Source organism: Pseudomonas sp. AU11447 (assembly GCF_001672555.2).
Taxonomy (GTDB): Bacteria; Pseudomonadota; Gammaproteobacteria; order Pseudomonadales; family Pseudomonadaceae; genus Pseudomonas; species Pseudomonas nitroreducens.
The window spans coordinates 1-54,556 of the sequence record NZ_LZDG02000043.1; the positions used below are offsets into that span (position 1 = coordinate 1).

At 64.3% G+C, this 54,556-nt stretch carries 69 protein-coding genes and 1 other RNA gene (1 of these 70 cut by a window edge); 11 read left to right on the forward strand and 59 right to left on the reverse strand.

From position 1 onward, the window contains the following. Positions 1–212: 212 nt before the first annotated feature. The 7 genes from A6723_RS13345 to A6723_RS13375 all read right to left on the reverse strand — a co-directional run bounded on the left by A6723_RS13345 (position 213) and on the right by A6723_RS13375 (position 8,699). Positions 213–1,673, reverse strand: coding sequence for a hypothetical protein (locus A6723_RS13345; RefSeq protein ID WP_064979705.1), 1,461 nt, complete (start codon positions 1,671–1,673; stop codon positions 213–215). A 2-nt stretch (positions 1,674–1,675) separates the two neighbouring features. Further along, positions 1,676–1,873 carry a hypothetical protein gene (locus A6723_RS31750; protein WP_139092977.1) on the reverse strand — a complete coding sequence of 66 codons (198 nt, stop codon included), beginning with the start codon at positions 1,871–1,873 and terminating at the stop codon, positions 1,676–1,678. Between the two features lie 415 nt (positions 1,874–2,288). Then, positions 2,289–2,789, reverse strand: a complete 501-nt coding sequence (locus tag A6723_RS13355) for a hypothetical protein (protein WP_064979707.1) — start codon at positions 2,787–2,789, stop codon at positions 2,289–2,291. Then, entirely contained in the window at positions 2,786–3,172 is a 387-nt protein-coding gene (locus A6723_RS13360; protein WP_064979708.1) for a hypothetical protein, read from the reverse strand. The genes A6723_RS13355 and A6723_RS13360 overlap by 4 nt, the downstream gene beginning before the upstream one ends. Position 3,173: 1 nt before the next feature. Then, positions 3,174–4,928, reverse strand: a complete 1,755-nt coding sequence (locus A6723_RS13365) for a hypothetical protein (protein ID WP_064979709.1) — start codon at positions 4,926–4,928, stop codon at positions 3,174–3,176. Next, a complete protein-coding gene (locus tag A6723_RS13370; RefSeq protein ID WP_064979710.1) occupies positions 4,928–5,455 on the reverse strand; it encodes a hypothetical protein in 528 nt (175 codons plus the stop codon). The genes A6723_RS13365 and A6723_RS13370 overlap by 1 nt, the downstream gene beginning before the upstream one ends. Further along, positions 5,442–8,699, reverse strand: a complete 3,258-nt coding sequence (locus A6723_RS13375; protein ID WP_064979711.1) for a phage tail tape measure protein — start codon at positions 8,697–8,699, stop codon at positions 5,442–5,444. Before A6723_RS13375 ends, A6723_RS13370 begins: the two co-directional genes overlap by 14 nt. On the opposite strand from A6723_RS13375, the gene A6723_RS32130 reads away from it, so the two are divergent. Beyond that, the gene (locus A6723_RS32130; RefSeq protein ID WP_175405547.1) at positions 8,698–8,871 is read left to right on the forward strand and encodes a hypothetical protein; all 174 of its coding nucleotides are present in this window, start codon (positions 8,698–8,700) and stop codon (positions 8,869–8,871) included. The genes A6723_RS13375 and A6723_RS32130 overlap by 2 nt on opposite strands. 502 nt (positions 8,872–9,373) lie before the next feature. On the opposite strand, the gene A6723_RS13385 is transcribed toward A6723_RS32130, so the two are convergent. The 41 genes from A6723_RS13385 to A6723_RS13585 all read right to left on the reverse strand — a co-directional run bounded on the left by A6723_RS13385 (position 9,374) and on the right by A6723_RS13585 (position 31,850). Next, positions 9,374–10,111, reverse strand: coding sequence for a hypothetical protein (locus A6723_RS13385; RefSeq protein WP_064979713.1), 738 nt, complete (start codon positions 10,109–10,111; stop codon positions 9,374–9,376). Positions 10,112–10,114: 3 nt separating this feature from the next. Continuing rightward, positions 10,115–10,309, reverse strand: a complete 195-nt coding sequence (locus tag A6723_RS13390) for a hypothetical protein (protein WP_024767746.1) — start codon at positions 10,307–10,309, stop codon at positions 10,115–10,117. A gap of 8 nt (positions 10,310–10,317) precedes the next feature. Next, positions 10,318–10,785 (reverse strand): hypothetical protein, encoded by a 468-nt coding sequence (locus A6723_RS13395; protein WP_064979714.1) that lies wholly within the window; start codon positions 10,783–10,785, stop codon positions 10,318–10,320. Further along, the gene (locus tag A6723_RS13400) at positions 10,778–11,221 is read right to left on the reverse strand and encodes a phage virion morphogenesis protein (protein WP_064979715.1); all 444 of its coding nucleotides are present in this window, start codon (positions 11,219–11,221) and stop codon (positions 10,778–10,780) included. Before A6723_RS13400 ends, A6723_RS13395 begins: the two co-directional genes overlap by 8 nt. Next, positions 11,218–11,628: a gp436 family protein gene (locus A6723_RS13405; protein WP_064979716.1), complete on the reverse strand. Its 411-nt coding sequence runs from the start codon at positions 11,626–11,628 to the stop codon at positions 11,218–11,220. The genes A6723_RS13400 and A6723_RS13405 overlap by 4 nt, the downstream gene beginning before the upstream one ends. Positions 11,629–11,633: 5 nt before the next feature. Next, on the reverse strand, positions 11,634–12,125 hold the full coding sequence (locus A6723_RS31755; RefSeq protein ID WP_139092978.1) for an HI1506-related protein: 492 nt from the start codon (positions 12,123–12,125) through the stop codon (positions 11,634–11,636). Between the two features lie 12 nt (positions 12,126–12,137). Next, positions 12,138–13,055: a Mu-like prophage major head subunit gpT family protein gene (locus A6723_RS13415; RefSeq protein ID WP_064979718.1), complete on the reverse strand. Its 918-nt coding sequence runs from the start codon at positions 13,053–13,055 to the stop codon at positions 12,138–12,140. 2 nt (positions 13,056–13,057) lie between these two features. Beyond that, positions 13,058–14,077 carry a phage protease gene (locus A6723_RS13420; RefSeq protein WP_064979719.1) on the reverse strand — a complete coding sequence of 340 codons (1,020 nt, stop codon included), beginning with the start codon at positions 14,075–14,077 and terminating at the stop codon, positions 13,058–13,060. Between the two features lie 55 nt (positions 14,078–14,132). Then, positions 14,133–14,609, reverse strand: coding sequence for a hypothetical protein (locus A6723_RS13425; RefSeq protein WP_064979720.1), 477 nt, complete (start codon positions 14,607–14,609; stop codon positions 14,133–14,135). 545 nt (positions 14,610–15,154) lie between these two features. Next, positions 15,155–15,841, reverse strand: coding sequence for a phage minor head protein (locus A6723_RS13435; protein WP_218188781.1), 687 nt, complete (start codon positions 15,839–15,841; stop codon positions 15,155–15,157). 134 nt (positions 15,842–15,975) lie between these two features. Next, positions 15,976–17,550: a DUF935 domain-containing protein gene (locus A6723_RS13440; RefSeq protein WP_064979723.1), complete on the reverse strand. Its 1,575-nt coding sequence runs from the start codon at positions 17,548–17,550 to the stop codon at positions 15,976–15,978. Beyond that, positions 17,550–19,133 (reverse strand): hypothetical protein, encoded by a 1,584-nt coding sequence (locus A6723_RS13445; protein ID WP_064979724.1) that lies wholly within the window; start codon positions 19,131–19,133, stop codon positions 17,550–17,552. Before A6723_RS13445 ends, A6723_RS13440 begins: the two co-directional genes overlap by 1 nt. Continuing rightward, positions 19,130–19,642 carry a DUF3486 family protein gene (locus A6723_RS13450; protein WP_064979725.1) on the reverse strand — a complete coding sequence of 171 codons (513 nt, stop codon included), beginning with the start codon at positions 19,640–19,642 and terminating at the stop codon, positions 19,130–19,132. The genes A6723_RS13445 and A6723_RS13450 overlap by 4 nt, the downstream gene beginning before the upstream one ends. Before the next feature lies 1 nt (position 19,643). After that, positions 19,644–19,964, reverse strand: coding sequence for a hypothetical protein (locus tag A6723_RS13455; RefSeq protein WP_064979727.1), 321 nt, complete (start codon positions 19,962–19,964; stop codon positions 19,644–19,646). Then, positions 19,957–20,331, reverse strand: coding sequence for a hypothetical protein (locus A6723_RS13460; RefSeq protein ID WP_054906978.1), 375 nt, complete (start codon positions 20,329–20,331; stop codon positions 19,957–19,959). Before A6723_RS13460 ends, A6723_RS13455 begins: the two co-directional genes overlap by 8 nt. After that, a complete protein-coding gene (locus tag A6723_RS13465) occupies positions 20,331–20,966 on the reverse strand; it encodes a hypothetical protein (protein WP_064979730.1) in 636 nt (211 codons plus the stop codon). Before A6723_RS13465 ends, A6723_RS13460 begins: the two co-directional genes overlap by 1 nt. Continuing rightward, positions 20,963–21,226, reverse strand: coding sequence for a hypothetical protein (locus A6723_RS13470; RefSeq protein WP_083192847.1), 264 nt, complete (start codon positions 21,224–21,226; stop codon positions 20,963–20,965). The genes A6723_RS13465 and A6723_RS13470 overlap by 4 nt, the downstream gene beginning before the upstream one ends. Then, on the reverse strand, positions 21,223–21,726 hold the full coding sequence (locus A6723_RS13475) for a lysozyme (RefSeq protein WP_064979731.1): 504 nt from the start codon (positions 21,724–21,726) through the stop codon (positions 21,223–21,225). Before A6723_RS13475 ends, A6723_RS13470 begins: the two co-directional genes overlap by 4 nt. Next, a complete protein-coding gene (locus A6723_RS13480; RefSeq protein WP_064979733.1) occupies positions 21,716–22,060 on the reverse strand; it encodes a hypothetical protein in 345 nt (114 codons plus the stop codon). Before A6723_RS13480 ends, A6723_RS13475 begins: the two co-directional genes overlap by 11 nt. 80 nt (positions 22,061–22,140) lie before the next feature. Next, the gene (locus tag A6723_RS13485) at positions 22,141–22,578 is read right to left on the reverse strand and encodes a Mor transcription activator family protein (RefSeq protein WP_064979735.1); all 438 of its coding nucleotides are present in this window, start codon (positions 22,576–22,578) and stop codon (positions 22,141–22,143) included. Further along, positions 22,575–22,979 (reverse strand): gp16 family protein, encoded by a 405-nt coding sequence (locus A6723_RS13490; protein ID WP_064979736.1) that lies wholly within the window; start codon positions 22,977–22,979, stop codon positions 22,575–22,577. Before A6723_RS13490 ends, A6723_RS13485 begins: the two co-directional genes overlap by 4 nt. Beyond that, positions 22,976–23,254, reverse strand: coding sequence for a hypothetical protein (locus A6723_RS13495; RefSeq protein WP_064979737.1), 279 nt, complete (start codon positions 23,252–23,254; stop codon positions 22,976–22,978). Before A6723_RS13495 ends, A6723_RS13490 begins: the two co-directional genes overlap by 4 nt. Next, the gene (locus tag A6723_RS13500; protein ID WP_064979738.1) at positions 23,235–23,936 is read right to left on the reverse strand and encodes a DUF2786 domain-containing protein; all 702 of its coding nucleotides are present in this window, start codon (positions 23,934–23,936) and stop codon (positions 23,235–23,237) included. The genes A6723_RS13495 and A6723_RS13500 overlap by 20 nt, the downstream gene beginning before the upstream one ends. Before the next feature lie 5 nt (positions 23,937–23,941). After that, positions 23,942–24,013: hammerhead ribozyme type II (locus tag A6723_RS13505), an RNA gene on the reverse strand. Then, positions 24,012–24,257 carry a hypothetical protein gene (locus A6723_RS13510; RefSeq protein WP_064979739.1) on the reverse strand — a complete coding sequence of 82 codons (246 nt, stop codon included), beginning with the start codon at positions 24,255–24,257 and terminating at the stop codon, positions 24,012–24,014. Before A6723_RS13510 ends, A6723_RS13505 begins: the two co-directional genes overlap by 2 nt. Before the next feature lie 8 nt (positions 24,258–24,265). Beyond that, the gene (locus tag A6723_RS13515) at positions 24,266–24,589 is read right to left on the reverse strand and encodes a hypothetical protein (protein ID WP_064979740.1); all 324 of its coding nucleotides are present in this window, start codon (positions 24,587–24,589) and stop codon (positions 24,266–24,268) included. 1 nt (position 24,590) lies between these two features. Continuing rightward, positions 24,591–24,809 (reverse strand): hypothetical protein, encoded by a 219-nt coding sequence (locus tag A6723_RS13520; protein WP_064979741.1) that lies wholly within the window; start codon positions 24,807–24,809, stop codon positions 24,591–24,593. Beyond that, positions 24,806–25,024 (reverse strand): hypothetical protein, encoded by a 219-nt coding sequence (locus A6723_RS13525; RefSeq protein WP_064979742.1) that lies wholly within the window; start codon positions 25,022–25,024, stop codon positions 24,806–24,808. The genes A6723_RS13520 and A6723_RS13525 overlap by 4 nt, the downstream gene beginning before the upstream one ends. 1 nt (position 25,025) lies before the next feature. Next, positions 25,026–25,301: a hypothetical protein gene (locus A6723_RS13530; RefSeq protein ID WP_064979743.1), complete on the reverse strand. Its 276-nt coding sequence runs from the start codon at positions 25,299–25,301 to the stop codon at positions 25,026–25,028. Between the two features lie 2 nt (positions 25,302–25,303). After that, complete coding sequence (locus tag A6723_RS13535; protein ID WP_064979744.1) at positions 25,304–25,609, reverse strand: hypothetical protein; 306 nt, start codon at positions 25,607–25,609, stop codon at positions 25,304–25,306. A gap of 2 nt (positions 25,610–25,611) precedes the next feature. After that, entirely contained in the window at positions 25,612–26,229 is a 618-nt protein-coding gene (locus A6723_RS13540; RefSeq protein WP_064979745.1) for a DUF3164 family protein, read from the reverse strand. Positions 26,230–26,246: 17 nt separating this feature from the next. Next, a complete protein-coding gene (locus A6723_RS13545; RefSeq protein WP_064979746.1) occupies positions 26,247–26,573 on the reverse strand; it encodes a hypothetical protein in 327 nt (108 codons plus the stop codon). Further along, on the reverse strand, positions 26,557–26,943 hold the full coding sequence (locus A6723_RS13550) for a helix-turn-helix domain-containing protein (protein WP_064979747.1): 387 nt from the start codon (positions 26,941–26,943) through the stop codon (positions 26,557–26,559). The genes A6723_RS13545 and A6723_RS13550 overlap by 17 nt, the downstream gene beginning before the upstream one ends. Continuing rightward, positions 26,940–27,689 carry a MarR family transcriptional regulator gene (locus A6723_RS13555; protein WP_175405548.1) on the reverse strand — a complete coding sequence of 250 codons (750 nt, stop codon included), beginning with the start codon at positions 27,687–27,689 and terminating at the stop codon, positions 26,940–26,942. Before A6723_RS13555 ends, A6723_RS13550 begins: the two co-directional genes overlap by 4 nt. After that, a complete protein-coding gene (locus A6723_RS13560) occupies positions 27,682–27,861 on the reverse strand; it encodes a hypothetical protein (RefSeq protein WP_064979749.1) in 180 nt (59 codons plus the stop codon). The genes A6723_RS13555 and A6723_RS13560 overlap by 8 nt, the downstream gene beginning before the upstream one ends. A gap of 2 nt (positions 27,862–27,863) precedes the next feature. After that, positions 27,864–28,583 (reverse strand): AAA family ATPase, encoded by a 720-nt coding sequence (locus tag A6723_RS13565; protein WP_064979750.1) that lies wholly within the window; start codon positions 28,581–28,583, stop codon positions 27,864–27,866. A 17-nt stretch (positions 28,584–28,600) separates the two neighbouring features. Further along, a complete protein-coding gene (locus A6723_RS13570; RefSeq protein ID WP_064979751.1) occupies positions 28,601–30,646 on the reverse strand; it encodes a DNA-binding protein in 2,046 nt (681 codons plus the stop codon). Then, positions 30,639–30,833, reverse strand: a complete 195-nt coding sequence (locus tag A6723_RS13575; protein WP_064979752.1) for a hypothetical protein — start codon at positions 30,831–30,833, stop codon at positions 30,639–30,641. Before A6723_RS13575 ends, A6723_RS13570 begins: the two co-directional genes overlap by 8 nt. After that, positions 30,830–31,033, reverse strand: coding sequence for a hypothetical protein (locus A6723_RS31760; RefSeq protein WP_139092979.1), 204 nt, complete (start codon positions 31,031–31,033; stop codon positions 30,830–30,832). The genes A6723_RS13575 and A6723_RS31760 overlap by 4 nt, the downstream gene beginning before the upstream one ends. A 32-nt stretch (positions 31,034–31,065) precedes the next feature. After that, a complete protein-coding gene (locus A6723_RS13580; protein WP_064979753.1) occupies positions 31,066–31,509 on the reverse strand; it encodes a hypothetical protein in 444 nt (147 codons plus the stop codon). Positions 31,510–31,511: 2 nt separating this feature from the next. Then, on the reverse strand, positions 31,512–31,850 hold the full coding sequence (locus A6723_RS13585; protein WP_064979754.1) for a helix-turn-helix domain-containing protein: 339 nt from the start codon (positions 31,848–31,850) through the stop codon (positions 31,512–31,514). Positions 31,851–31,927: 77 nt separating this feature from the next. Here A6723_RS13585 and A6723_RS13590 point away from each other — a divergent pair, with 77 nt between their 5' ends. Further along, a complete protein-coding gene (locus A6723_RS13590) occupies positions 31,928–32,743 on the forward strand; it encodes a helix-turn-helix transcriptional regulator (RefSeq protein WP_083192850.1) in 816 nt (271 codons plus the stop codon). A gap of 320 nt (positions 32,744–33,063) precedes the next feature. Here A6723_RS13590 and A6723_RS13595 read toward each other — a convergent pair whose 3' ends face one another. The 9 genes from A6723_RS13595 to A6723_RS13635 all read right to left on the reverse strand — a co-directional run bounded on the left by A6723_RS13595 (position 33,064) and on the right by A6723_RS13635 (position 44,900). Next, complete coding sequence (locus A6723_RS13595) at positions 33,064–33,687, reverse strand: transcriptional regulator (RefSeq protein WP_054909131.1); 624 nt, start codon at positions 33,685–33,687, stop codon at positions 33,064–33,066. A gap of 77 nt (positions 33,688–33,764) precedes the next feature. Continuing rightward, a complete protein-coding gene (locus tag A6723_RS13600; protein WP_054909130.1) occupies positions 33,765–34,895 on the reverse strand; it encodes an FAD-binding oxidoreductase in 1,131 nt (376 codons plus the stop codon). A 13-nt stretch (positions 34,896–34,908) separates the two neighbouring features. After that, on the reverse strand, positions 34,909–35,856 hold the full coding sequence (locus tag A6723_RS13605) for an ornithine cyclodeaminase family protein (RefSeq protein WP_054909129.1): 948 nt from the start codon (positions 35,854–35,856) through the stop codon (positions 34,909–34,911). Between the two features lie 196 nt (positions 35,857–36,052). Further along, a complete protein-coding gene (locus A6723_RS13610) occupies positions 36,053–38,011 on the reverse strand; it encodes a methyl-accepting chemotaxis protein (RefSeq protein ID WP_054909128.1) in 1,959 nt (652 codons plus the stop codon). A 333-nt stretch (positions 38,012–38,344) separates the two neighbouring features. After that, complete coding sequence (gene rhlB / locus A6723_RS13615; RefSeq protein WP_054909127.1) at positions 38,345–39,904, reverse strand: ATP-dependent RNA helicase RhlB; 1,560 nt, start codon at positions 39,902–39,904, stop codon at positions 38,345–38,347. 96 nt (positions 39,905–40,000) lie between these two features. Further along, a complete protein-coding gene (locus A6723_RS13620) occupies positions 40,001–41,158 on the reverse strand; it encodes a dipeptidase (RefSeq protein ID WP_054909126.1) in 1,158 nt (385 codons plus the stop codon). Positions 41,159–41,232: 74 nt separating this feature from the next. Continuing rightward, positions 41,233–42,171: a GGDEF domain-containing protein gene (locus tag A6723_RS13625; RefSeq protein ID WP_054909125.1), complete on the reverse strand. Its 939-nt coding sequence runs from the start codon at positions 42,169–42,171 to the stop codon at positions 41,233–41,235. Between the two features lie 151 nt (positions 42,172–42,322). Continuing rightward, a complete protein-coding gene (locus A6723_RS13630) occupies positions 42,323–44,215 on the reverse strand; it encodes an acyl-CoA synthetase (protein WP_054909124.1) in 1,893 nt (630 codons plus the stop codon). A 31-nt stretch (positions 44,216–44,246) separates the two neighbouring features. Beyond that, positions 44,247–44,900, reverse strand: coding sequence for an alpha/beta hydrolase (locus tag A6723_RS13635; RefSeq protein WP_054909123.1), 654 nt, complete (start codon positions 44,898–44,900; stop codon positions 44,247–44,249). 513 nt (positions 44,901–45,413) lie between these two features. Between A6723_RS13635 and A6723_RS13640 the strand changes: the two genes are divergently transcribed. From A6723_RS13640 to pcsA, 5 genes are all read left to right on the forward strand, one after another. Then, the gene (locus A6723_RS13640; RefSeq protein WP_024767153.1) at positions 45,414–46,442 is read left to right on the forward strand and encodes an amino acid ABC transporter substrate-binding protein; all 1,029 of its coding nucleotides are present in this window, start codon (positions 45,414–45,416) and stop codon (positions 46,440–46,442) included. 118 nt (positions 46,443–46,560) lie between these two features. Further along, positions 46,561–47,745 carry an amino acid ABC transporter permease gene (locus A6723_RS13645; RefSeq protein ID WP_054909122.1) on the forward strand — a complete coding sequence of 395 codons (1,185 nt, stop codon included), beginning with the start codon at positions 46,561–46,563 and terminating at the stop codon, positions 47,743–47,745. Positions 47,746–47,769: 24 nt separating this feature from the next. Beyond that, positions 47,770–48,867 carry an amino acid ABC transporter permease gene (locus tag A6723_RS13650; RefSeq protein WP_054909121.1) on the forward strand — a complete coding sequence of 366 codons (1,098 nt, stop codon included), beginning with the start codon at positions 47,770–47,772 and terminating at the stop codon, positions 48,865–48,867. Positions 48,868–48,876: 9 nt separating this feature from the next. Continuing rightward, positions 48,877–49,653 (forward strand): amino acid ABC transporter ATP-binding protein, encoded by a 777-nt coding sequence (locus tag A6723_RS13655; RefSeq protein ID WP_045210647.1) that lies wholly within the window; start codon positions 48,877–48,879, stop codon positions 49,651–49,653. 433 nt (positions 49,654–50,086) lie between these two features. Beyond that, positions 50,087–50,782 (forward strand): phosphatidylcholine synthase, encoded by a 696-nt coding sequence (gene pcsA, locus A6723_RS13660; RefSeq protein ID WP_139092987.1) that lies wholly within the window; start codon positions 50,087–50,089, stop codon positions 50,780–50,782. Positions 50,783–50,896: 114 nt separating this feature from the next. Here the strand turns inward: pcsA and A6723_RS13665 are convergent, their stop codons facing one another. Further along, the gene (locus A6723_RS13665) at positions 50,897–51,853 is read right to left on the reverse strand and encodes a GlxA family transcriptional regulator (RefSeq protein WP_054909119.1); all 957 of its coding nucleotides are present in this window, start codon (positions 51,851–51,853) and stop codon (positions 50,897–50,899) included. A gap of 124 nt (positions 51,854–51,977) precedes the next feature. On the opposite strand from A6723_RS13665, the gene A6723_RS13670 reads away from it, so the two are divergent. From A6723_RS13670 to A6723_RS13685, 4 genes are all read left to right on the forward strand, one after another. Next, a complete protein-coding gene (locus A6723_RS13670; protein WP_054909118.1) occupies positions 51,978–52,460 on the forward strand; it encodes a nuclear transport factor 2 family protein in 483 nt (160 codons plus the stop codon). 73 nt (positions 52,461–52,533) lie between these two features. Continuing rightward, entirely contained in the window at positions 52,534–53,235 is a 702-nt protein-coding gene (locus tag A6723_RS13675; RefSeq protein ID WP_054909117.1) for a glutathione S-transferase C-terminal domain-containing protein, read from the forward strand. After that, the gene (locus A6723_RS13680; RefSeq protein WP_054909116.1) at positions 53,232–53,537 is read left to right on the forward strand and encodes a GIY-YIG nuclease family protein; all 306 of its coding nucleotides are present in this window, start codon (positions 53,232–53,234) and stop codon (positions 53,535–53,537) included. Before A6723_RS13675 ends, A6723_RS13680 begins: the two co-directional genes overlap by 4 nt. A gap of 63 nt (positions 53,538–53,600) precedes the next feature. Continuing rightward, positions 53,601–54,536: a glutathione S-transferase family protein gene (locus tag A6723_RS13685; protein WP_054909115.1), complete on the forward strand. Its 936-nt coding sequence runs from the start codon at positions 53,601–53,603 to the stop codon at positions 54,534–54,536. Here A6723_RS13685 and A6723_RS13690 read toward each other — a convergent pair. Then, a protein-coding gene (locus A6723_RS13690) for a DUF4344 domain-containing metallopeptidase (RefSeq protein ID WP_233299049.1) crosses the window boundary here: on the reverse strand, positions 54,517–54,556 show its end. Its footprint extends 887 nt past the window's final position; 40 of the gene's 927 nt are visible here — the last part of the coding sequence; its start codon lies off the right edge, out of view; it ends in the stop codon at positions 54,517–54,519. The genes A6723_RS13685 and A6723_RS13690 overlap by 20 nt on opposite strands.

The following is a 54,556-nucleotide window of genomic DNA, read 5'->3' on the forward strand; positions in this document are numbered from 1 at the left end:
TCTCGCGACATCCATGTCGCTCAACCCCTGAAACTCCGCTTCAACGAGGCCTCCTGAACGGGGCATTCGGCGTGTGCGGACGTTTCTCTGGAAGGTTTTTAAAAGCCAAAGTGTAAGCGCGCGCCGCTTTTGGTACTGCCTTGCGCGATGCTTGGCACCGCCTTCCGCCGCTGAGGCCGCCCGATGTTTGCGCGACAATTGGCACCGCCGCCTCACACCCACCCGAAGGTCGGCTGATCGAGATGGCGCAGAACCTGATGCGTTAYTGGGTTGAAGCTCGCCAGGTCAAGCCCTGCGCTCTGKCCCTCGGATGTTGTGTAGCTGAATGGCTCGCCGTGAACCCCGCTCGGYGTCAGTGCCGAGGAGTAGTACCGYAGCTCCGGGACAAAGACGGTCGTGACGTTCTCCGGGTATCGCAGCAGGACTTCRACCGCGAGGTTGGAAACCCCCGCGAAGGTCAGCAGAGGGTGGACGCTGCGAAAGCCCCCTGAGGGGTAGGCATACATGGCCGGAATCAAGGCGGSGATAGCGTCGTCTTCTGGCGCTSTGAAATAACCAATCTCGTCAATGCCGCCAGGTGTATCGCTGCTGYCSGCCTGGCTCTGCACCTCCGTTTGGCCGAAYGTCGTRCGCATCGTGCCGCTGTCCACTGTGCGCTCGCCGTTCTCGCCATAAGCTGTAGCGTCGCTGGATAGCTGGGAACTAGCGGACACCGACAAAGAAACGCCGCCGCCAGAGATTTCATAGGTGTAGTCGTAGCTCTCCTGCTTGGAWGATAYGAACACCATGTCAGCGCCGCCCCCTGTCACGGAGGCCGTGCGCGTAACGGTGCCCACCGCGCGGGCGGTAAAGCGCAGAACTTCYGCCTCGCCCGACTCCCCATACCAAGCCCAGTAGTCGGAGGCGATRGAGTAGTCGCACAGGAAYTCCCCTACGCGCGCSCGGCTKATTCCGCCCCTGACAATGGTCCCCGGATCATCYCCAGGGTCGGCTGCAACGGTGAGCCTGCCGCGACAGTCTTTACCACTGGCAAGAATGGTATGGCTGACGCCCAGGTTGTCGAAGGCCCCGGAAAAGCGCACCTCCAGAAGCGCGAGGGTTTCCTGCGCTGACAAGGTAGGTTGGTAGTTGCGATAGAGCCGCAGGATGACTCCTGTGCCATCCGGCCGACGATCAAGCACATCGACCTCCACCCCCGTGACGGGCTGGTCTGGAATGGGAATGTCCAACTCCGTGAAGGTCAACGTCAGTGTGCGCTCGGAGGTGGTCCAGAAGTTCGGAGCGTTCATCACCCCTACGCCGAAACTCATCCTCAACAGCTGAGTCTCGTTGTCAGAGGTTGCTGTGAGGCCAAAGTCGCCTACCTGACCTTCCAGCAGAATGCGACCTGCGTTGATTGCCTGACCGCCATAGGCATACACGGCGCGTCCACCACGAGCAGCGCGAAGAACAGCGGCATTCCACCACTGTTCGTCCGGGTCGTCTGTCTCTACCAGAGAGACTGGCATCCCCATATCCCAGAGGAACGTCCAATGCGTGACGTTCGTGACCGGAACGGTTCGCCCGCTGGGCAACGCCACCCACCCACCCGAGCCGTTCCAGGTGAGAGGGCCATGCCATGGCCAGCCCCACACGGCGATTTCAGGATCAAGCGGYGTRTTCGGGAAGGCCATGATCAGCTCAGCGGCGGCACGCCGACCCACTGGGTCGGACCAGGATCACTGGGAACRACWGTCGCATAAGCCATCGTTGGGTCGCCGCCCTCGGCGGCGTACTCAATACCCTTGAAGGTCAGGCGGATGTCTTGGGTGATGGTGAGCCGCAGGAAGTCTTCGCCGACAGCGGCTGTGACACCTTCCGCCCCGTCGGGCATGGTGATGCCACCAATGGGRTACGGGAACTTTACGTCKAYCCGMGCGGTGACGGAKCGGCCGTTGATGRCCAWAACTTCCAGCACCAGGTCTTCGCGGATCACTGGCGAATCRGGAARCTCAACCACCGMCAGGGCCTGYGTCCCTTCCAGRTCAAAGCCCACGCTCAGGCTGACCAGGCGCGYCATGCGGTCGACTGCCTGAGTGGYGCTGACGTGGTTGATATCGGCATAGAGCCCTTTCGSGYTGCCCTTGACCAGYACCCAGTCTTCCGGSTGCTCGGCAGCGACCGCAAACCACARYGAGCCGGTWGGGTTCTCGTCGGCATCCACCATGATGTAGTGRGCGCCAACGGAGGGYGGTGCSGTGCTGGGCCAGKTGGCGCCGGTTACGACGTGCGTGATGTTTGGCATAGGGTCACTCCTGCATGATCAATGTGTTGCCCTGGCCGTCGACCAGGRTRTTGCCTGCGCCATCGGTCAGCACCGAGGGCGTTGGATCAGGGCCRGGRCCGCCTTGCTCAAGCGCYGCAACACGCTCCGTCAGCGCATTGAGGGCTTGCTGCAAWGCGTCGTTGTTCTGTTGCAGTTGKCCCTGGACCTGCTCGGCAGCGTCCAGGCGGGCCAGCACCTGGTTGAGAGCCCCTGCGGTAATGGTGCAGAACACCCGCGCGCCTTGTGCCCAGCTGCTCTCGACGCCCTCAACTGCGCGCACGATGGCGACGACAGAACCTGTGCGCCTGGCCTTCACGACCTCCCAGCTGGACTGCTCTGCGGGGTCGGCGCTGTTAGTCAGCGTGAGCAGGTAGTCCACGCCCGCTGTGAGCCGCGCGGCGGMCTCGGTACTGATTGGCAGTTGCAGCCCACCGAGTGCCAAAGGGGCCGTCAGGACTGCATCCAAGTTATTGAGGAACCTCATTTCTGCACCCCGTTCTTGAACTCAAAGGCCACAGGCGCGTTGTTCGCGTCGACCATGTGGATTTTCTTGAGGCTCTTCCAGCGTGCCCAGATCAAGCCGTCAGTGGTCGGAACCAGCACCGAGTCGAAGTACTCGCGCGTGGCGGCATCGGGCTCAGTAAGCGGGCTGGCGATACCGCCACTCACTGCCGCAGCAGGCGCCACATAGTCGGCCCGGCTTCGCTGGCCTGCGAGTGCGCCCCGCTGGGGAATCTGCGATAGGCGCCGCTCCTGKGTGTTGCTGTCCTGGATAGCGCGAAGGTCATCGATMAGGGCCTTACCGCTGGCRCGGCGGCTGGCCTCCATTGAGYTGCCGCTAGCGCGGCGGGCATCTGCTGCACTCATGTCAAAGCACCAGGTGGTCGTTGGGGATGCCGACCTGGTAGAGCCCAGCAACCGCGACCTTCCGCTCATCTCGCAGYTCGGCGGGAATCTCCGAGGCGGTGATGGTCATGCGGCGCGGGAACTCTTCCAGGTYGGGGTTGATGTCGTCGTCGCGGTTGTCGTAGTTGCCCGCGAAGCCGTCCAGATCGTCGTCGTAGATCGGACTCTCGTTGCGCATACCAAGCTGTGTGGCCAGGGCTGGGTGGCCAACGTGGGTTGGAGGCGCATCCACCACGGGCTTAGCCGGGACGGTCAGCGGGTCAGACAAGCCGCCGCCGCGCATCATCGCGATGCTCAGGGTGGTGACTGCTGACCCAGCGTCGAAGTCGTACTCGTCTACGATCCGGCGCACCTTGCCGGTGCCTTCGGCCTGGTCGGCTAACTCCAGGGTGTGGATTAGGTCGAGGCCGAGGGCCAGAGACGTCGGCACCTGCCAACTGATCGTGGTTCCCCGCTGCCCGCCGACAATCGTGGCGACGGCGCGACGGATCGAGCATTCCAGAACGGCATCACGCCGGGCGTCATCGCGTAGGTCCTGGACGCCAGAGACAGGGCCGGTGATGGTCTTGCTCTCCCATTCTTCGGCTTTGCTGTCCTCGATCTCGAAGCCCGTACTCTGCCTGCTGACTACCTGCCCCCCGGTCGGGCCGAGGCCCTTCGGACAGGCGATGACAAGGCTGTACTTTTCCGTCACTGACTGAACCCAGCGCCGCGAGCCCGTCCAGTCGGCCCCCAGCAGCAAATCGGGGTAGTCGTTGCGCCACCCCTGGCCATTGCCGCAGGGGTCACCGCTGCTGGGAGGCAGCTTGAAGTAGCTGGGATTAGGCAGCAGCGTCAGCCCGGCACCTTCGGTGGCTTGCTCGATCATTGCGACGTCGGGCAGGTCGGTACTATCCGGCCGCCAGGTGCAGAACCCCTGCACGCCCCCATGACCGCCTGCGCCTGGGTGTGCCCATGCATAGCTTTCGTCTCGCTGCCACAGCCGGGAATAGCGGTACTCCACCTCCAGCTCGACGCGGTTTGTCGCCTGCTGGGTCTTGGCCAGGTCTGTCGACGCGCTCTGATAGATGGTGCTGCCGGGGGCGAATCGGGCCGCAGGTTCCGTCGCATACCAACTGGTAACACGAATCTCACCGGTCGGACTGACATCCATGGATACCGTGCGACTTTCAAGGCGTTCCTGGGCGTAGTCCCAACGGCTGCGGCCGTCAGGCGACTCGAACATGTCGGGCGTCCACCAGCCTCCTGTCAGCGCGTCGATCTGCTCGACCGTCATGTTCTCGACCCGGTACTGGAGCTGATCGCTGCAGGTGATCTTCATCAGCCGGTTAGCGATATCCCAGGACGGCTCGATGGCGTAGCCCGTGAAACGCCGTTCTTGCCTGGTGACACCGCCCGTTTCACTGATGAAGTCGATGACCACCTCTTCGCCGTCCAGGTCCAGCGGAACGTCGGTGCCGTCCGGGTAGAACAAGGAGAAGGTGGCGACCCCTGCCGCGCCTTCCTCCCGGTCAATCTCCATACGCTGGGAGAGCCTGGCCGAGACTTGCACGCCGCCGATAGTCACAGAGACGTCCCAGCGGTAGCCGTAGCCCGGTGGAATCACACCAGGGGCAATGGGGGCCGGGGGCAGAATGACCACCGGGCCACCTGGCTCGGCGGCACGGCGCCAAAGCGTATTGAGCGGCCTGGTGTTGAGCGGCAGGACGTTGAGCATCAGACCTCCTGCGCCTCAAAGGACCAGTCATACATRCCGGTGCCGTTGTCGAACTCGGAGGCAATGCCGTCAGTGAAAACCACCAGGCGAGGCAGCCAGAAGACTCGGTAGCCCGCCGCCCYGGCGACCGCYCCCAGGTGGGCCACGTCGCCCTCAAGCTGCAGCGMCGTTTCGATCCAGGTGTCTCCGACCCTTGCCCAGCCGGTGGGCGAATCATTCGGGCGGCGGCTCGCTGCGGGCGGCAGAGTGAAGATAGKCGTAACCCCCTCCATCGAGCGGGGCTGAACGCAAAGCAGYTCCAGCGGTTCGCTGTAGTCCAGGGCGAACAGGCCGGGGTCGAGGTAGCCRGTGCCACCTACGCTGGTTGCGGTGCGCTGCCAGTGCGTTTGCTTGATGCCGGTTCCGCGTGAAAGGCGGAAGGTACTGCTCCCGCCGATGGGCTCATAGCGCTGCCGGATGGTGCCGGAGTGCGGGACGATTTCGATKCCGCCAAGCACCAGCGGCGTGGGTTTGTTATCGGCGGACATTGGGCTTTCCTAGTTTGATGCGAGCGATCTTCATGTCCTCTTGCATACGGGAGGCCTCGGCGGGTGTTGCCTCCACGGCATAGGAGCCGCCCCACGGCATTTCCAAGGACATCGGTTGCCTCTCTCCCACCCGATCCAGTGAAGGCATTTGCGGGATGTATGGCACCARGTCAGCACGACCAGGCAGCTCGCCGGTACGGTTCATRTGCTCCAGGTTCATTGCYCCRAGGCGTTGTGCTGCTCGGGCCTGCAGCATGTATTCCCCGCGCGAGGCGTTCACTCGGATGCTGTCGCTGGTGTAACTACCAGGTCCATCGATCCAGCCACCCGACGCGCGGTTGACCCCATCGGGCAGGTCCTTGAATACCKTCTTCGCATCCTTCTCGCTGCTGGTGACGTTAGGGTCCACGCCGACGTAGTTGATCGGGATGACCATGTACTTCTTCAGCCGCTCGGCMAGCGCCTGGGCCTGCGTCTCCAACTGCTGGATGCTCTTCTCGTCGCCGTTGAACTCGATGTTCACGCGCTTCATCGCCTCGGCYTTGGCGATGATTTCRTCCATGTCGGCCTTGATGACTGCGAGCCTGGCTTTCTCATTGCCTTCGATGTTSGTCGCGGCCTTGTTGGCGATGGTGCCCAGCTCGTCTGCGATGCCTTCCAGCCCGTAGCCGTTCTCGCCCGCCTCTTTCAGCTCACGCAGAACCTTGGCCGCTTCCCGAGCCTGGCGAAGGGCGCCCTCGTTATCGCCTTTCTGCAGCGATTGGCGAGCCTTCGACTGAAGCGAATAGACATCGCTGAGCGAAGCTTGCCCGGCCGGGGCAGTGCGCATGTCCTTGGCCAGGTCGGCGAACTCTTTGGCCACCGTTTCGCGCTGTTTCTTCGCAGTCTCCAGGCGCTTGGCAGCAGCCTCATACATGCGCATTTCAGTGGCCAGCGCGGTCTGGAGCTTGGCCAGGTTRTCGGYCCTGATTTTGTTCATGTTGTCGGTGTGSCGCTTCTCGGCCGCTTCCTGGGCCTCGGCTGCGGCAGCCTGGTCAGCTGTCATCTGCTGCAGCGCCTCGCGGTACTCGCGAGCACGCTTGGCCGCTGCCAGCGCCTCGTTGCTGACCGGGGCCGTAGGGCCGTCGCGCTTCATGTCGTTGCGACTGGTCAGCTCCGCTTGCTTGCGGTAGTGCTCTTCCGCCAGGCGCAGCGACTCGGCGTAGGCCTTGCGCTGCTCATCGTCCATCCGGGCGAGTGCCTGCGTTGGCTGGATCACCACATCGCCGTACTTGGCCGTTGCCGTGATGGTGTCGTTCAGCGCCTTCTCGTAGTCCAGCTGGCTCTTGGTGAGTTCCTGGTTCTGTTTGTGGAGGTTGTACAGCTCCAGGAGATTGCTGCCGGTCCAGGCGACTAGGCCYAGAGCTAGGGAGCCCTTTGCCACAGATGCCCAGCCGGCGACGGTTTTCAGCGAGGCGATCAGAGTGCCGAGCTGCCCGACAAGGGATGTGATACCAGGGCCTGCACCAGGCAGAGCTGTGAGAGCTGCCTTGAGCATTAGGGCGGGCTCTTTCATCGCGACCATGATCTTGGCACCAGCGAACAAAGCCACGCCCAGTCCAACAATGGATGCAATGGCTACTTGCACTGGCTCTGGAAGTTCAGAGAAAAACTTCAGAATCTTGGCGCCACCATCGAGCAATGGAGAAAACGCCTCGGCCACCTCACCAAGCTGGAGTTTGAATTCCCTCCAAGAGGCATTGAAGCGGTCAAGCTCTGCTTGAGGCGTATTGGACATCTTGCTGTATGCCGCTTCCATCGAGCCGCCAGCCTCGCCCATTGCCGTCACTTCGGCGCGCATTTCCCTGATGTATTGCGTGAGGCTCAGCACTGCGGTGCGTGCCTCTACGTCCGGGATGATCTGCCGCATTGCATCCAGGCCGAGYTTCCGMGACGCGATGTCTTCCAGGGTGGCGGTGAGCCCCTTCCAGGAGATGCCCATCTCAGCCAGTTTCTTCTGCGCGTCCGGTGTCGGCGCGGCGAGGGCGTTGATGGCACCCTTCAAGGCCGTCGTGGCCTGGGGCGTCTTGATCCCCGCAATGGTCATCCGAGCGATTGCTGCCGCGACCTCATCGAAGCCAACGCCAGCGGCTTTGGCCGTGGGCAGCACRTCACCAATGAACTGGGCCAGCTCSGGGAAGGTGGTCACGCCATCCTTGACCGCCAGRAACATTTGGTCGTAGCGGAGCCCAAGGTTCTCGATGCCCTCACCGTAGGCGTTAACGATGGCCAGRCCRCCCGCYGCRGCGGTGCCRGTCTCGGTCATCCCYGCAATGGCCGCCTTGATRGACAGYTCCAGGACCTTGATGCCGTTGTCCTCGGAGACRCCAGACGACAGGATGTCGTTGAGMGCCTCGGCCGACTCGGTGGCATCRCGACCATAGGCGACAGCCAGATCCCGCACGTCCTTGGACATTTCCTTAAGTTSGGGGCGTGTCAGGTTGGTGATSGAGTCGACCGCAGCCATTGCCTGGGCGAACTTGGCGTAGAACTCCAGGAGCTGCTTTCCGCCGTAGAKCAARGCGCCGAGYCCTGCCACYGCCAGGCCGGCCTCGATCTGCACCTGGCGCAGCGAACCTGCCCAGCCRGTAGTCTGCTGGGTCAGYTGTTCGGTTCGTTGCTGCAGGTTGATCTGCGCTTGGGCCAGYTCAACCGTGGAYAGTTGCCCGTCGCGCTGWAGGAGWGCGTACTGCTGCCGGAGYTTCTCAATCTCGGCACGCACCTCGCGATGGGGGCGYACCCCGAGGGCCTGRCGCGCYCCAGCAATCCGCGCCTGCTGGTCKGCMGCAGCGCTGGCTTGTGCCAAATCTKCCGAGAGGCGCTTCTGCTCGTTGCTCAGATAGTTGGTGTCGACACCTGCAGACTTGAGCGAGGCGGASAGYTGGGCGAGCTGCGACTTYTGACCGCTGATCGCTTGCTCAAGCGWTTTKGCCTCWGTCGTGGCSGCGCGATAGGCCATCTGCTGGGCTTTGGTGGGYTTCTCGGAGGCGATCAGCTCRTTRGCCAGGTCGCGGACGCGATCCCKSACGTCRTTGAGCTGCTTGCTRTTCTCGACTAGGCTCGCCTGTAAATCGCGCACGGACGCGATCTGATTCAGTGGGCGCCGCAGCTGCTCCACCAGGGCCGAATAGCCGGCCTTGAACTGCTGCAGTTCGTTGCGGCCCTGACTGGCATCGACACTTACTGAGAGACGGACATCAGTCATGAAGGCTATCTACCTGTTAATAGCGTTGGTTCTTGCATTCACTTTCTTCTCCAGGCAGATCGCAGAGTTCACGGGAGGCTTAGTTGTTGTCCTCCTGTTCGTGCTGTTACTCGTTACGCTGTTCAAGCCGTTGCTCTCTGCCTCGGCGGGAAAGGTGAAGAAGGAGGACTAGCTGCCTGCCTTCATCCGCTCCGCCGCTTCAATCGCCTCATCTACCGCTGACTGCCACGTCCCCCAGGGGTAATCCCACACCCCTGTATGCCCCTGGCGAATCAGGGCACTAGCGTTTCTTTCGAGYCTTCGGAGAGCYTCCCGAGGACTTGTYTCCCCACCTCCACGAYTCGCTCGCGCAGGMCGAAAAAATCCGTGTTCACCTCGCGGGTGGCTTCGAACACCTTGCGCAGYTGGCTGGGCGCCAGGTCRTCCARCTGRTCGACATCGAGGTCAGTCATMAGGGCCAGCTCRGTSAGGCTGATCTCCGGCAGGAGCGYGCTGCTGATCACGTCGCTGCTRTCGCCCTCGGCCATCATCTTGAGMAGGTGGCGAATCTCRCCCACYGTCAGCTCGCGCACTTCCACGCTGATCTCGCCCAGGKGAATGGTCTTAGTCAGRGCCATGCTCATATTCAGGAACTCCAGGAGCCGGCCCCTTTCGGGGCCGGAAGGGTGGAAGGCTTACAGCCAGTCGATGCGGTAGAAGGGCGACTCGCCCACTGGCCGAGAGGTGTCGGCCAGCACTTCACCCTTGGAGAGCAGCTTGCCGGGGTTCTCGGCGTCGATCAGTGCCAGCTCTTCTGCAGGCGGCGCCTTCCAGCGCCAGATCGTCACGACCACCGGGCGACCGCTGTCGGCTTCGTTGAGGCCGTCCAGGACCAGCTTGTACTCGGCGCCGGCTTCCACGATGGGCTCGATGCGRAKCGCCTTGGTGCTGGTGTAGGCGATGGTTGCCGGGGTCGGCTCGGTGATGACCGCGCTGTCTTCCTTCACGCGGAAGCCAGCGGCCGACAGCTCGACCTCGGTGTTAGGGACCGGGGTGCTGCCCTGGGTCTTGGTGATGACCAGGCTTTTGGGGCCGGGGAAGTCAGTCAGGACCAGGCTGCCCGGAATCAGGACGACGGCCTCGCCGGTAACGGTTTCCGGCTCCAGCTCGATGACCTTGCCCTGAGTGACCATGGCCTGGTTCTCTTCGGACCACTCCTGCATCTGCACGGTCAGGTCGACCCCCTCAGGGGTATCGAGCTTGGCCAGGTTGCCGCCACCCACGCGGCGATGCTGTTTCCAGGTGATCGAGCTGGTGCGGTGTGCGATCTTGAATTGCTCGACGTCGCCCAGATCGCGCATCGGTGCGTTCTCGATGCCCAGGCGCTGGGCAGAGACGATGCCAATGCCCTTGAATACCTTGACTCCTGCCATGGGTTACTCCCCCTTCACTCGTTCGCCGACCTTGAAGTGCTCTTCGATCAGCTTTGCGTCGGCCTCGGTCACGGTGATAACCGCGTCCTTGGGGTGCTTGGTGCCGGCATGACGATGCCCATTGTCGTGGGTGATCTTCACCTTCACGTCGGCCGGTTTGGTTTCCCCTGCCGAGGCGGGGGCCTTTTCTACTTTCATGTGTCCTCCTATCGGACTCGGGGGTGTTGAAACTTCACAGGCCASGCCAGTACCCAGGCGGCGCAGTTRCGGCCTTCYAGCGSRGCGTTGTAGAGGTTYGCTGCRCGCACATCCTTGGCGTCGATGCTGTCCATCAGTTCCAGGTCGTGCTTGGTTCCTGGGAGTGCCGCCTGCAGGGGAGTCAGAACGCGCAGCACGTTGCTGGCCCTGGTCCCTGCCTTGCCCTGGTCGCCGGCCAGGCCGACGACAACCACCAGGGCGGTGGCAACCAGCTTCCCTTGGCCGGTCAGGGTGAACTTGAGCCCCTCCAGGGCAATACGGCAGGCCATGGTCCGCGTCGCGTAGCGCTCCAGCTCGGCGGCCACGAATCGACCGCCGTGCAATTGCGTCTCGACCGTCAGGCCGCTGGCCGAGAAAACGCTCTCAGCCCAAACCTTGATGCCATCCAGCACCTGGTCGGCTGTTAACTCACTCATCTGCCAGTTCCTCCAGGTAGTCCTCGATCAGGCCGACCACGTCGTCCAGGTCCACGCCCTCCAGGCCGAGGTATTCCCTTTGCGGAATRCCGCGATCCTCRTCGCCGTACTGGTGAGTGGCGGCATAGACCAGGGGGCTGCCGACTAGAACGCTGTCGCCCATGGTCTGATACGTCATGCTGTTCACCAGGTGGTTCTCGCCCTGGAGCAGGCTTTGCCCGCTGTGCCGCGTTTCGGCGTACTCAGCGGACCACTCCGGCCAGGCCTGGCCCGWTGGGCTGGCCTTGTCCACGGCGATCCGGCGCTGGGTCTGGCTGACGACCTCGGCGCCAATGCCCTCCAGGAGCGGCAGGATGTCCAGCGCGGCCAGGCGGTCGATCCGCCGTGCAAGGCGCTGATCCTCCAGGAGGTTGACGCTGATCGAGGCGCCGCTCACAGCAGCTTCCCGAATCGCTTGGGCTCGGCCTCGAAGTAGGCAAAGCCGCTGCTTTCCTGGTCAGGCGGCGTGGCCAAGCCYAGAGAKGCCTTGCCCTCGGCGACCCGGCGCAGGTAGCCCACCGCGTCCTCGTAGCGCTTGCGCTTCTCKTCAGTGCTGCTGGCGCCGTCCGACGACAWCCGATACATGGCGATGTCGCARCACGGCTGRATAAGGGTGGCCGGCTGCTCCGCCAGCGGTAGCCGGTGCAGCACGCCCACATAAGCGTCGATTTCGGCGCTGGCACCRGCCAGCGCCTCATCGACCACATCGTCATCGAGCACGCCGTCCTGGTCGTCATCAGCGACGACCAGGAGGGCATCCATGCCCCAGCGTTTGATCAGCTCTTCGCGGGWGGCGTARGGCATGACCGTTACTCCTGACCGCCTTCGCTGCCTTCACCTTCCGCAGGTTTCGCGGAAGAGTTGGCATCGTCGRCTGACTGCCCTTCCTGGGCAGCCTCATTGCCTTCCTTGGCGGGCGCCTTGGCACCGCCCTTGCCGCGCGCACTTACCTTGGCGTTCCCTTTTTGTGCGGGCGTTTTCTGCGCTGCTTTCACCTGAGCTTTCGCCGGTTTCTGCGGTGCTGCTGCAGGAGCGGGTGCAGGTTCAGCTGCAGGAGCTGCTGCAGGAACTGGTGTCGGTTCAGACGAGGCACCAGCCGGGACTGCCCCTGGGCCACCAGACGGCTCTCGGTCGTCTTCCAGATCGCCATCCACCAAAGTGACGGTCAGCACCGGGTCGGCCTGGAGTCGCTCCAGCTCGKCCTCGGTGAATCGGTCGGCCKGGTGGTCGGTGRYTTGTCTGGGGTGGGCGACGCCACAGCGCCGGTAGCCGTCCCGAGCAGACTTGATGCGCACGATCATGGCGRYGYCCCCTTAGGCCAGCTCGTTGCATACGAACAGCTCGGCAGTGCCGGCCCATTCGTTGCCGCCGTTCTCRTCCTTGATCAGCAGTTTCCGGGCTGCAGCTTCCAGCTGCGGCGGTACTACYAGGAGGCCGGGGGTRATGTTCAGCGGGCGCCCGCCGTCGGCCTTGAATTGGCCCATGGCTGCACGGGCTTTGCCGTAGAACTCGCCGGTCAGCGGTTGCTGGCTGGCGTAGGCCATCTGCCAGAAGCCGAAWCCWGCRTTGCAGCGRTAGCGGATGCCATGCACGAAYTCGTCGTGATCGAAGACGTGCTCGCTGTTMTCCGGGTTGGTCTTGCTRGTCAGCTCAGGCTTGGTGCGYTCCTGGAAGATGATCGGCTTGATCGCGCGGCTGACGTCCAGGAGATACCAGGTCGGTCCCGGATTCGCKCCGGGAATGTCGACGTTGCTGACMGAGGTCGCCACCCCGGWRCCGTCCACTTCCGGGTAWACCGGGTGATCGGTGTCGAAGAAGTTCTGGCCGTCGTAGCAGGCCGAAGTCATGCCAGCCTTGAGCGCGGCGAAGACCAGGGCGTCGGGGTGATAGGCCGCAGCGCGTGCCATCTCGGTGAACATCGGCATATAGATGCCGGCCTGGTCATCCTCGACCGCAGTGCGCAGGATCGACACCGTGCTYTCGAAMAGCTTGTTGGCKACCTCGTAGCCTTCAGCCGTCATGGCCTTGACTACGCGAGCMCCYACCCAYTCCTTSAGCATGGGGAACTGRCCCAGCCAGGCGTAGAGGTTCGAAGCGCTKACGCTGGGRACCAGSGTSGCAACTTGCTGCCACTTGGCCTTGGTCTGGTTGTCGCTGAGCGCCCGCTGGWAYTCRGCGCGATAGCCYTTGAACAGTGCGGCCARTACGGCCGGCGTGACGGTAGTCGCCATGGTTACTTCACCCCCTTGGTGTTTTCGATGTACTGCTCATCGGTCCAGCCGAAGGCCTTGGCGGCCGCCTGCTCTTCCGCGTTGAGCGCCTTCTTCTCGCCCTGGTGCTCGCCATCGGGCACGACGGGATCGGTTACGGACGGCGCGTTCTTCACGAACTGGCGGAAGCGCTCCAGGCCGCCTTCTTCCTGGCAGGCCGCSAGGTGGTAGTCCTTGGTKGCCGGGGTGATCTTCCCGATCTTGAGGGCGCTCTCGATCTCGGCATTGATCGCGAGGGTCAGCTGGCTTTTCTGATGCTGCTGCAGCTGGTTCTCGGCGTTGAGGGCGCGCTGTTCCAGGGTGTYGTAGTCCTGGCGCGGGACGTARAGGGCCAGGGACGGMGCCTTCTCGCTGTTGGCWGCGGTCTGCAGGGCGACTTTCTTGTCTTCMAGCAGCTTGTTGATGGCTGCCACGGCTTCCTCGTCCGTGGCGGTTTCGGGCAAGCCAAGGGCCGCCAGGATGGCTGCAAGCGCCATATCGGATTCCTCCGGTTGTTGTGAAAGGARARCGGCCTGCTCRGAGTTGAGGGCCTTGGTGAGCAGGTTCGGCTTGTTGACCAGSGCGAAACTGCTGAAGCGGGCGATGCGCCCGGTGYGSTCGTCGAAGGCGAACACYGGGGAGATGTAGCGGTACTCACKCGACTCGATGGCGTTGCGTGCCTTCTGCGTCCACTCCACGCGGGCCTCCACCGCACCACGCTCGTTTACGCGGTACTCACGCGCCCAGCCAGAGGCTTCGGCCTTTTCGCCCTTGGGGGCTTTCAGCTCGGTGGCGTGGTTGTAGTCGAAAGGCAGGTCGCTGCCCTGGCTGTGGGCAACCGTCTCGGCAATGACTTGGCTGGCGTCGTAGGTCCATCGACGACCGTCGCGGCCGCCGATGGTTGGACCAGGAGGAAGAACCTCGACCCACTCGGGCACGTCAGTACCCAGCTCGAAACAGAGCGCGGTGGTGAGGGCGTTATAAAGTGAGGGTCTCGTTTTCATGCCGCCATAGTCGACGGCATGAAGGGGGGAGGATTAGAGGAAGGGGTTCAGCAAGTTAGGAAGGGATACGGGTCGATCCACACCCAGGAGGCTGGCGATTCGCCTTGAAGAAGTCGAATACATCGGCCAGCGCCTTATCCACCACGGCGATCTCCCGGTCGAAGTAGCCTTGTGCATCAACCTCGCTGTCTGGCGGCAGCTCGCCGGGGCCAACCAGGCTATTGATGATCCAAGCCATGGCAGATTCTGCGCCAGCGCCGTGGTCCATCTCGATCACGGCCGAGCGCATGGCCAGAATGTACCGGCCGAACAGAAGGTCCATCTCCTTTATACGCATCAGGGCGTACCGGTAACGCTCTTGCTCAAGTTCCAGGTTCGCCTGCTTGATGCCCGAGCTGACGCGAAAGGTCTCATGCTCTGCCGCGAGCCGGTCGTATTCGCTGGCCAGCACATACTTGGCGCACTGCTCGCCTTTGGAGTCTGTTCGCAAGACTCCACTGAAGTGCTCGACCTGAGTCATGTTGGTAGTCATCAGCGGTTCCCCTCCCTCACTCCAAATCGAGCCAGCAGCTCAGCGCTCAGTGTGTTCTGCAGAGCTTCAGCAGCAGGTTCTGGAATTTTCACAGTCCGCATACACTTCTGTTTCTCGTCATACCCGCTGGGCACTCCGCGAGCAGTCCACCAGGCAGTGGCGTATTGATAAGCCTCTTCCATCCGAGGGGAGTCGATCCAGAACGTGCATTGGGAAGTGGCCCAGGCGATTCTGCCGGCTTCAATGAGTCTGACTAGACGGCGGCGGATATGTCCCCAACTCAACGAAATCCCCAACTTGTCGCGATCCATTATGTGGAGCTCCTGCCCATAGCGTCGCCAGCTGTCGCCACTGATGGCGTAGAGGCCCCCTATATAGCGGGTGATTGCCCCTCTGGCCGTAACTTCAATCTGCCGCCTCCAGACCGCATCTAGTAGCTGTTCATCAGTTACCCTCTCCACATCCACCTCCATTAACCGTTAGACCGCCGTTAGATTTGCGCAGGACGCGCAAACACATCGCCTGAATACATCCGCCTCGCCTCATTACTGATCGTCGCGCCTGCGCGATTTCCTGGGCGTTCCCGGTGTCGCCAGGATGGTGGACGCCTTTTCCTTCTCTTCCAGGAGCTGTTCTGCTTGCTTCAGCCTGGGCACCGCTCCGGGGTTGTAAGCCCAGCCAGGCTCGATGCCTTCCGGCACCTGGAGCACCTGACCGGTGCGCTGGTTGATGAACTCCAGGAGCTTGCCGGTGGGCGCCTCGGTCAGGTACTTGCCGGTGGCCATCAGGCGTTCGGCCTCTCGGCGGCTGACCTGGCGCACCCAGCATTTGCAGCCCCAGCCGTTGGGCGGGAAGTGCGTCTGCCAGAACGGATCGTCTGCAGGCAGCAGGATGCCGGCCCAGCCCAGGTGCTGCTCGCGGTGGTGCCGACTGGGGCCGAGCTGGTAGAGCAGATAGGGCTGAGTCTTCTTCGTGCGCTGGATGCGGTCCCACTGGCCCGCCGCGTTGGCGGTGCGCAGGTTGGTGTCGTAGATGACGCGGAGTCGCTGCGGGCTGCCCAACTGCACCTCTCGGGTCTGGCCCGTCAGCGCATCGAGCAGGTCGGCCTTGCCCCACCAGCCGAGCTTGACCAGGATCGGCTGCAGCTCACGGCGGAAGGTGTTGAAGTCCTGGCCGTCCAGGACCATCTCGTCCACGGCGGCGCGGATCGCCTCCAGGATGTCCAGCTTCATGGCCTTGGCCACCGTGAAKATGGTGGCGTGCTCTTCCTGGAASACGTCGCGRTGGTCAAAGCYRGGCTTGATGCCCTTGGCGCGCAGCCAATCTAGCGCYTCCTTTGGCACTGGAACCTGGGGCTGAGTCGTCGTCAAAGCGCGTCCCTCACATCGCCCAGGGCGCGAGCCTTAAAGCTTGCCGATGCCAGCGCCTCGATCAGCTCGGCCGGGTCCATCTCATCGAGTAGCCCGGCGAGCCCTGCCTTGAACTCGTCGAAGTCCTTCGCCTTGTCGGCCAGCGCCTGGATGGGATCGAGCACCGGGCGCATCAGCGGCACCCAGTCGCTCAGGTCGTCGTCGGCCAGCTGGTCTAGTTCGTCGCGCTGCAGCTGCTGGGCGTTCAGGGCCAGGCGCTCTCTACTGCAGCCGCGACAGCTGCAGGTCTGTTCATGGTTGAGGGCTTGCGACATCAGTTGGTCATTGATGGGACGCAGCACTTCGGCCCCTTTCTCTGGTGCCGCAAGGCCGAATTTGTCCAGGATCGCAGCAGAATCAACACGCAGCCCCCGGTCGATGAAGGGGCCGAGCGCGTCTGCAAGTACCTTGAGGTCCTCGGGCTCCGTTACCTGGAGTACAACTCGTGGGTATTCCTCCTGCGCCCCGAAGTTCAGGTCGACGAACACGCGCACCAGGTCGCGGTTGACCGTGGCGGCCAGTTGCTTGGCGTCGGCCTTGAGGATGTCCTTGCGTACTTCGTTGTGGACGTTCGCCTGACTCTGGCTAGAGCCATCATCCGTGGTCATGGTCTGACCCAGGACGGCCTTGCTGATCTGCTTGTCCAGCCACTCGGCCAGTTTCTCGAACAGATCGGCACCACCCGCCGCGTTGGCGATCTCCTGAAACTCGATCTTCATTCCGTCCGGCATCACCGCTGCCGCATCGGCGGCTAGCTGGGCCACGGCACGGCGCAGCACGGCAATGTCGTCAGGCTTCGCACCAGGGCCGTAGCGGCCGATTCGCAACGGGATGCCGTACAGCTCGGCAAAGCGCATCCAGTCTTTCTGGCCGAACGCCTTGCACATGAACGCCACGGCGACCAGGCGAGCCACACCGCCCCGGATGGGAAGGCCTGACTTGAGCCGTGGTGTATGGATCAGAAGGCGGTCAGGAGGCAGCTCGGCCAGGGAGCCATCGAGCTGCAGCAGCTGCAGCCGCTCTCCAGTCTCTCGGTCGAACTGGAACCAGCGCGGGTCACGGTGCTTGTAGGCCTTGGGCCAAAGCTTCTCTCTGCGGTACTCCCACAGAGGCTCAACCACCGAGTATCCCTTGCCGACGGCGTCCAGGAGGTCGTCGAGCATGTCGCCAAACTGCGGCGCGTCCACCAGCTGGCGCACCGCGTCGGCAATTTCCTCCGCTCGCGGATCGCTGCTGGCGGGCTCAACGGCAATGGACAGGCCAGATACTGCGCGCTTGCGCGTGCCCAGGACCGCCGCATAGTGCGGGTCCTTCTCTTCCATTTCCTCGGCCAGCGTCAGGTAGTCCCGCGCATCGCCCTGGGCGGCCGCCTGCAGGATGGCGCGCAGCCGGCCAGGGTCGATGCTGGTTGAGATGCTGTCTGTCGACCAGGCCTGGCGCACGCCGGTAACGCTGGCCTGAACCACTTCGTCCAGGATGTTGACCTTCTGAATTGGGCGTCCAGCGCTATCAAGAATGGGAGAGTCGGCCATTACAGAACACCTCTAACGCCCCAGCCAGAGGGCTGGTGATCGTCGTCGAATTTGTCGGAGTTGGAGGGGCGCACAGCGTCGTAGCCGTATTGCTCGATCTCCATGCGGCTGGCGAAACGCGCCAGGGCGGTGGCAATACCGGCGTCACCGTGGCGCTTGCCGCCATCGGCCTCGGTACTGCGCAGGTCAGGGATGCGGGCGACCCCTCGGACCATCTTGAAGGCCCGCATGTCGCCGATAAAGTCGCGGTCGCTGGGCAGGTCGTACAGGCTTCCGTCTTCCAGGTCTGCCTTGAGGCCGGGCATGTTGTCCCGATACCAGCCCTCGGTCAGCATGACCTGGCTGATTCGGCTGTGGCCGTAGCGGATCGCGGCCGACTCGGCCAGTTGTTGGCCGTTACCACGGGCATCGTGAGCGCCTGACATGAAGCTCGGCAGGCGGTCGACGATGTAGAACAGAATCTGCTCCTGTTGCTTGAACGGCACACCCCGCAGCTCGACCAGGAATGGTGGTCGCTTGCGGCTGTCCTGCTCCATCACCAGCGGCACAATCACCGAGAGGTCGCCACTGCGGGCGAAGTCCATGCCGTAGAAACTCCAGACGGTGCGGGGCAACTGTGCCAAAAGCGGCGCAAGTTCGCGCTCACACCACGCCCAGCTGTCCGCCAGGCGCAACTGCTCATCCGTAGTGACGTAACCCACGGGGTAAGCCAGGCGCAACACCGGCACACCGGCTCGGCTGCGCTTCTCCAGGAGCGACAGCGAAAGGTAAGTGCCGCCACCCTGGCTGGGGATGCAATCCAGTTCCTCGTTGGCCGCGTCACCGTAGAAGCCGTAAACGTCCGCGACCCACTCGGCTTCATTGGCCGCGTCATAGGGGATGCCCTTGCGCAGGCACACCCGCTTGTACAAGCCATCCTCAACCGCTTCACGGAAGGTGCAACGGAACAACTCGCCCTTGCGCTTGCCCGAGCGAATCTCGTCGATCAGCTCGTTGAAAGGGTTGTCCGTGCCGTTGTGGGTGCTGATGACGTGGACCTCGCCGCCCCAGATCAGCAAGGCCAAGGCAGCCTTGAGCAGCTCAGCCAGGTCGGGGTGGAAGGCGGCCTCATCGATCACCACAACGCCCTGGCGGCCCCGCAGGTTGGAGGGTCGACTGGTCAGGGCAACGATGCGGTAGCCACTGGGGAAGGAGATGGTGAAGGTCTTGATGTGCTTGTCCGGGTCCTCGTCTTCCCAGATGCCTTGCTCGATCTCGCCGGCCGCATAGTTGAAGGCGCGCGCCCACATGGCACAGGCCTGGATGTACTCAACCGTCATGTCCTGGTTGTAGCCCAGGTAATAGACGTTCATACCTCCCGCCCTGGTTGAACTGGCGGCCACCAGCACATTGTCGGCCGCTTCTGCCCAGGTCAGGCCGATACGACGCGACTTCTCTCCGACCTTGAGCGGGGCACGAATTCCGGCCCAGCGCTGCTGGTAGCCCAGCAGCACAGCCGGTACGTCCACCACCGTGCCCTGGGAAATGATGTCAGCGAGCGGCGAGCGTTCCGGCTCAGGAGTCTGTGCAGGCCTGAGCTTCACGATGCCATCCCTAGGATTTCCCGACGAATCTCGTCGCGCGCCTGGGCGCTCAAGCCGCCTTTGGTTGTGATCTTGTCGACCTTGGCTGCAGCTGCCTCGGCTCGGTCGCGGAACTCGGCCTTCCACTTGAGCTGCACGACAGACGCGCGGCCCAGCTCGGCCACGGCCTTCGCCACCTTGGGCAGGTCCAGCTTGCCCTCGGAGGCCATCAGCAGCTTGAACAGGTGATCCTGGACCAGGCGCATCAGCGCCTCGTTGACGGCGCCCTCATCATCAGGGGCCGCTGTGACCACGGCCTTAGCCTGCTCGCTGGACTCTCGGAGCGCTGCCAGACGGTCTTCGAAACTCTGCCCGTAGGCGTGCAGAGCAGACTTGCCGATGCTGTAGCCGCGCGTCTCCAGCTCGGCCGAGAGCGCCTCGTAGCCAGAGAAGTTGGTGTCGACCAGGTACTGGTCGAGCCAAGCCTTCATCTCGGGCGGCAACTGTTTCACCTTCGAACGGGGCGGCATGTCAGGCGCTCCCGTTGCCCCAGTACTTCTCGGGGCGAGCGATACCAGGGAAGCAGTCGATGGTGTATTCGGCGATGTCCACGCCGTAGTGGGTCAGGCCGCAAATCCACTGGCCGCTGGGTTTCTTGTCCAGYGTGACCAGGCTGCGGTCCTKSAGRTAGTCCAGTTCCTTGCGCAGCTCCAGCGGCGTGGCGTCCGGGTAGATGCCCTGGATGGTGGAGAGCACGACGGYTTCGTGCGGGTCCACAGGRCGCGAGGTGTTGAGGGTCAGCAGGATGAACCAGCGGAGGGATTCCCGACGGGCCTTGGCGGGGTCAATCATTGCGCGCTCCTTTGAGCAGGATGTTTTCAAACTTGAGCGCCAAGCCGTCCAGCTTGGCCTCGATCACGGACTGCCCACGTACCCAATCCTCACGGCGGACGTACTCCATGGGCAGCTCGGCCTTGAAGTTGAGGAAGGCGCGCTCCAGCTGCTGCACCGCCAGCGCGTCCTTGTCCTGGCGCTCCAGGACCTTGGCGAAGTTCTTCTCCCAGTGCTCGCCGGCTTCGCGGCGAGCCTCGTCCTGGGCGGCGAACTTCTCGGAGAGGCGCTTCTCGAACTGCCACAGCAGCAGTCGGACCAGGCCGACCACAATCCCGGCGAAGGTGGACAGCAGCGTGATTGCCCAGCCGATCATTTCAGTTGCCATCAATGGCCCTCCAGGACGTTGATCAGAGCGTCCAGCTGAGCGGCCGTGCCTTGGCACTGCTCGGCATAGCGGACGTGGTGGGCCAGGACGGCGCGCTGGTCGACGCCTGAGGGGAGYTGCTCAGCGGGGTCGCCTGCKRTGGCCGGCGCAGCAGCTCCTGCGGGATCAACCGCGGCTGGCAYTCGGGCTCCGGTTGCTTCGTCGTAGATTCGCACCCAGCCRCGAGTAAGCACGCAAGCAGGCACAGGCTTAGGCGGGGCATCGAGCGCATCCCGGTATAGGTCGTTRACACGGGCAATCTCTCCAGAGAGTCGGTCGGTGGTGTTGCGGTACTGGCGTTTCTGCTCGGCCAGGTCGGCGGCGAGGCGGTCAGCTCGGGCGGCTTGTTCGGCCTCTCGTTTCGCGCTGGCTTTGGCATCCGCTTCCGCCTGCAGCGCTCTGCTGGCTTCTGCCTCTGCGTGCTTGCGCTGCTGTAGCTCCAGGGCGGCCTTTCCCTCGGCCTGCGCCGTGGCGTATCCCTGAGTCCGAGCGGTGTCCTGCATCGCCTGCAGGCGAAGCCCCAGGCAGTAGAGCGCCACCCCGAAGAGCACCAGGACAGCGACCGGCGCGATCCAGCGAGAGAGGTTCAGGTTCAAGGCTTGATCCTCCCTGTCACGCGGAAGGGATAGGTCGGCTCAAACTCTGGATTGACCACGGAGAGGACCAGGCAGCAGGCGCCAAAGACCATTTCCGCCACGTCCAGGGCGAACTCAGGCACACCATTGCGTGCCGCCACACTCGGGCAATCGGTGTCCAGGGCGCCCAGGTAGACCGGCACGCAACCGCAGAACAGGCCGTAGTGGGTGAAGGTGGTGCCCAGCTCGCGGGCTGGCACATGGTTGAAGAAGACGCTCACAGGTCGGCCTCGCACAGTTCGCGCTCGGCCGCACGTCGACGGACCAGRCCGCGAAGTTGCGMRCCGCCAGCGCGGGTCCAGTTGGRAAGCTGCGCGCAGGCCTGGGCGATCCGGCCCGCCTGCAGCTCGCGCAGCATGGTTGAGTGGGTGCCGCCCTTGAGCCAGACGAATCCGTCCTTCACGCCMGGMCCACCGGGGCCGACGTTGTAGATGAAGGACAGGAAGGCGGCGATGGTCTTGGCTGGAAGCCGGTCGATGACGTCCTGGGGCACCCAAGCCCCGAACACCTGGGCGGCTTCCTCCAGGCCTTTGCGGGTCAGCGCGTCGCACTGGGTGGGCGTGGCCTGGTCGCCCAGCTTCACACCTCGGGTCCAACCGTCGCAGATGGTCGGCTTGTCGACGGCATCCAGGTAGGCGACCAGCTCGCGGCCTTCGAAGTGGCCGACAACGGGCGTAGCGATCAGCAGCGCGGCTGCCAGGGCTCGCGCCTTAATTCCCATTGCCGCATCCCACCAGGGCCTTGAGCTTGGCCAGCTCGCGCTGACCTACCTCGGGCGCCGATTTCTTGAAGTCGCTGATGCGATAGCTGGTGTCATCACGGCGCGGTGCCGGCTGCGGGCCTTCGACCATCGACTGGCGGCGTCCGCTGATGAACTTGCGGTAGGCCTGGATGCGTGAAAAGCCGGTTCTGACATGCTCTTCAACCAGCTCGCGCCAATGCTCGGGACAGCGCTCCATCAGGCTGCGGCGTCGCTCTAAGCTCGACTCGGCAAGCACCATCGCGGCGTAGTCGCGCGGGCTGGTGGGGGCGTGGTTGATCGGCTGAGTGTTCATGCCGCCATAGTGCTGATGCGGCGGGCTGGGCTTTAGAGGAAGGGGTTCAGCAGAAAGACAAAGCCCCGCGAGGGCGGGGCTTAGTCGAAGAGGTCGCCGGTTGGAACGGACGCCTCAGGGAGGTATTGCTTGAGGATGATCCAGATACGACGGTCGCTGAGCTTATAAGTTCGCGCCAGTTCCGCTACCACCGTCCTGGCGCTGACACCCTCGCGCACGGCCTGATCGAACTGCCGGTGTATCTCCAGGTCACGTAGCCTTCGCAGCGCTACGTCACAGCGGGCAATGTAAAACGAATCCCCACCGAAGCGCGCTGTCAGCCGCTCAGCGGCTTCGTCTCCCACGATGTCGGCGAGCGCCGCCACCTTGATCACACCGTTACGGTTGGAGCCGTGAGCAAAGTCCCAGGTGGTGCCGCCCAGTTCGCCCACCAGGCGCAGGGCAGCTGGCATCCCTACCAGCTGGGCGATTTCCAGCACCTGTTCCGGCAACTGCTCGCGGACCTGTTCCAGGTTCATACCGGCCGCCCGTGCCGTTTGGCGTCGTAGGCCAGGGCCGCGACCAGCTTGCCCAGCTGTTTGCAGTCCATCCACTCGATCTGATCGACCTTGCAGATGCGCTTGCCCATCGTCTCGGCATAGCTCCAGGGGCGCTTTGCTTCCGCAAGGAACGCCTCAATCTTGGCCACCAGGCGCTTGCGATCATCGGATACCTCCGGCGCTGGGCGGTCCGCCGCCTTGCCGGTGGACTGCCAGCCCAGGCGCTCCAGCTCGGCCAGCACGCGGCCGATCTGGCGCGGGGTCAGCTTGGTCGACGAGGACACGCCGGCTACGCGCTCCAGGAGCGCCCGGTAGGTGTCGTCTTCCATGCCCAACTGGCGGCGGGCGATCTGGATCAGTTGGCGGCCTTTGCTGCTCATACCAGGTTCCTCGGATCGAGGGCGCGACGGTAAGCCTCGGGCTTGTTCCGCGCCAAGTTGCCCAGGAAGCGGAGTCCAAGAGTGATGGCCTCCGCTTCCTCTTCGAACCCCCCGACCTGGCACATGTCATCTATGTCGGTGCGAGTGCCGGCGTAGATTTCAAGCTTGAGCTTTTCCGCCCCTACGGCCTGCTTGTGCGCGACCTCGCGGTCGCGCAGGCGCTGCTGGCGATTGGCGTCCTGCTTGCGAACCTTGTCATTGCGTGGCTTGGCCATGATCACCTCCGGTCAGGGCCAGCGGTGCGGAGCCGCCGACGCCGTGGTTGAGTTGCACATCGTCCGCCGCGTCGATGCCTCTGCTGGCATCGCGCAGGTCACGCTGGCTGTGCTTGCCTTTCTTGTTGTTACGGTCGTTGGGCTGACTTTCCACCGTGCTCGGGTAGCGCTTGAGCATGTAGGCCTCGGTGGCCTCGGATGGTTGCGCATGCCCCGCGAACTGGTTGACCTGCTGGCGGACCGCCCACACCCAGCCTTCGCAGAACATGTCGGCGCGCTTGGTCTTGTTCGCGGGCTTGCAGCGCTTCAGCTCGCTGGTGATGTAGTCGCGGCGCGCCTTCCGCACTTGTCGCAGCAGGAGGGTCATCGTGTACCCAGCGACCTCGGCCATCTCGCCAATGAACCGCCACTGGCCTGCCAGTGAGATGAACAGCATCTGGCAGGAGTATGCCTGCGCCACCGTATGGGCTAGCGATGCTTCCCACTGGGCGGGGTTCATCTTGGAGCCACTGGCTGCGCTGTGCTCGCAGATGTCAGAGAGCGCTACGTCAGCCTCCCCGAGGCCGAACTTCTCCATCATTGCCCGCGCCTGGCGCATCGCTGCGGCCGCTTCGTGCGGGTTGCTGCTCCCGGCCAGGCGCAGCAGTTTCTTGATCTTGTCTAAAGCCTTGCTGTGATCCATGTATTCCTCGGCTGCTCRTCAGTACCCAGCCACCACGCTGGGCAGACCGCTCCGGCCAGGCCGGGGCGGTTTCGCTTAGTGGATGGTGGTTTTCTGTTCGGTCGGGGCTTGGCCCTTGGCGGCGCGAGCCGCTTTGCACTTCTCGCACTGGCAGTCACTCCGTGCGGCGGCGCGTGCAACTGCCTGCGGAACAACGACAGCTGCCAACTTCATGAGGGCCTCCGCAGCAGCTCGGGCAAAACCCTCTTGCTCGCCGTCGCCCGACATCGAGATGCTGAGCGAGCCGCTCTCTTCGGCGATGGTTATAGTGAACTTGTCCATGAATCCCCCTAACGCAGGCAGTGAAAGGTGATGTGATAGTCGCGGGCGATCTGGCGCACCCGCTTGGGATGAAGGCGCAGGTCRTGGGCCGCCATCTGMGGCGTCCATCCGCGCCTGGCCATCGCCTCGATCCGTGCGGCCATCGGCGGCAAGAGCGGACTGGGCGACGGTGCAGGCTCGTCGAAGGCATCGACCGGCTCGACTGCGGCGTCTTCCTCGATCTGGACCGCAGGCATTGGCGGCACCTGGTCCATGCCCAGGGCCTGCCGCGCCAGGCGGGCCTCGACGCGGCAGAGCGTCCGGTAGATCAGCTGTGCGGCACGCTCGTGCATGTCAGTGCCCCTCYGCAGTGATMCGCCAGCGGCTGTCGCGGCTGCCTTCGCGCACGTCTTCGATGCACTCGACKCGCAGGGCGGCRTCAGGGAAAAGCTTGTGGCCCAGGCGCTTGGCGCATTGCTCGCGGCTCCAGCTGCAGCTGGCSGACTTGCCCTTGCTGGTGGCGGTGTAGCCGTCGCCAGCGCGGCGCATGTTGAACTCGACGGAGTTGCTCATGCCTTGGCCTCCCGCATTTCCCGGAGGGCTTCCAGGACCTTTGCCACCGGGTCCAAGTACTCGCCAGTGATGGCGACCATCACCAGCTCTTTGTCGTTGTCCAGCTGCAGGTGCATGACGTCGAAGCAATCGACATCGAGCAGCTCGGCGTCCCGGATGATGTCCCGGATGCTCTTGTCCGGGTCCATGTCATCGAGCAGAGGTGCTTGTCCCATGTCACACCCCCAGCGCCCGGAAGCCGGGCGCATCGTGAGTGGACAGATCACGGATGTAGCGGGCGATGGCGCCGAGGTTGGCGCGCGGTTCTGCATCCTGCTTGGTGCCGGGTACACCGTAGGCCCGAGGACCGACCACGTATTCAGCTGTCAGGTCGATTACGCGCGCCAACACAATGGGGTCGCCCACGGCGAGGGCGAAGTAGCCGTCACCTGGGTGCTCGTCGTGCAGTTCGATCAGGCCGTCAATGCGGCACACGGCATAGGTCTTGACCATGATCACTTGCCCTCCAGGAGGAAGGGCTGATGCGAGAGCTGGGCCGGAGACTTACGGCCACTGCGCGGTGTTACAGGTGCCGCAGCAGCCTGGGGCATGACCAGCTGTCCAGGGCGCACCACCGACAGATCGGCCTCCGGCGCTTCGCCAACGATGAACTTGAAGGCATCGCCCGAGTAGTCGCGCTCAACCTCTGCCGCGCGGCTCATGATGTCGATGAACTTCAGGGCGTCCGCCTGAGGCAGCAGGAAGCGCTGGTATCCCAAGGTGACGACGCAGAGCTGCTGTTTACTGTTACGTGCGGCCATGGTCACACCCCCGCCAGATCAAGGCTGATGGGGCGGAATTGGTCGCTGTCGCCGATCCGCTCATAGAGGCGGATGTAGGACTTGGAGCCGATAACCTGGCACGCCTCGCCAATGGCCTGCATCGCCCGCTGCCAGCGCTCGTCGTCAATGGCCAGACGACGCAGAGCAAGCACGCGAGCGGTTCGGATTTCGCCCTTGGTGTCCGTGCGGAATGCGTCGTTGACCAGCGTGACGACCTCCGGGCGGGCGCCCTCGGTCCACTCCTGCAGGCATTCGTCGATCAGAGCGCGCGCCGCCTGCAGGCGCTCGTCAAAGGCAATGCTTTCCTGGATGGCGCGGACGATCTTGTACCGACCATCGAACGACATCAGCGTGACATTGCCTTTCTTCCCGCCCAGCTTGACCTGGTACTGCTCGGCGGACAGGTCAATGAACGCCTCGATGTCGCCAAAGGCTGCTGCCTTGAAGCGCTGCAGGGTGTCCTGGACTGCCAGGCCCTGCTGCACCAGGTCGACGACCAGGGCGTCACGGGTCTTGTCGATGGGCTTGATCATGTCTTCATGCACCAGGCGGCGCTGCGCGTCGAAGCGGAAGCCCTCAGGAATTGCGATTTGGTTCATGTGGTTGCTCCTGCAGATCAGTGGAAAGTGAGGTCAATGGGGGACGGGCTGGCGAAGTCGCGGTAACTGATCGGCTCGGACCAGGTGACTTCCACGCCCYGGAACTGCGCGCTGTARCGGGTGCTGCCTGCRGAGCCCTGGCGCTGGTAGCCGCAGACCAGCTTCAGRCCCACCAGRCGGCGGCCGTCCTCGGGACTGATGACCAGGCGGTATGCCTCWGGCTCGATGCGGTGCAGGCGGATACCCATGCGCTGCAGRTCRCGCGCCGCRCTGTTGAAGGTCCGCAGCCGATCAGCCAGGCGCGGGGTCAGGACTTTCAGCTGAGTGTTAGTGCTGGCTTGCATGGCTCGCCTCCAGGGCWTKSGCGCAGTTGGGGTTGTKGGTGCAGTGCTGGCAGGCCTTCCACTGCTGCATSGCCTGCGGGTTGTGCGTCGGMGCCTTCTTTTCKCGGTAGCTTTGGCACTCGATCAGGCTGATGGGCTCGCCTTGGGCTGGGCAGTCCAGCCCGCCCAGGGCGGCCACCACGCGGCGCTCGACGGCCGAAGTACTGGGCGACGGGTAGCGGTTGGAGAGCACCAGGCTGACGGCCGAGCGGCTCATGCCGATGCGCTCACCRGCACGGGTGCGGTTGGTCTGCTCGACCTCGGCGGCCAGCAGGCAGACCCACTGCGGGGGCTGTTCGCCCCAAGCGGACAGATCGACACGGGCATTCATGCGCGCACCTCTCGCCCTTCACCCAGGGCCTCGCGGATTTGCTCGATCCACGCATCTCCGTACAGCACCAGCGGGCGAGCGGTTATCAGTTCCTCCAGGAGCACACGCATGCGCTGGTTCTCGATGCGTAGGCCGGCCAGCTCGGGGCTTTCCGGCACGTCCTTGCTCCACACCACCCGGTCCAGGTTCGGGTCGTAGACCTGTTCGAAGGTGCTGCGCTGATAGACCGGRTGCTGCGGGCCGSTGTAGCGCTGGCGCACCAGGTGRTAGCGGGCAGGCTTGCCTGGGGTCCCATCGGTGCGGGTGACGTAGCCGGCGAGGGTCAGTCCCTGCAGGTAGGTGCGGGCAGCCAGTTCGGTCATGGTCACGCCGTTGACGCTGGCGTGCTCTGCGGCCTCGGCTGCGCTCATCTCGCCCAGGATGCGCAGGGTGCGCCAGATGTTCTCGACTGCAGACGGCGGCACGCGCTCGCCGCGCTTGTTCACGCGSGGAGCCTCTGCGCCTTCATCMGCCAGCAGCTTCCAGCGGGCATCACGCTGCACCAGGGCTTCAACACGCTCGACGATGCCGGCCTTCTGCAGGTCGCGCAGGTAGCTGCTGACTGCCTGATCTTCCTGGTTGGACAGGCGCGACACGTTGTAGGTGGTCAGGCCCTTCGGGTCGCGGGACAGCGAGCGGATGGCTTCCCACATGTGTTGGCGCGGGCTCTTGCCGCCAGTCATAGTGAGGTGAATGGGCTTACGCATTGCGCACCTCCGCTTCACGGAAGCGAGAGGGCGACCAGTCGCACGACTCGTCAGCCGGGATATGGCCGAACATGATCGTGCAGCGGCGGCAGTGAACGCAGTCGCCGCAGGTTTTCCCTTCGGGCAGGCTCATGTCATCGGCACCACGCGGTAGAGGCTCGCGGTTTTCCATGCTCAAGCCCTCCGCGCCGGGGCTTCGCCGGTGAACCACTCGCGATTTCCCCAGGTGGCCAGGTCAATCTTGTCGGTACCAATGGCTTGGGCCTCGGTGTGGACGCGGTAAAGGTTCACGGCCACGCGACGCAGGCACCCCTTTGTCTTGCTGCGCAGGTCTTCAAGCAGTTCATCGGCAATGGTGAGGTGGGGGTAGGTAGCGTCCACCAGGTCGCGCAAGTCGTCAGCGGTGGCCGGCTGTACCGGAACCCATTCCAGGACGCGATTGTGTAGGCGCTCCAGCTTGGCCAGGCTGGTCGGTACGCGCTCTTCCCCGATCAGGACGATGGTTCCTTGGCTGGCGTTGAAAATATCGGTGATGACGTTCGCGGCAGCCTTGTCCAGGAGGTACTGGGCATCGTCGATCAGCAGCGGGCGGTTRCTGCGGCTGAGCTGCTCGGCGATCTGGTCRACCATCTCGGACARGGTGCTGGCCGGAGTGATGCCCATGTCGCGCAGGACCGCCTGCAGGAAGGCYTTCCGRGTCCAGGTCTCACGGCACTCGACGTARTAGGCGCGGTGCTTGGTGGCGGCGAACGCTGCCGCGAAGGATTTCCCGTAACCGGTCTTGCCGTAGGCAACCACAAGGCCCGGCAGGCCTACAGGGCGGCGCATGGCGCGGTCGATRGCGTTGGCGAGAAGRCCRACGTTGGTCAGCGGAACGATTTTCTTGGCAYTCATRGTTGTTRCTCCTGTGGTCAAGCGCGGGCCAGGCCGGCCTCGGCAAAGTCGTACATGTCCTGGGTGGACTTGAATTCATCGGTGCGGGGGTAKTCGCYATGCCAGCGATGGGCCTCGGGCTCCATCTGCTCGCCAGCGGTGATACGGCGGTCGACTCGCTTCCACAGGCGGTAACGCGCCATGGAGTCGGTCGGAATCTCAAAGGTGTTGGAGGGGGCTGCCAGCGCGGCGGCATAGCGACGGGCTTCCTCAAGCGCAGCCGGTTCCAAGTCGGCGCTCGGCGCTTTGGTGGTGGCCACCAACTCAACACGCTGACCAGTGAGGTTCTCCAGCTTGTCGATACCGCGCTTGAGCTGGCCCTGTGCGCGCCGCTCGCGGCCCTTCTCGATGCGGTTCATCGGCATGTAATCGCTGGCATTGCCGTCTAGTAGCGCTTCGCCGATCAGCTCGCCGTCCATCGTGCGAACCCATACCCGGCTGGCGTCGCGGACGTCGTAGGCAATCCGCACGTCTTCGCCGTGGATGTCGCGCAGATCATTGAGGAAGTAGCGGTTGCCATCCCAAGTGACCTCGCCGCGCAGAGTGCGGCGCACCACCTGCGGACGCATCAGATCGCTGACCAGCTCGGGGGGCGCAAGCATCGGCTCCCAGCCTGTACCGCGTGCGGCCTCCCAGGCTTCGTTGGGGCTCATGTGGCGCATACGTCCGGTCTGTGGGTCGCGCATCTTCGCCAGCGCACGGTGCGGGCGGTTGTTGTACTCCTCGACCTCGACCTCGGCCGCTGCCATGAACTCGTTGTGAGTCGGGATCAGGCGGGTGCGACCATGGTCGCGCAGCTGTTGACGGCTGATGCGGTGCACCTTGGTGCCCGCGTGCTTGTCCATGTCGGCGCCGATGTAGCTGGTCAGCTTCTTGGCAGCGGCAACCCAGATGGATTGGTGAGCCCGCTCGATAAGGCCGCGAGCCTGGCTGTTGTAGGGCAGCGCGTGGACCATCTCACCCCCCAGGCGATCCACAACCTCGCGCACCGCGTCATTGGCGAAGCCGCTGCCGTTGTCCACGTAGAACAGAGCAAACATGCCGCCACGCTGGATGGCATCGCGCAGGGAATACATCACGTCGATGCTGTTCTCGGATTCGCCGATGGCCACACCCAGCACGCGGCGGGTGGCCACATCGAGAGTGGCCGTGATCTCCGGCCGGTAGGGCTTCCCGGTGATCGGGTTGATCACCTCGGCATCGAACTTGTGGCCGTCGGCTGTGTACACGTCACCGGGCAGCAGGTTCTTCGTGGTGCGGCGTCGGAACGGCTTGAAGGCCTTAAGCTCCTGCGGGCTATAGCGGCCGCGCTCACGCGCTTCCGGGCTCAGCTTGTCGAGGAAGCGCCGCACCTGGTGAATGCTCGGGAGGTCGCCCAGGTACTTCTCGGTGAACTCGGCATAGGCGCGCTCCACAGCGGGCTTGGTCGGGCGCTGGTAGCAGCGCAGGAAGTCAGCTGCCCAGGTCGGAATGCCCATGTCAGCCTTACGCCGGGCAGGGGCAAGGCCGGCTTCGCCGGCGCGGCGGTAATCTGCCAGCCAGCGCTTGAGGGTGCGTTCGGACAGCGAGCGGTCGGAGGTCTTGCGGTCGTTGGCTCGCTCGACGCGCTCGGCCAGGTACGGGCTGAGCTGGTTATCACGGGCCAGGCCGACCAAGGTCATGATCGCTCGTTGCTGGCTGACCGCCAGGCTCATGCGCTCGATCTCTCGCACGAACGACAGACGCGCAATCATCACGCCGCGCTGATCATCTGTTAGGCGTGACGCAGAAATTGCGTCACGCATTACGATATCTGGGCTGTTAGCCGGAACGACTTCCGTTTTTTCGAACTTGACTGAGGCGGCCAGCAGAGCGGCCTGGGTCTCTGACGGCAAGACGGCGAAGCTGTATTCCTGGCCGCCGCCGCGCCCCATGCGCAACTGAGCCTCCCATCCCTCGCGCTTGGCTCGCTGGTTGACCCCTTGGACAGTGCCAGGAAGCCCCGGCAGCCCGGCCAATTCTTGGGCGGTGAACCACTTACGCATGGGGCGCCTCGCTTGCCGCAAGCTCGGCGATCAGAGCGGAGCCCAGGTTCAGGGCTGCAGTGCGCAGCCATTCGCGAGCGTCGGTCCATGCGCCGACATCCACTGCCTCGCTTTCGGCCTCTACGCACCTGTAGAACTCGGTCGCGTGGCGCAGGTCGTCGAGTAGCGCCTGAGGAATACGAGTCATGGGCGACCTCCCAGCAGCCGGCCACGCCGAGCAAGTTCGTAGTCACTAATGGTCGCCATGCCGCGATCTTCCGCGCCGGACAAGCCGATCCATTCAGGATTGAACAGATGGTTGGTCGCAGGGCGTCCTTTGCCTTGAGCAGGAGTGCGTCCGTCGAAGCGGGCGCGATACTCACCAGTGCCAAAGGCATCGCGAATCATTAGCCAGGTACCTGGCTTCAAGTGCGACGGTCTCATGCGGCACCTCCTATGCGGCGGCGCAGCTCACGTGCCTGACGGGTCGCCTCCTCTTTAATGCTCTCTACACGGCCCAGCTCAGCCAGCAGGGCGTCACGCCCCCAACTAACCCGGCCACCGCGAACGGTGACGATCAGGTCAGTCAACTGATGGCTGCCGCAGACTTGCTCCAGGAGCGCTGCGCGGTAGAAAGGCAGGTTGTGATCGATGCGGGCCGTCGATGACCAGGCATCGAGCATTGCCTTGCTGATGTCTTCGCCCGACAGGCGAGACATCTGGGCGGCAACGTCAATGCGTTCAAGCCCGGTTCCCTTTGCCCCGGTCAGCATCTCGCTGACGATCTCGCTTACCTGGACSCGRAAGTCRCAGGCGCTAACCAGCTGGGGCTGCGGCACATCGAARTCGATGTTTATGGTGCGGTCGTCTTTTCCGTTACGCATGTTTATGCCTCCGTGCCTGTTTTACGGTGCCCAAGGACATAAGCTGGGTTATGCTTTTGACTACGTACGGGCATAACTTCTGAGCGCTTGGGGCGCATGCGATTGGGGTTGCCGTTGGCATCCCAGCGCTCCGGCCAGAGTTCCTGGACGTCAAGGCTCAGCGCCTTGGCGATAGCCCGCTCCATGCGCGGGTAGGCAGTACGCTTCACGTTCTTCACGGCAGGGCCGGAAACGTGCAGATCGCGTGCGAGCTTCGCCAGCGACGTGCCCTTGGCTCGTAGCTGGAACTTGATCCACTCCCAGCGCAGACCTGGGTCAGATGGGATTTCCGCTGTGTTCATGTCGTTGATCCATAGACCGCCTGGCGGGGTGGTCATGAGGTGATGTTTAACGTGTCCAACGACATAAACATAGAACCATGGAGCTTGAAAATCAATACCAGGGAGCTTCTTTCAAGTCCGACTTTCAACTTAATGGTGCTATAAGATTGGAAAATACAGATAAATCAATCGGTTACGAGAACTTGAAAGCGGATCGCCCTGGCGGTGTCTCGCTTTCAAGTTCGCGCACCGAGCTTGAAAGCGGAAAATTCAGCGAAAGACTGAAGGAGGCGATTGGCGCTCAGTCCGTTCTGGCGTTCTCTAAAGAGTGCGGGATAAGCGACAGCCTGATTAGGAAGTACCTTGCTGGCTCGCTCCCTGGTACGGATAACCTGGTGTCCATGGCAAGGGCGGCAAAAGTCAGCATCGCCTGGCTAGCAGCAGGTGAGGGGCAGAAGGTTCTGCAAAAGGAGGCGGCATACTCCGGCGAGGATGGTGTCTATGCCTATATCCCTCTCTACGATGCACGTTGCAGCTCCGGGCACGGATCGTGGAATGAGCGCGCTCGCATCCTCACGCACCTGGCGTTCACGCGCTATTCGCTTCGGAAGAAGGGACTCAGCCCTGAGAATCTGGCGTGCCTAAGGAACGACGGCGACTCGATGCTGGGGCTGATCGATGATGACGACACTGTGATGATTGATCTGAGTCGCGACAGCCTTGAGGGTGAGGGTGTCTATGTGATCCTGCTGGATGACCACTTGTTCGCTAAGCGGCTGCAACGTCAGTTTGACGGAGCAATTCATATCATCAGCGAGAACAAGGCATACCCCATGATGACAGTGCCGAGGGCCAGCATGAATCAGCTGCAGATCATCGGGCGTGTGGTGTGGGCGGGGGGCTGGCTAATCTGAGGGGCCCCCGCATCGCCTCTCGGAGCAATGCCAAAGGCTTTGCGAAATCCAGGCCCAGGGGGCGTTACCGGCCCGTTTCGACCTTGCATCCGTTTGGCACCACCCATCCACCTACAGGCCGCGTCATTCGGGCTTATCCGGCTTCATCCGGGCTCTTCCGGCAGCACTCCACCAGTGCCAACCTCATAACCTCCTCACACAAAGCCAAAGTGAGGTTCGCGAGCAAGCTCGCTCCTACGAAAAGTGCACGGCGCGTTCCGGCAACCTGTAGGAGCGAGCTTGCTCGCGAAACGGAGCGAAAAACGCGGGAAGGAGTCGGCTCACACCTCCTCCTTCAACTCCTTCAGGTGCTTGTACACCGTCGCCCGGCCCATGTTCAGTACGTTGGCCACATAGTTCGCCGCGCTCTTGCCCTTGAATGCGCCTTCGGCGTGCAGGGCCAGGACCAGCTCGCGCTTGTGGTCGCGGCTGAGGGTGGAGAGGCTCAGCTGACGCTGCTGCAGCCAGCCATGCAGGAAGGTGTTGATGCGCTCCTGCCAGTCGTCGCGGAACAAGGCGTCCGGCTGCGGGATGACCTTGCTGGAGGAGAGGAACAGGTCCAGCGCCGCCTTGGCGGTCTCGAACAGCGTGATGTTGAGGTTGATGCACAGCACCGCCAGCGGCTCGCCCTTGGCGTCGCGCAGCACGGTGCTGATGGAGCGGATCTTCTGGCCGTCCCAGTTGAGCTTCTCGTAGGGGCCGATGTTGCGTTCGTCGTGGCCGCCTTCGAGCATGTCTTCCAGAGCGGAGTCGTCGCCGATCTCGCGCTTGGAGATGTTGTTCGCCAGGTACGCCACGCGCTGGTTGCGCAGGTCGTGGATGACCACTTCGGCGTGGGGGAAGAACAGCGCGGCGATGGCGTCGGCGATGGCCTTGTAGTTGTCCAGCGGATCAGCGGCGGTCATGGGCAAGGCTCTCGAAGGCGATGAAGCGGGCGCTGGCGAGTGTGCCGCAGCGCCCGCGGGCTGTCACGACTGGTGGCTCACTTGGCCAGCAGGCGCGCCGGGGACAGCATCTCGGCGCTCAGGCCGTGACGGGCCAGGTGCTCGGGCAGCGCTTCGCGGCGGATCAGCGCGGCGCTGGCTTCGCCCATCGCGGCCGAGGTCTGGATGCCATAGCCTCCCTGGCCGGCGACCCAGTACAAGCCGGGCGTGGCCGGGTCGTAGCCGGAAACCAGGTCGCCGTCGGCGAAGAACGAACGTAGCCCCGCCCAGGTGTGGCTCGGGCGGCGGATGCTGAGGGTGGTGTGTTCTTCGATCTGGTAGATGCCCAGGGCGATGTCCAGCTCTTCGGGCTGCACGTCGTGGGGCTCCACCGGGTCGGCGTTGGCCGGCGAGCCGAGCAGCATGCCGGCGTCGGGCTTGAAGTAGAAGGACTCGTCCAGGCTGACCAATACCGGCCAGGCATGGCTGTCCACACCTTCCGGCGGGCTGAACAGGAAGGCGGCGCGGCGCTTGGGTGTCAGGCCCAGCGGCGCGGCACCGGCCAGTTCGGCGATCTTGTCCGACCAGCTGCCAGCGGCGTTGACCAGCACCGGCGCACGGTAGGTTTGCTGCGCGCAGCGTACTTCCCAGGCGCTGTCGATGCGCTTGATCTCCAGGGCTTCGCTGTCCAGTTGCACGCTGCCGCCGTTGCGACGGATGCCGCGCAGGTAACCTTGCAGCAGGCCATCGGTGTCGATGTCGGCGGCGCTGGGGTCGAGCATCGCGCCGTGGACTTTCTCGCGGCGCAGCACCGGGACGACGGCGCAGGCTTCGTCGGCATCCAGCAGGCGCATTTCCGGCACGCTGGCGAGGGCACTCTGGTACTGACGCTGGAGCTCTTCCGGGTTGCCTTCGAAATCCACGGTCATCTCGCCGCGCGGGGTGAGGATCGGGTGTTCGACGAAGCCTTCCGGCGGATTGTCGAAGAAGGCACGGCTGGCGGCGGTCAGCGCACGCACCTGCGGCGTGCCGTAGGCGACGGTATAGAGCGCTGCCGAGCGGCCGGTGGAATGGTAGCCGGCGTGGGACTCGCGCTCCAGCACGGCGACCTTGCCGTAGCGGGAGAGGAAGTAGCCGGTAGAGGCGCCGGCGATGCCGCCGCCGATAATGAGGAAGTCGACTTCGATCATGTTCGTCTCCGGCTCAGGCGTTCTTCAGTTGCAGATGGTAGAGCGCATTGGCCAGGGCGACGTCTTCCAGGCCCAGGCCGATGGAGCGGAAGAAGGCGTGGCGCTGGTAGTCCGGCTTGGCCGCGCGAGCGCTGACCAGCTCCGGCAGGTCGCCGCGGATGTTGCCATCCCAGCCGTGCTCGTCGCGGGCCAGGCGCATTTCGCCGGCGGAGGCCGGGGTGGTGGCGCGGTAGTCGCAGTACACGTCCATCTGCGACAGCGACTGCGGCGGGACTTCGTGAGCGCGAGCGACGTTGGTGCTGATGGAGGTGATCAGCGCGGGTTTGCTGAGGATCGCCGGATCGAGCACCGGGGTGCCGGAAGAGGTGCACAGCAGCACCACATCGGCGTCGGCCACGGCGGCTTCGACACTGGTGGCGGGTTCCGCGCGGGAATCGATGGCGCCGAACTGGGCCAGCACGCCGGCGTTCAGGTTCGGCGAGTAGACGCGGATGCTCTGCCATTCGCGCAGGCCGGCGACGTAGCGCAGGTGCGCACGAGCGACCGGGCCGCTGCCGATGATGGCTAGGCGCTTGGCGTCCGCGCGAGCCAGTTCCTGCACCGCCAGGGCGGTGGTGGCGGCGGTACGCGCGGTGGTCAGGCTGCCGGCGTCGCACAGCAGCAGCGGCTGGCCGCTCTCCATGGACATCAGCAGGCTCCACGCGGTCACCAGCGACTTGGGCTGGCGCACGATGTAAGGCGAGGTCTTCACGCCGTAGACCTGCTGCGAGGCCAGCACGCCCAGGTAGTTGATGAAGTCGCCGCCGCCGTTGGGGAATTCCACCAGTTGCTGCGCGGGTTGCACGGCGCTGCCAGCGGCCAGTTCGACGAACATGTCGCGCATTGCCTGGAGCACGTCGACCTGTTCCAGCAGGCGTTCGGCGTCAGCCTGGTTGAGGGTGAAAGGCGTGGCGGCGGACATGGCGAGGCTCCAGATATGGATTTATTTTTCCATTCTGGACTCTATTGTCTTCATCGACAAGCGCGGGTGGTCGGGTTGGGTTTACTGTAGGAGCGAGGGGGACGCCCAGTCCTTGCTCACGAACGCATTTCGCCGGAGGTTCCGGTGCCGCGCTGTTCGCGAGCAAGCTCGCTCCTGCAAGGGAAGACGCTCTGGTTTACAGCTTGAACTGCGCCACCAGCTCTTCCTGGCTACCCGCCACACGGCGCAGGTGCTCGCCGCAGTCGCGGGTGTGCGCGGCAGTCTTGCGGTTTTCCACGGTCATGTCGCTCAGGCGGTGCATGTGCTGGTTCACTTCCTGGGTCGTGGCGGCCTGCTGTTCGGCGGCGGCGGCGATCTGGAAGGCCATGGCGTGCACGCCCTGCAGGGACTCGTCCAGCGCGCCCAGGGCTTCGATCACCGCCTGGGTGTCCTGCTCCAGGGTATGGGCCTGTTCGCTGGCGCCGGTCATGCTCGACTGCGCCTGGACGGAAGAATCGCCCAGGCTGCCGACGATGGCGACGATCTCGTCGGTGGCACTGCGGGTGCGCTGGGCGAGGCTGCGCACTTCGTCGGCGACCACGGCGAAACCACGGCCCGCCTCGCCGGCACGGGCGGCTTCGATGGCGGCGTTGAGGGCGAGCAGGTTGGTCTGTTCGGCGATGGAGCGGATCACATCGAGCACCGAGCCGATCTGCTGGCTCTCGCCGGCCAGGGTCTGCACCACGCCGTCGGCCTGGCGCAGGCCGACGAGCAACTGGTCCTGGCGGCCGATCATGTGCTGCAGAGTGCCCTGCATGGCGACGAAGGCCTGGCGCGCGGCGGCGCTGCCGTCGGCACTGCGGCTGGCGCTGCCGGCGATTTCCTGCACGGTGGCGGCCATCTGGTCGACGGCACTGACCACCATTTCCAGCGCTTCCTGCTGCTGGTCGAGGTGGTTGCTGGTACGTCCGGCGGCGTCGAGGATGTCACCGCTGGCATCGCCCACGGCTTCGCTGGCCTGGCGCAGGCGCTCGACCACCTGGCGCCAGGCCGTGGTCATTTCGCGCAGCGCCTGCATCAGGCCGCTGCTGGCGCTGGCATCGTCGCTCAGGCGCAACTCGCCGTTGGCCAGTCGCTGGGCCAGCGCGGCCATGTTGGCCGGTTCGCCGCCCAGCGGGCGCATCACGCTGCGGCTGACCAGCCAGGTGCCGGCGGCCACGCCGACCAGGGTCAGCAGGCCGAGCACGAGTATCTGCCACATCAGCTTGCGCACCGGGGCGAAGGCCTGGGCCTGATCCATCTCCGCCACCAGTGCCCAGTGCACACCGTCGAGGTTCAGCGGGACGAAGGACTTCAGTGCCGGTTCGTTGCTCAGGCCAACCTCTGCGAGCCGGCCCTGTTCACCGGCCAGGGCTTTGGCGATGGCCTCGCCGGGCAGGCTGGTGGGTGTCTCCTGGTCGCGGCGCACGTGGTGATCGGCGAAGCGCGCGGAGTCCGAACGCAGGCTGCCGTCGCCGCCCACCAGATAGGTTTCCCCGGCTTCGCCCAGGCCCTGGCGGTTCTGCATCACTTCGTTGATCGCCGCCAGCGGCAGCTCCAGCACCAGCAGCAGTTGCAGCTTGCCGTTGTCCTTGATCGGCGCGGCCAGCCATTGCACCGGCTGCTGGTCGTTGGGCGCCTGCTCCAGGTCACTGATGCTGGCCTTGCCGCTGTCCAGCGCGGTGCGGATGAACTTGCCGAACGGGGTGTCGCGCCATTGTGGATCACCGATGTTCTGCTGGTAGTCGACGCCACGACCGAGGCTGAACACCACCTTGCCGTCGCCGGCCACCAGGCGCAGTTCACGGTAGCCGAAGGTCTTGATGAAGTTCTCGAACACCGGGCGGTCGTAGTTGGCAGTGGTCACCAGGGACTCGCTGTCCAGCCCTGCGTAGTTGCTGCCCAGGTTGGTGGCGAGGCTGCTGAGCTGGTCGTTGCGGGCCTTCCAGGCGTCCATCAGCTGCCGCTGCTTGATACTGGCGACCGCCTCCAGGGCGTTGAGGCTTTGTTCTTCGAGGGCTCGGCTGGCCTGGAGATAGACCACGATGGCCATCACCAGTACGGGGATCAGGCCGACCGAGAGGAAACTCAGAGCAAGTTTGGCGCGCAAGGGCATGGGAGGATTCCGACGAGTTCTTGGAATTGTTCTCGCGTGCTTTGCAAGAAGCGTGCGAATTTTTTTACGTCTGTAAATAAAACTGAGCAGAAATGGCCGGGGCGGGGCTGATTTCATGACAGGGATGGCGCGGTGCCATTGTTTGCGGGGAATCCCGTACGGTCGTCCCAGCGGGTCCGGCGGGAAAAACGCGAGGCTCTGGCGCGGGGACCGGCGCATATTTCAGCGGAGGAGAGGGGCAGGCGTCACCGGACGTAACGCCGATGGAAACAAAAAAGGCGAAGCCGGGTGGCTTCGCCTTGTTTTGGAGCAGAAAGCGGGTGCAGCGGCGGATCAGTGCTTGCGCGGAACCGGCTTGAGCAACTCGGTGGGCGGCATCTCGCAGTTGATCTTGCGGCCCAGCAGTTCCTCGATCGGCGGCAGGGCGAAGGCATCGTCCTCGCCGGCGAAGCTGATCGAGGTACCGGTGCTGCCGGCGCGGCCGGTACGGCCGATGCGGTGCACGTAGTCGTCCGGATCTTCGGGGAGGGTGAAGTTGATCACGTGGCTGATGCCGTCGACGTGAATGCCGCGGCCGGCGACGTCGGTAGCGACCAGGACGCGGATCTTGCCCTCGCGGAAGCCTTCCAGAACCTTGATGCGCTTGTGCTGCGGCACGTCGCCAGACATCTGGGCGGCGCTGATGCCGTCTTTGGTCAGGCGTTCCTCGATGCGGCGCACCTCATCCTTGCGGTTGGCGAAGACCATCACACGAGTCCAGTCGTTCTGCGCGATGAGGTTGTACAGCAGCTTGTACTTGTCGCTGCCGGCAACGGCATAGACGTGCTGCTCGACGGTATCGCTGGCGACGTTCTCCGGCTCGATCTCGACGATGGCCGGGTCGACGGTCCACTGCTTGGCCAGGTTCATCACGTCGTCGGTGAAGGTGGCGGAGAACAGCAGGGTCTGGCGCTCGCCCTTGTACGGGGTCTGGCGGATGATCTGGCGGACCTGCGGGATGAAGCCCATGTCGAGCATGCGGTCGGCTTCGTCCAGCACCATCACCTCGACCATGTCCAGGTGCACCTCGCCGCGCTGGTTGAAGTCCAGCAGGCGACCGGGGGTGGCGACCAGGATGTCGCAGAAGCGCGATTCCAGGGTCTTGAGCTGCTTGTCGAAGTCCATGCCGCCAACGAAGCTCATCACGTTCAGGCCGGTGTACTTGGCCAGGCCGATGGCGTCGTTGGCGATCTGCACCACCAGCTCGCGGGTCGGCGCGATGATCAGCGCGCGCGGCTCGCCCATGTAGCGCTCTTTCGGCGGCGGGGTCTGCAGCAACTGGGTGATGATCGAGATGAGGAACGCGGCGGTCTTGCCGGTGCCGGTCTGGGCGCGGCCGATGGCGTCCTGGCCGCGCAGGGTGAAGCCCAGTACCTGCGCCTGGATCGGTGTGCAGTAGGGGAAGCCCAGGTCATGGATGGCGTGCATCAGACGCGGGTCGAGGTTGAAGTCGTGGAAACGGGTCTTGCCTTCGGCCGGCTCGACGACGAAGTCTTCCAGCTTCCAGTTGTCGACTACCGGCGGGCGCGGCTTGCGTTCGCGGCGCGGCTTGTCGGCCCTGGGCTCGCGGGGCTTGTCGGCGCCTTCGGTCTTTGCGGGCTCGGCCTTGGCTGCCTGGTCGCGTTTTTCGCCACGTTCACCTTTGTCGGAACGCTCGGCGCGGGGTTTGTCGCTCTTCGGGCCGCGGGCCGGTTTCTCGGCGGATTCGCCTTCCGGGCGCGGGTTGCGCGGTTTGCGCGGACGTCTTTCACCGCTCTGGGCGGGCTTTTCTGCGGCGGGAGCGGGGGCCGCTGGCGTGGCCACGGGTTGCTCGCCGTCGCCCTTGCTGAAGATTTTCTTGAGTGCTTTAAGCACGGCTGTCTCGTGTTGGTTAAGGAATGAACGGCCGCCAGTGTAATGCAAGATGCCCGCAGGGCGAAGTGCCACGGGCATCCAAGGGCTTGACTTGGCCTACGGAAGGTTCTCCAGCAGCAGCCGGCGCACGTTGCCGCCCATGATCGCGGCAATGTCCTGGTTGCTGAAACCGGCCTTCGCCAGGCCCTGGGTCAGCTGTGCCAGGCCGGTGGTGTCGAAGGGCGCGTTCACCGCACCGTCAAAATCAGAGCCCAGCGCGATGTGCTCGACGCCGACTTTATCGGCCGCGTAGCGCATCGCCTTGACGATGGCGTCCACGGATGTCTCGCAGACCGCGCCGTCCCAGTAGCCGATGCCGATCACTCCGCCGGTGTTGGCGATGCCGCGCAGGTGCGCGTCGGTCAGGTTGCGCGGGCCGGGACAGGTGCCTGCGACACCGGTGTGGGAGACGATCACCGGGCGCTTGGCGATGGCCAGCACGTCATCGATCAGCGGACGCGAGGCGTGGGCCAAGTCGATCAGCATTTTCTTTTCTTCCAGGCGCGGGACGACCTGGCGGCCGAACTCGGTCAGCCCGCCTTTCTTCAGGCCATGGGCGGAGCCGCCGACCTCGTTATCGAAGAAGTGGGTCAGGCCCATGATGCGGAAACCCGCGTCGTACATGCGGTCGATGTTCTCCAGCTTGCCTTCCAGCGGGTGCAGGCCTTCGGTGGCGAGTACGCCGGCGAGGCGTTTCGGGTCCTTCTGCCAGGCGGCGAGGTAGCGGGTCAGGTCGTCGCGGCTGCGGATCAGGGTGAGCTTGCCCTGGCTGTCGGCGGCGGCCTTGTCGAGGAGTTCGCCCTGATACAGGGCGCGTTCGAGCAGGCTGTTCCAGGTGCGCGCCGGCCAGCGCTGGGCGATGACCAGCGGGGTGATGTTGTCGCTGTCGGCGCTGTTGCTCTCGTAGTTCAGGCCGCGCGGGGTCTTGGTGACGGTGGAGAACACCTGCAGGCCGACATGGCCTTCGAGCAGGCGCGGCACGTCGGTGTGGCCGTGGTCGTGGCGGTCGAGCAGGTTGCGGTCCCAGAGCAGGGCGTCGTCGTGCAGGTCGGCGACGAACAGCGTCTGGTGCAGCGCCTGGGCCTCGGGCGAGGCGGGGTAGGGCGGCGGGCTGGCCACGGTGTTCATCTTCCGGTCCATATAGCCCGGCAGGTTGAAGAAGATCCCCAGGCCAACGGCCAGCAGGATGAGCAGGACGATCAGCAGTTTGCGCATGTCAGCTTCCCAGCTTTGTTGTTATTGGTGTTTTCGCTGGGGGAATCTAACAGACGGGCCAGTGTGGTGGGAGGTTAGCCGCAGAGGCAGTTGCGGCCCTTCTGCTTGGCCTGGTAGAGGGCACCATCGGCGCGCAGGATCAGGCTCGGCAGGTTTTCCTGGATGTCCATCTCGGCCAGGCCCAGGGACACGGTGACGCCGGGCAGCACGCCGACCGGCGAATAGAAGGAGGCGACCTGTTCCAGGCTCTGGCGCAGGCGGTTGCCGATACGCCGGGCTTCGTCGATGGCGATTTCCGGCAGCAGGATGACGAACTCCTCGCCGCCATAGCGGGCCATGCTGTCCTTGGGGCGCAGCTGGCTGCGCAGGGTGTGGGCGACCAGGCAGAGGGCATAGTCGCCGGCCAGGTGGCCGTGCTCGTCGTTGTAGTTCTTGAAGTGGTCGACATCGAGCATGAGCATGCACATGGGCTGTTCGTTGAACGCGCAGCGCGTGCTCTCGCGGTCGTAGATGTGCTCCAGCCAGCGGCGATTGAACAGCCCGGTGAGAGTATCGATGTTGGCGTTCTGCTCGGTGTCGAGAATGATCCGGTTGCCCTCGCGGACCCGTTCGCAAAGTACCGAGAGCAGGTTCTGCATCACCTGCGGCGAGTGCTCGAACAGGCCGATCAACGCCTCGCGGTGCAGGCGCAGCACGGTGGTCGGTTCGCTGGCGACGACGTAGGCGGAGGGATGGTCGCTGTCGATGAAGCTGATCTCGCCAGCGCAGTCGCCCGGATGCAGGGTGCTGACCGGCTGGTTGTCGAGCGAACCCAGGTACACCGTCAGGTGCCCGGTGAGGACCATATAAAGGAAGTGGTTGCGGTTGAATGGCGACAGCAGGATTTCCCCGCGCTCCAGTTCACAGGCGCGGAAATCCTTGAGCAACTGCTCCAGATTGGCCGCGGCCACGTTCTGGAACAGGCGCAGGTGCTGGAGTTGGCGAATGTCCTCTTTCCACTGCGCGGCTTTCATGACGCAGCGGAAGTCGGATGGCGACTGATGATGTGCACGACTGACTCTCCCTGTAGTCCTCTTCGCACATTGAGCCATCAGTATTAGTCAGATTTGACTACTGGCAATTCGCAGGCAGCCCCGGCCGACCGGCGGTCGGCCGGGTGTTTCATCAGCTTTCCAGCCACTCCACGTGCACGGCGTAACCACCCAGTCGCTCGGCCAGTGCGGCGCGTGAGTCAAGGCTGAGGGCGCCGACGAACAAGCGAGCTTTCTGACCCAGGCGGTCATCGGCGACCACCTCGATGCGCGGTGCCGGGGCGAGGTGGCGGGTCTCGTCCTCGAACACGCGACGAATGGCATCCAGGCGCAGGGCGGGCTTGAAGGTCTTGCCGACCGCGGTGACGGGAATGGCGTCCAGCAGCCAGACATCCTTGGGCACCGCTGCACGCTCGGGCACGTGCTGGGCGGCGTGCGCCAGCAGTTCCGCCTCGCTCACCTGCGCGCCGGGCTTGAGCTGGATGTACACCACCGGCAGCTCGCCGGCCTTCAGGCACGGTTTGCCGACGGCGGCAGCCATGGCCACGGCGGGATGGCGGTGCAGGGCTTCCTCGATCATCTGCGGGTCGATGTTGTGCCCGCCGCGGATGATCAGGTCCTTGCTGCGCCCGGTGAGCCAGATGTAGCCGTCGGCGTCGATGCGGCCCAGGTCGCCGGTGTTGAACCAATCGCCGTCGACCCAGATGTCCTTGTTCTTGCTGGCCTGCAGGTAGCCCTTGAAGACGGTCGGCCCACGCAGGCAGATGTTGCCGATCTCGTCCACTTCGGCGTCGCGCAGATAGTGGCCGTCGCCGTCGAGGATCACCGACTTCAGTTCGCAGTAGGGCAGGCGCAGGCCGATGGAACCGGGGCGGCGCTCGCCGCCGCGCGGGTTGCAGCTGGTGCCGCAGGTGCCCTCGGTCATGCCGTAGCCTTCGATGATCGCCAGGCCCGTCTTCGCCTCGAACTGGCGGATCAGCTCCACCGGCATGGGCGCTGCGCCACACAGGGCGAAGCGCAGGCTGGAGAGGTCGCGCCCTTCACTGGGCACTTGCAGCAGGGCCGCGTAGATAGTCGGCACGCCGCTGAAGCTGGTGACCTTGTAGCGTTCCACCAGCTTCCAGAAATCCTGGATCAGCGTCGGGTTGCGATAGCCCTGCGGGCCGGCCAGCAGGACGTGGCCGCCGCGCATGAAGGGTGCGAGCCCGCTGACCATCACGCCGTTGACGTGGAACAGCGGCAGGCCGCAGAGCAGTACGTCGTGGCCGTCGTAGTCGGAGTTCAGGCCCATGATCTCGGCCATCGCCACTTCGTTGAAATGGCTGTGCGGCGCGAGTTTGGGGGTGCCGGTGGTGCCACCGGTGTGGAAGTAGGAGGCGACCTCGTCAGGGCCGATGACCCGGCCGCTTTCCAGGTGGTCGTCGGGACACTGGGCGAGCAGCTCGTCGAAGTCCAGTACGCCGTCGGGCAGCGCACCGCGCTGGGCCTTGATCGCCGAGCGCTGCGGCTCCGCCAGCAGGTTGGCGAGGTCGACGGTGACGATGGCGCTGAGTTCGGGCAGGTGGTCGCGCAGCGCTGCGACCTTGTCCCAGAGATCGGTGCCGGGGAAGGGGGCCAGGGTGACCAGTACACGGGAATCGGCGGCACGCACGAGCTCGGCGATGTGCCCCGGATCGAGCAGCGGGTTGATCGCGTTGACGATCCCCGCCGCTTCGCCGCCCCAGATCACGTAGTGGGTCTGCGGCAGGTTGGGCAGCAGGAACGACACCGAGGTGCCCGGCCGCACGCCCAGGCGATGGAAGGCGTTGGCCGCCTGGGTGACGCGGGAGAACAGTTCGGCGTAGCTGACCTGGATCGGCTCCTCGGCCGCCGAACCCTGCAGCAGGAAGCTCAGGGCGGTGGACGGGCCGAACTGCTGCGCCGAGCGGCGCAGCAGTTCGTAGGTGTTCGGCGGCAGGTCGCGGTCCTGCAGCGGGACCTGTTCCAGGGCTTGGACGTCACGCAGGCTGCTGATCGGGGCGTTCATGCTTCTTCTTGTTCTCCGCAGGGTCAGGGGATCACAGGCGCTCCCGCAGCCAGGCGCCGATATCGCCGAGTTCCTCGTTGCTCACTTCATGGCTCATCGGGTAGGTGCGCCACTGGGCGGGCACCTCGTTGGCCTGCAGGAAGTCATAAGCGGCGCGGCCCATGGCAGGCAGCACCACGTCATCGAAAGTGCCATGCAGGCAGAGCGCGGACAGTTGTCTTTTTGTAGCCGGCAGGCTTATGTCTTCGCTGAATGTCGGGCCATAGGTGGAGAGCGCCATGACCCCGCCCAGTTCGCCGTCCCAGCGCAGGTAGCCGGTGTGCAGCACCACGGCGCCGCCCTGGGAGAAACCGGCGAGGATGATGCGTTTAGGCGCGATGCCCTGATCGATCTGCCCCTGGATCAGCGCGATCACGCTATCGGCCGAGGCCTCCAGCTGCGCTTCGTCGATGGCGCGCGCCGGGGCCATGGCGAGGATGTCGTACCAGCTCGGCGCGGGCATGCCGTTGAACACGGTGACCGGACGGGTCGGCGCCTGGGGCAGGATGAAGCGTGTCGAGGCGAAGCTGCGCTGCAGCATCTGTGCTACCGGTTCGAAGTCGTAACGGTCGGCGCCCAGGCCGTGCAACCAAATGACGCAGGAGTCGGCGTTTTGGGCGGGTTCGAGGATCAGGGGCTGGGTCATGGAGGCTCCAGGATGGGGCAGGCGCTCTAGGATGGAGCGCCGCGTTCGGAATAGGGTGGAGAGGCGATGCAAGAAGATGTCGCATGGCCATAACTTGTGGGACTTGACTGCGCGAATTTGCAGGAACGTTCCTAGGCTGGTACGCCCCTTGCTATCACTGTTTCCAGGCTGTGCGGCCCCACTTCCGGTAACACTCTACCGACCCCATCCGGAAAGCTGTACCGGAAGTGGCGCCACCAAAGCCTTGGGCTGCTTCAGGGCCCGTCGTGCCGGCTGCGGTCAACAGTCGGTGCGGCGGGCCTTCGCCTTCACGCAATGATCCCTTGATAACCCGTTCCAGCGCGCAAGACCTGCGCGCTCGAAGGTGTGTTCGCGGCTTGGCGAAGGATTTTTCGCAGGCCGTCTAGACTCACTTTCAGGTCTCCATCCCGTTTGTTGTCTTGCTGGTGCCTCACGAGGGTACGGCGGTGGAACCGGGACTCCAAAACACTAAAAAAGCAACGGAGAAGATCGATGAAGATGGTGAAATCCACCCTGGCAGTGCTGACCACCGCCGCTGTGTTCGGTGTCAGCGGGCTTGCCCACGCCGGCGCCACCCTGGATGCCGTGAAGAAGAAAGGCTACGTGCAGTGCGGTATCAGTGACGGTCTTCCCGGCTTCTCCTACGCCGACGCCAAGGGCCAGTACAAGGGCATCGACGTCGATGTCTGCCGCGCCGTGGCGGCTGCGGTGTTCGGTGATGCGACCAAGGTCAAGTACAGCCCGCTGACCGCCAAGGAGCGCTTCACCGCGTTGCAGTCCGGCGAGATCGACATCCTCTCGCGCAACACCACCTGGACCAGCTCCCGCGACAGCGCCATGGGCCTGAACTTCGTCGGCGTGACCTACTACGACGGCCAGGGCTTCCTGGTGAACAAGAAGCTCGGCGTCTCCAGCGCCAAGGAACTCGATGGCGCCACCGTGTGCATCCAGGCCGGCACCACCACCGAACTCAACCTGTCCGACTACTTCCGTTCCAATAACCTGAAATACACCCCCATCACCTACGACACCTCCGACGAAAGCGCCAAGTCGCTGGAATCCGGCCGTTGCGACGTGCTGACCTCCGACCAGTCGCAGCTCTACGCCCAGCGCATCAAGCTGGCTGCGCCGGATGACTACGTGGTGCTGCCCGAAGTGATCTCCAAGGAGCCCCTCGGCCCGGCCGTGCGCCAGGGTGACGAGGAGTGGTTCGACATCGCCCGCTGGACGCTCTTCGCGATGCTCAACGCCGAAGAACTGGGCATCAACTCGAAGAACGTCGAGGAACAGGCCAAGAGCACCAAGAACCCGGACGTCGCGCGCCTGCTCGGCGGCGAGGGTGACTATGGCAAGGACCTCAAGCTGCCCAAGGACTGGGCGGTGCAGATCGTCAAGCAAGTGGGTAACTACGGCGAGATCTTCGACCGCAACGTCGGCGACGGCAGCGAGCTGAAGATCAAGCGCGGCCTCAATGCCCAGTGGAACAAGGGTGGTCTGCAGTACGCACCGCCGGTGCGCTGACCTGACCCAATCCGGCGCCCGGAGTCTGGGCGCCGGACTGTTTCGAACGACGTGAAGCCCACCGGGCGGTCGCGGGCGTAGCCCCGTGGTCGCCCGGCGGCCTTCCGAGAGGGCTTACATGCAGAATTCCATCAAGGCCCAGCGCCCGCGGGGGGTATCGCTCAACGATCCCGTCGTGCGCGGCTGGGCGTTCCAGGTCATCGCCGTCATCTGTGTGGTGGCGGTCGGCTGGTTTCTTTTCGACAACACGCAGACCAACCTGGCCCACCGCGGCATCCAGTCCGGTTTCGGTTTCCTCAACCACAGCGCCGGCTTCGGCATTTCTCAGCACCTGATCGACTACAGCGAAAGCGACACCTACGGACGGGTGTTCATGGTCGGCCTGCTGAACACGCTGCTGGTCACGGTGGTGGGGATATTCTTCGCCACCATCCTGGGCTTCATCCTCGGTGTGGCGCGGCTGTCGCCCAACTGGCTGATCCGCAAGCTGGCGACGCTGTACATCGAGACCTTCCGCAACATCCCGCCGTTGCTGCAGATCTTCTTCTGGTACTTCGCCGTGCTCGGCCCGCTACCCGGGCCCAGGCAGAGCATCAGCTTCGGCGACCTGTTCTTCGTCAACAACCGTGGCCTGCAGATGCCCGCGCCGGTCGCTGCGGATGGCCTCGGCCCGTTCATCGTCGCGGTGATCCTGGCACTGGTCGGCTGGGGGGTGATCTGGAAGTGGGCCAAGGCCCGCCGCCATGCCACTGGCAAGGATTTCCCGGTGTTCCTCAGCGGCGTGGCGCTGCTGGTGGTGTTGCCGGGGCTGGTGTCCCTGGTGGCCGGCGCGCCATTCCACTGGGACGTGCCGGTGCTGCAGGGCTTCAACTTCCGCGGCGGCTGGGTGGTGATCCCTGAACTGGTGTCGATCGTCCTCGCCCTGTCGGTCTACACCGCCGCCTTCATCGGCGAGACGGTCCGCGCCGGCATCCAGGCGGTCAGCCACGGTCAGACCGAGGCCGCCGGTTCCCTTGGGCTGCGCCCCGGCCAGACCCTGCGCCTGGTGATCATCCCGCAGGCGCTGCGCGTGATCATCCCGCCGCTGACCAGCCAGTACCTGAACCTGGCGAAGAACTCCTCGCTGGCGGCCGCCATCGGCTATCCGGACATGGTCTCGCTGTTCGCCGGCACGGTGCTCAACCAGACCGGCCAGGCCATCGAGACCATGGCGATCACCATGAGCGTGTACCTGGCCATCAGCATCAGCATTTCGCTGCTGATGAACTGGTACAACAAGCACATCGCGCTGGTCGAGCGCTGATCCGTATAGAGAGCAGAGAATTTCATGACTACTCATACTTTCAAGCCCGACCTGCCGCCACCGTCGACGAGCGTGGGCGTACTCGCCTGGCTGCGTGCCAACCTGTTCTCCAGCTGGTTCAACACGCTGCTGACATTGGTCGGCATCTACCTGGTCTACCTGATCGTACCGCCGCTGCTGGAATGGGCGATCATCAAGGCCGACTGGACCGGCACCACCCGCGCCGACTGTTCCCGCGAGGGCGCCTGCTGGGTGTTCATCGGTTCGCGCTTCGGTCAGTTCATGTACGGCTTCTACCCCGAGGAACTGCGCTGGCGCGTGGACCTCACCGTGCTGTTCGTGGTGTTCGGCGCGGCGCCGCTGTTCCTCAAGCGCTTCCAGTACAAGGTGAAGTACGGCCTGGGCTTCCTCGTGGCGCTGCCGATCGTGGCCTACTGGCTGCTGCATGGCGGCTTCCTCGGCCTGGAAACCGTGCCGACCAGCGCCTGGGGCGGCCTGATGCTCACCGTGGTGATTGCCGCGGTCGGGATCTGCGGGGCGATGCCGCTGGGCATTCTGCTGGCGCTGGGGCGGCGTTCGAAGATGCCAGCGATCAAGGTCATCTGCGTGACCACCATCGAGTTCTGGCGCGGCGTGCCGCTGATCACCGTGCTGTTCATGTCCTCGGTGATGCTGCCGTTGTTCCTGCCCGAAGGCATGAACCTCGACAAGCTGCTGCGGGCCATGGTGATGGTGGTGCTGTTCGAGGCTGCCTACATCGCCGAGGTGGTTCGCGGCGGCATGCAGGCCATTCCCAAGGGGCAGTACGAAGCCGCGGCCGCCATGGGCCTGGGTTACTGGCGGACCATGGGCCTGGTGATCCTGCCGCAGGCGCTGAAGCTGGTGATCCCCGGCATCGTCAATACCTTCATCGCGCTGTTCAAGGACACCAGCCTGGTGATCATCATCGGCCTGTTCGACTTCCTGAATAGCATCAAGCGCGCCACCGCGGACCCGGCCTGGCTGGGCATGGCCACCGAAGGCTATGTCTTCGCGGCAGTCGTCTACTGGATTTTCTGTTTCAGCATGTCCCGCTACTCCATGCACCTGGAGCACAAGCTGGACACCGGCCACAAGCGTTAGGAGTTCATCATGTCTGAAGCCACCAACAAGACCGCGCAGCCGGCCATCGGCGATCACGTGATGATCACCATGAAGGGCGTGAACAAGTGGTACGGCCAGTTCCACGTGCTCAAGGACATCAACCTGGAGGTCAAACAGGGCGAACGCATCGTACTCTGCGGGCCGTCCGGTTCGGGCAAGTCCACCACCATCCGCTGCATCAACCGCCTGGAGGAACACCAGCAGGGCAGCATCGTGGTCGACGGCACCGAACTGACCAACGACCTCAAGCAGATCGAGGCGATCCGCAGCGAAGTGGGCATGGTGTTCCAGCACTTCAACCTGTTCCCGCACCTGACCGTGCTGCAGAACTGCATCCTCGCGCCCATGTGGGTGCGCAAGATGCCCAAGCGCCAGGCCGAGGAAGTCGCCATGCATTACCTGGAGCGCGTGCGCATCCCGGAGCAGGCCCACAAGTTCCCCGGCCAGCTCTCCGGCGGCCAGCAGCAGCGCGTGGCGATCGCTCGGGCGCTGTGCATGAAGCCGAAGATCATGCTGTTCGACGAACCGACCTCGGCACTCGACCCGGAGATGGTCAAGGAGGTGCTCGACACCATGATCGGCCTGGCGCAGAGCGGCATGACCATGCTCTGCGTGACCCATGAGATGGGCTTCGCCCGCACCGTGGCAAACCGGGTGATCTTCATGGACAAGGGCGAGATCGTGGAGCAGGCGCCGCCGGACCAGTTCTTCGACAACCCGCAGTCGGACCGCACCAAGCTGTTCCTCAGCCAGATCCTGCATTGACTTCGGAGCAAGTGAACCCTCTCCCCAGCCCTCTCCCTGAAGGGAGAGGGTGCCGTTCGGCGCGCGTGGCGAGAGTGGTGTCATCCTGACGTTCTGCAACGTTTCCGGCGGAAACTGGAGTTCGCTCCCGCTCGGATAATCCCCTGTCCCTTCGGAGCGGGGCGCGCAGCCAGGGGCAGGGAAAGGACAACCGCACGCCATAGTCCGCTACTTATTCGCACGCTCGTCTCCCGCGATGGCGAGCCCCCGGCGCAACGGCGTATGCTGCCGATTCCACCGCCACAAGGTGCGCATCGCGAAACCGGCTGAACTCGGCCGCCCCATCGGTGTTCCCATGTGCAGTGGTTTGTCAGGGATGGGCTAACGTTTGAAGTAGCTCGCCTGCATCCGCCGTTAAAGGAAGAGAGCCGACGTGAACCTGATCCTATCGCCAATGAACCTCAGCAAAGCCAAGGCCTGGGGCGCCCACGCGGTGACCTCCAGCGGTGTCATCCTCGCGCTGCTCGCGCTCCTGGCGCTGGTCGACAACAGGCCGCAGGCCTGCCTTCTCTGGCTGGGCGTGGCGCTGCTGGTGGATGGCCTGGACGGCACTCTGGCGCGCAAGTTCGACGTCAAGGCGGTGCTGCCACACTTCGATGGTTCGACCCTGGACCTGGTGATCGACTACCTCACCTACGTCTTCATCCCCGCGATCTTCATCTACCGCTACGTGCCGCTGCCGGTGCATACCGAGCTGCTGGCGGTCGGGGTGATCCTGGTGTCCTCGCTGTTCTGCTTCTGCAACGTCAACATGAAGAGCAAGGACAACTACTTCGTCGGCTTCCCGGCCGCGTGGAACGTGGTGGCGGTGTACTTCTTCGTGCTCGAGCTGCACCCCTGGGTCAGCTTCGTCACCGTACTGGTGCTGGCTGCGTTGACCCTGACCCGCATGAAGTTCCTGCACCCCTTCCGCGTACGCCAGTTCATGCCGCTGAACATCGCCGTGACCTTCGTCTGGATGCTCAGCAGTGCGCTGTTGATCCTCCAGCAGCCGATCGACCAACCCTGGTTGCTGGGCCTGTGGTTCGCGGCTTCGGCTTACTTTGTCGGCGTTTGCGTGTGGCGCACGGCGATGGAATGGTTCCACTGAGAGACTACGTGTAGGAGCGAGCTTGCTCGCGAACCGCCCGGCACTGAAGCTGCCGGAAGATGGTTCGCGAGCAAGAACTAGGCGTCCCCCTCGCTCCTACAGCTCCCGCAAGTTCTAAGCCTGCCGCCCCAGCATCCGCTGCCGGAAAGCCCCCGGCGTCTCCCCGCATACCTGCTTGAACAGCCGCGCGAAGCTCGCCCGGTCGGCGTAGCCGACATCACTGGCGATGCGCTCCAGCGAGCGCCCCGGATCGCCCAGCGCTTCCTGTGCCGAAGCGATACGCAGGCGCTGCACGTAATCGTTCGGTGACATCCCCACCTGCTCGCGAAAACGCCGCAACAGCGTGCGCGTGGAGCAGTGCACGCGCTGCGCCAGGCTGGAGAGGTCGAAGGGTTGCGCATAGTTGTCCTCCAGCCAGGCCAGCAGCGGCTCCAGTGGCGAACCGGCCGGCAGCGGGTCGGGTAAGAGGGGAGTGAAGCGCCGCTGACGGCCTCGCCCGTGCTCGAACACCAGGGTCGCCGCCGCGCGCCGCGCCAGGGCGGCGCCGGCATGGCGTTCGATCAGGTACAGGCACAGGTCCAACCCGGCCTGGGCGCCGCCGGAACAGAGGCGACCGTTGTCGTCGGTGCACAGGGCGTCGATGTCCAGCCGCACCTGGGGATAGCGCGCCCGGAATGCCGTCTCCAGCGCCCAATGCGTGGTGGCGCGACGACCATCCAGCACGCCGGCTTCGGCCAGCAGGAAAGCGCTGCTGCACAGGCTGCCAAGCTGCACGCTGGCAGGGGCGCGACGTAGCCAGGCAAGCAGTGGCTGATTGGCGGTGAATGTGGCGTCGATATCCGCGCCGGTGGCGGGAATCAGCAGCAGGTCGCAGCCGGCGGCGAGATCGAGCCCGCCCTCCACCGCCACGCGGCCGAAGGACAGGTCCACCGGCTCACCCTCGGCACTGACCCGCAGTACCTCGAAGTGGCGCTCGCCCGCCAGGCGGTTGGCGAGGTGGAAGCTGTCCATGGCCAGGCCAAGGCTGGAACACAGGGTTTGCGGGCAGACGAACAGGGCTATCCTGAACATGGCGTCTCACTGTGCTCGTGTAAGAAACTTGGCGCTATTGATCATAATGTTGTCCATAACGCCAGTCGTGTCCAGTCGAGCCCCTGTGGATACTGCGTCCATTGCCCACCGACACGAGCGCACCATGGCCCATCCCAACGCCCAGTTGATCGAACGTTTCTACCAGGCCTTCCAGCGCCGCGACGGCGAAGCCATGGCCGCCTGCTACAGCGCCGATGTGCAATTCAGCGACCCGGTCTTCACCGACTTGCACGGCGCCGAGGCCGGGGACATGTGGCGCATGCTCACCGCTCGCGCCCAGGACTTCTCGCTGACCTATGAGGGCGTCGAGGCGGATGGGCAGCGGGGTTCGGCTCGCTGGGTGGCGTCCTACACCTTCACCCAGACCGGTCGGAAAGTGACTAATCACATCCGGGCACATTTCCACTTTCGCGACGGATTGATCTGTCAGCACGTAGACAGCTTCGACCTCTGGAGGTGGTCGCGCCAGGCCCTCGGCGCCAAGGGAGCCCTGCTGGGCTGGGCGCCGCCGGTGCAGGCGGCAATCCGCGCGCAAGCCGCGAAAGGCCTCGCGGCCTACCGCGCACAACGAGCAGGGAAAGCCTGATAGAGGGCTTTCGGGCTCGCCCGTGGCGGCGGGATAGGCTTAAATGACAGGCGACTGAGAACCGGACGCCGCCATGATCACTCTTTTCCAGTTCCCGCCCGCCTTCAACGTGCCCAACGTCAGCCCCTTCTGCCTGAAGCTGGAGACCTTCCTGCGCCTCGCCGGGCTGGAGTATCAGGTCAAGCCTGTGATGGACCCGCGCAAGGGGCCCAAGGGCAAGCTGCCGTTCATAACGCTGGACGGCAAGGCCATCGCCGATACGGCGATCATCATGCGTACGCTGCAGCAGTACTACGAATTCGACCTGGACGCGGGGCTCGACGCCCGTGGCCGCGGTTGGGCTGTATCGATCACCCGTCTGTGCGACGAGCACCTGGTGCCGCTGCTGGTGTACTTCCGCTGGCTCGACGAGCAGGGCTTCCGCCAGGTGAAAGACGTGATGTTCCGCGGAATTCCCGCACCGCTGCGCCCGGCAGTGGGCATGCTGATGCAACGCAAGATCCGTGGCGACCTGAAGGGCCGCGGCCTGATGCGCCATAGCCGCGACGAGTTGCTGGGCTTCGCTCGCGATGACCTCGAAGCCCTGGATGGCATGCTCGGCGACCTGCCGTACTTCGGTGGCGCCCAGCCGTGCAGCGCCGATGCCGCCACCTACGGCGTGCTGGCCAACCTGATCCTCAGCACCCTGGAAACGCCGCTCAACGACATGGCGCGCAGCTACGAACGCCTGGTCGGCTACTGCGACCGCATGCAGGCGCGGGTCTGGGCGTCGTGACCGCGGCCGAACCCAAACCCTGGTTCGTCTACCTGGTGCGCGCCGAGAATGGCGCGCTCTACTGCGGCATCAGCGACGACGCCCAACGCCGATTCGAAACCCATCGCACCGGCAAGGGCGCGCGCTTCTTCCACTCCAGCCCGGCCCAGGCGCTGGTCTACGTCGAGGCCTGCCCCGGCAAGGGTGACGCCCTGCGCCGTGAGCGCGCGATCAAGGCGCTGTCCAAGAAAGCCAAGGAACACCTGGTGCTGGCCAATCCGTTCGCCATCAACGCCGTGGATGTCGTCCCATCCGAGGGATGAGGTAGGACTCGCGCGAAGCACGGGTTAAGCTGCCGGACCACTTTGCGGCCGCTGGAGCCCACCATGTCCGAGCTGATCCTGCACCACTACCCGACTTCGCCGTTCGCCGAAAAGGCGCGCCTGATGCTGGGCTTCAAGCAGCTGCCCTGGCGCTCGGTGACCATCCCGCCGCTGATGCCCAAGCCGGACCTGATGCCGCTTACCGGTGGCTACCGCAAGACGCCGGTGCTGCAGGTCGGCGCCGATATCTATTGCGACACCGCGCTGATCGCCCGCCGCCTGGACCAGGAAAAGGCCGTGCCCGCCCTGTTCCCGGAAGGCCACGAATTCACCGTTGCGAGCTTCTCGCTGTGGGTCGATTCGGTGGTGTTCCAGCACGCGGTCAGCCTGGTGTTCCAGCCCGAATCCATTGCCATGCGCTTCGGCAAGCTGCCGCCGGAGTTTCTCAAGGCCTTCGTCGCCGACCGCAGCCAGCTGTTCAGTGGCGGCACGGCCAGCAAACTGTCGGCCGAGCAAGCCAAGCACCAGTGGCCGACCTTCATGGCGCGGGTCGAGGAGCAACTGGCCCGCGAAGACGGCGATTTCCTGTTCGGCGAACCTTCGGTAGCCGATCTGTCCCTCGCCCACTGCCTGTGGTTCGTCAAGGCCACACCGGTCACCTCACCGCTGGTCGACGCCTACCCGGCAGTCAGTGCCTGGCTCGCTCGTGTATTGGGCTTTGGCCATGGTGCGCCGAGCGAAATGAGCAGCGAAGAAGCCATCGCCGTGGCGCGCGTCAGCCAGCCCGCTGCAGTGCCCCAGGAAGACTTCGTCGATCCCAACGGCTTCACACCCGGCCAGCGCGTGGTGATCGCCGCCACCGACTACGGCTGCGATCCGGTGGAAGGCGAACTGGTGCACGCCGGGCTGGAAAGCCTGATCCTGCGTCGCGAAGACCCGCGCGCGGGCATCGTTCACGTGCACTTCCCGCGTATCGGTTTCAGCATCCGCCCGGCCTGAGCCCGGCGGGACCGGGGCAC

Excerpts from the sequence above, each read along its gene's own strand:
- pcsA (WP_139092987.1), top strand. The coding sequence starts at position 50,087 with ATGAACCTCAGCAAAGCCAAGGCCTGGGGCGCCCACGCGGTGACCTCC.
- A6723_RS13490 (WP_064979736.1), bottom strand. The coding sequence starts at position 22,979 with ATGAGCAGCAAAGGCCGCCAACTGATCCAGATCGCCCGCCGCCAGTTG.
- A6723_RS13610 (WP_054909128.1), bottom strand. The coding sequence starts at position 38,011 with ATGCCCTTGCGCGCCAAACTTGCTCTGAGTTTCCTCTCGGTCGGCCTG.
- A6723_RS13510 (WP_064979739.1), bottom strand. The coding sequence starts at position 24,257 with ATGGACAAGTTCACTATAACCATCGCCGAAGAGAGCGGCTCGCTCAGC.
- A6723_RS13675 (WP_054909117.1), top strand. The coding sequence starts at position 52,534 with ATGATCACTCTTTTCCAGTTCCCGCCCGCCTTCAACGTGCCCAACGTC.
- A6723_RS13435 (WP_218188781.1), bottom strand. The coding sequence starts at position 15,841 with ATGAAGCTGGACATCCTGGAGGCGATCCGCGCCGCCGTGGACGAGATG.
- A6723_RS13605 (WP_054909129.1), bottom strand. The coding sequence starts at position 35,856 with ATGTCCGCCGCCACGCCTTTCACCCTCAACCAGGCTGACGCCGAACGC.
- A6723_RS13685 (WP_054909115.1), top strand. The coding sequence starts at position 53,601 with ATGTCCGAGCTGATCCTGCACCACTACCCGACTTCGCCGTTCGCCGAA.
- A6723_RS13450 (WP_064979725.1), bottom strand. The coding sequence starts at position 19,642 with ATGCCGCCCCGTTCGAAGGTGAAACAGTTGCCGCCCGAGATGAAGGCT.
- A6723_RS13585 (WP_064979754.1), bottom strand. The coding sequence starts at position 31,850 with ATGAACACAGCGGAAATCCCATCTGACCCAGGTCTGCGCTGGGAGTGG.
- A6723_RS13645 (WP_054909122.1), top strand. The coding sequence starts at position 46,561 with ATGCAGAATTCCATCAAGGCCCAGCGCCCGCGGGGGGTATCGCTCAAC.
- A6723_RS31760 (WP_139092979.1), bottom strand. The coding sequence starts at position 31,033 with ATGATTCGCGATGCCTTTGGCACTGGTGAGTATCGCGCCCGCTTCGAC.
- A6723_RS13670 (WP_054909118.1), top strand. The coding sequence starts at position 51,978 with ATGGCCCATCCCAACGCCCAGTTGATCGAACGTTTCTACCAGGCCTTC.
- A6723_RS13560 (WP_064979749.1), bottom strand. The coding sequence starts at position 27,861 with ATGGAAAACCGCGAGCCTCTACCGCGTGGTGCCGATGACATGAGCCTG.
- A6723_RS13600 (WP_054909130.1), bottom strand. The coding sequence starts at position 34,895 with ATGATCGAAGTCGACTTCCTCATTATCGGCGGCGGCATCGCCGGCGCC.
- A6723_RS13440 (WP_064979723.1), bottom strand. The coding sequence starts at position 17,550 with ATGGCCGACTCTCCCATTCTTGATAGCGCTGGACGCCCAATTCAGAAG.
- A6723_RS13655 (WP_045210647.1), top strand. The coding sequence starts at position 48,877 with ATGTCTGAAGCCACCAACAAGACCGCGCAGCCGGCCATCGGCGATCAC.
- A6723_RS13595 (WP_054909131.1), bottom strand. The coding sequence starts at position 33,687 with ATGACCGCCGCTGATCCGCTGGACAACTACAAGGCCATCGCCGACGCC.
- A6723_RS13650 (WP_054909121.1), top strand. The coding sequence starts at position 47,770 with ATGACTACTCATACTTTCAAGCCCGACCTGCCGCCACCGTCGACGAGC.
- A6723_RS13620 (WP_054909126.1), bottom strand. The coding sequence starts at position 41,158 with ATGCGCAAACTGCTGATCGTCCTGCTCATCCTGCTGGCCGTTGGCCTG.
- A6723_RS13495 (WP_064979737.1), bottom strand. The coding sequence starts at position 23,254 with ATGGCCAAGCCACGCAATGACAAGGTTCGCAAGCAGGACGCCAATCGC.
- A6723_RS13630 (WP_054909124.1), bottom strand. The coding sequence starts at position 44,215 with ATGAACGCCCCGATCAGCAGCCTGCGTGACGTCCAAGCCCTGGAACAG.
- A6723_RS13575 (WP_064979752.1), bottom strand. The coding sequence starts at position 30,833 with ATGACTCGTATTCCTCAGGCGCTACTCGACGACCTGCGCCACGCGACC.
- A6723_RS13635 (WP_054909123.1), bottom strand. The coding sequence starts at position 44,900 with ATGACCCAGCCCCTGATCCTCGAACCCGCCCAAAACGCCGACTCCTGC.
- A6723_RS13640 (WP_024767153.1), top strand. The coding sequence starts at position 45,414 with ATGAAGATGGTGAAATCCACCCTGGCAGTGCTGACCACCGCCGCTGTG.
- A6723_RS13485 (WP_064979735.1), bottom strand. The coding sequence starts at position 22,578 with ATGAACCTGGAACAGGTCCGCGAGCAGTTGCCGGAACAGGTGCTGGAA.
- A6723_RS13500 (WP_064979738.1), bottom strand. The coding sequence starts at position 23,936 with ATGGATCACAGCAAGGCTTTAGACAAGATCAAGAAACTGCTGCGCCTG.
- A6723_RS13525 (WP_064979742.1), bottom strand. The coding sequence starts at position 25,024 with ATGGGACAAGCACCTCTGCTCGATGACATGGACCCGGACAAGAGCATC.
- A6723_RS13535 (WP_064979744.1), bottom strand. The coding sequence starts at position 25,609 with ATGGCCGCACGTAACAGTAAACAGCAGCTCTGCGTCGTCACCTTGGGA.
- A6723_RS13530 (WP_064979743.1), bottom strand. The coding sequence starts at position 25,301 with ATGGTCAAGACCTATGCCGTGTGCCGCATTGACGGCCTGATCGAACTG.
- A6723_RS13625 (WP_054909125.1), bottom strand. The coding sequence starts at position 42,171 with ATGAAAGCCGCGCAGTGGAAAGAGGACATTCGCCAACTCCAGCACCTG.
- A6723_RS13390 (WP_024767746.1), bottom strand. The coding sequence starts at position 10,309 with ATGAAAGTAGAAAAGGCCCCCGCCTCGGCAGGGGAAACCAAACCGGCC.
- A6723_RS13460 (WP_054906978.1), bottom strand. The coding sequence starts at position 20,331 with ATGGCAACTGAAATGATCGGCTGGGCAATCACGCTGCTGTCCACCTTC.
- A6723_RS32130 (WP_175405547.1), top strand. The coding sequence starts at position 8,698 with ATGAAGGCTATCTACCTGTTAATAGCGTTGGTTCTTGCATTCACTTTC.
- A6723_RS13540 (WP_064979745.1), bottom strand. The coding sequence starts at position 26,229 with ATGAACCAAATCGCAATTCCTGAGGGCTTCCGCTTCGACGCGCAGCGC.
- A6723_RS13665 (WP_054909119.1), bottom strand. The coding sequence starts at position 51,853 with ATGTTCAGGATAGCCCTGTTCGTCTGCCCGCAAACCCTGTGTTCCAGC.
- A6723_RS13480 (WP_064979733.1), bottom strand. The coding sequence starts at position 22,060 with ATGAACACTCAGCCGATCAACCACGCCCCCACCAGCCCGCGCGACTAC.
- A6723_RS13590 (WP_083192850.1), top strand. The coding sequence starts at position 31,928 with ATGGAGCTTGAAAATCAATACCAGGGAGCTTCTTTCAAGTCCGACTTT.
- A6723_RS13425 (WP_064979720.1), bottom strand. The coding sequence starts at position 14,609 with ATGACTACCAACATGACTCAGGTCGAGCACTTCAGTGGAGTCTTGCGA.